Source organism: Mesorhizobium sp. LEGMi-168a, assembly GCF_058312955.1.
Map to the genome: position 1 here is coordinate 1 of NZ_JBZEGV010000005.1, position 54,091 is coordinate 54,091.

A 54,091-nucleotide genomic window follows, 5' to 3' on the forward strand; every position below is an offset into this window, starting at 1 on the left:
CACCGAGCTGCCGAGTTGCCCGTTTGGATGCATCGCTACAATTGGCATCGCCCGCATGGCGGCCTAAAATCCAAAACACCCATCAGTCGCCTCGCATTGTCCGAGGACAACCTGTTGAGGCTCCACAGCTAGTCCACCGGCTTGATCTTGCCGAGCGGGATGAAGCCGAGCGAAGCCTTGCCCTTGACGATCTTGAGCGGCATGGATGGCTCGTTGCCGAGCATCGCCAGGCCGGCAAAGCCCTGCTCGATCTCGTTTTTGTGCTCGGGAACGGCGCCGGCGAGGATGGCGGCCACCGCCTTCGGATCCTTGAGCTTGATCGTCAGATTGGCATCGATCAGGCCGTCCGCGTCGACCGAGATCGGTCCGGACACCGTCACGCGCGCCGTTCCCGACGACAGGTCGAGCTTGGCGATGTCGACCGACTGGCCGCGCAGGCTTTTCGGCGGCGCTGCGATCAGCGCGACACCGTTCTTCAGCGTCGCCTCGCCGTCGCCATCGAGCGCCGGCAGCACGCGGCCGCCGATCGCGTCGGCATCGATTTCAAGATCGCTGAAGCTGCCGGTATAGACGACGTCCTGGTCCTTGGGCGCCAGTTGCCCGGCCGCGTTTGCCGCGTAGAACAATTCGGCCGGATCGGAATCGTCGGCCGGGTCGGTCTGGCCTGACAGGCCTTCAGCCTGCAGCGACACGCGCCTGGGCAGCGGCCAGGACAGTTTGACCGTCGCGTTCAGCTTGTCCCAGTCGATCCAAAGCGGCGGCATGCCCGGCGCCGAGGTTCTGAGCGGGCCCCGCACGTCGGCCACCGGCGACAAAGGCTGCGTGATCTCAGCGACCGCATTGAAGTTGCCGGTGGAGGCGGCGATGTTTTTGGCATCGTCCTGATAGGCCAGGCTGTCGCAGGAAACGGCAAAGCTCAGCGGATAGCCGCTGACGGCAAGGTTGGCGCAGCCGGCGGCGATGCCTTTGGTGCCGAGTTTGGCCACCGCCTGGTCGGCCTCCGTCTTGAGGCGGCCGGCGAGATAGAACCAGCCGGCGCTGTAGAGCGCGAACAACACGACAATGAATGCGGCAAGCCAGAACAGCCGGCGGCGAGGTTTGCGCGATCGCTCGTCACTTGACGTCATGCTGCGGCTCTCGTTAACCCCTCGTGCGGCGAGCGGGCTGTTGTTCTTACGCACAACAAGCGGGGACAGAAGAAACACCTTACCGGTGCGATGTCTTCACTCGAGTGCGATCAGGCTTGGCGATATGGGCGATTTTTGGGTTTTTGGCTATGGGTCGCTGATCTGGCGTCCCGGATTCGCACATGTCGAGACGCGGCGCGCCCGTCTTTACGGCTATCGCCGGTCGCTCTGCGTCCATTCCTTCGTGCATCGCGGCACGCGTGAGAGGCCGGGCCTTGTGCTCGGTCTCGATCGTGGCGGTTCCTGCATCGGCCTTGCCTTTCGCGTGCCCGGCGATTTGCGGGACGAGGTGCTTTCCTATCTGCGCGAGCGCGAGCTGGTAACAAACGTCTATCTCGAGCGCTTGCTCGACGTCCGGCTCGACGGGGCCGGAGGGGACAGAACGGTGGAAGCGGTCGCCTACATCGTCGACCGCGCGCATGAGCAATATGCCGGAGGGCTCGACGCCGGCCATGCCGCGGCGGTTGTTCGCGGCGCGGTCGGCCAGTCGGGCAGGAACGAGGACTATGTGCTCAGCACGGTGGAGCACCTGAAGGCGCTCGGCATCCGCGACCATTGGCTGGAAGAGGTGGGGCTCCAGGTCGCGCCTTCCTGAAAAGCATTTCCGGCGAAAACGGGATCGCCTCCAATGCTCCCTCTCTTTTTTACGCAATCCCGGACGCAAGGCTACGGCTAAGTCGCCGAGCCTAACTGTGCGCTTTTGCTGGAATTGCTCTGGCCCGATCAAAAAGCAAAACCATGCCTTTGACCTTGGTGAGGCACGACCTAGCTTAACCGCAATCCATCTCGGCATCCATCCTTGGGCGGCGTCGAGGCCCATCCCAGCATCACGGAGATCAATCTTGCAGAAACGCCGTCTCGGTCGCACCGACCTTTCCATCGCGCCGCTGGTTCTGGGCGGCAATGTCTTCGGCTGGACCGCCGACGAGAAGACCTCCTTCGACCTGCTCGACCGCTTTGCCGAGGCGGGCTTCAACGCCGTCGACACGGCGGACGCCTATTCGCGCTGGGCACCGGGCAACAAGGGTGGCGAATCCGAGACCATCATCGGCAACTGGATGAAGAGCCGCGGCAATCGCGACAAAATAGTTGTCATCACCAAAGTCGGCTCCGACATGGGGCAGGGCAGGCGGGACCTGTCGGCGGCCTATATCGAGAAAGCCGTCGATCAATCGCTCAAACGGCTGCAGACCGATGTCATCGACCTCTATCTGTCGCATTGGCCGGACCCGGCCACGCCTTACGAGGAAACGCTCGGCGCCTATCAGCGCCTGCTCGAGAAGGGCAAGATCCGCTATCCGGGCTGTTCCAATCTCGATGCCGGGCAATTGCGGGCAGCCCTCGATGTCGCCAGCCTGCGCAGCCTGCCGCGTTATGAGGTTCTGCAGCCTGAATACAATCTGTACGACCGCTCTTCGCTGGATGGGCCGCTGCTCGACCTCTGCAAGACGGAGGGCCTCGGCGTCATCACCTATTTCAGCCTGGCCAAGGGTTTCCTGAGCGGCAAATATCGCTCCAAGGCCGATCTCGGCCAGAGCGAGCGCGGCGAAGACGTGGCCGAGTATCTCAACGAGCGCGGCATGCGCATCCTCGCCGCGCTCGATGCCGCGGCCGGGCGCCATTCCGCCAAGCAGGCGGAAGTCGCGCTTGCCTGGATCATGGCGCGACCGGGTGTCACGGCGCCGATCGCCAGCGCCACGACGCCCGCCCAGATGGACAGCCTGATCCGCGCCGCATCGCTGAAACTTTCCGCCGACGATATCGCCGCGCTCGACCGGGCCAGCGCTTAGCGTTTGTCGAAAGCGGTCGCGCGAGGCTGACCGCGCACGATCGTCCAAGACCTTTGCGGGAACCGCGCGATAATTCCTGCCGTAACGCGGTAGGGATTGGGGTTCGGCATGGCCGGAGACGTTCTGTCTGGAGGTCAGCCCTGGCAGCAATTGCTGGCCCTGATTATTGTTGCGACTGTCGTCATGGGCAGTCCGGGCCCGGCGACAATCAGCGTCACGGCTTTCGGCGCAGCCTTCGGCCTGCGCCCTTCAATGCGCTACACTTCGGGCGTCGTGCTTGGCACGATCGCCGTGCTTCTGGTGGTGGCCGCCGGCCTGGTCGGCGTGCTCGCCTCGATGCCGGGGCTGGCGTCCCTGCTGACCATCGCTTCGGCCGCCTACATTCTCTATCTCGCTTTCGAAATAGCGACAGCGCCGCCGCTTGCCGAAGGCGGAAACGAGGCGGCGCGCCCCACCTTTCTCGGCGGCTTCATGCTCGCCGTCGCCAATCCGAAAGCCTATGTGGCGATCGGCGCCGTGTTCGTCGGCGCGTCGTCAAAGGTCGATGAGCTGGGGCTTTCGACCAAGCTGCTGGTGCTTGCCGCGATGATCGTCGCCATCCATGTGCTCTGGCTTTTCGCCGGAACGATTTTCGCGCGGCTGCTGCGCAATCCGTCGGCGTCGCGGGTCATCAACCTGGTTTTCGCGGCGACGCTGGTGCTGACCACCGCCTTGGCGGCGCTGCGGTGAGTCAGGCCTTAGCCTGTGCCGCCGCGCCAAGCTCCGCCAGCCGCTTGATCGCCGTCGGCGGCATGGGCGGCGGGTTCGGCGCGCGCGCGGCTTCGATCAAAAGCTGATCGCAGGCTGCTTCGGTCTCGCCGATCAGCCGCTGCATGAATTCCTCCTTGTCGAGGCCAGGCGGGATCGGCGGCAGGAAGCGGGCCTTGATGGTGCCGGGATAGCGCATGAACTTGCGGCGCGGCCAGTAGAGGCCGGCGACATGGGCGACCGGCACCACGGGAATGCCAAGCTGGGTGTAGAGCTCGACGATGCCGTATTTGTAGGACGGCTCGGCGCCCGGCGGGCGGCGGGTGCCTTCCGGATAGATGATGAGCTGGCGGGGATTGCGCGCAATCTCCTGCCTGGTGGCGGCGACCACCGCTTTCAGCGCCTTGGAGCGGCTGCCGCGATCGACCGGTATCATGCGCATCTTCATGATGTACCAGCCGAAGAAGGGGATCCAGGTCAGCTCCCGCTTCAGGATGTAGAGCGGGTCCTTGAGGTAGGGGAAGAAGGCGATCGCATCCCAGAACGACTGATGCTTGGGCGCCAGGATGAAGGACCCTTCGGGGAGGTTCTCGATCCCCGTGATCTCGTTCCTGGTGCCGGCGATCTTTTCGTAGAGCCACATCGAGGTGCGCGACCAGAATTTCGGCACGAACCAGGCGCGGTGGCGCGGCGACAGGAAATAATAGGGCGTCCAGAAGATCATCTGAACGATCAGGCTGAGATAGAAGGCGAGGTTGAACGCCAGCGAGCGGATAGTGAGCATGCGGGAAAGAGCCCGGTGTGGAGGTGTGCGTTGGTTACACCAAGCGTGGGCAAAAAGGAAACGGCGCTGTGGTTGAACCCCGCCGCTCCCTCTCTTGTTCGCCGCAATTCCGGACGGCAAACCGCTTCACACTTTTCCCGGAATTGCTTTAAAGCGACCGCGCCAGCCGCTCCTTCAGCCGCGGCGCGGCGAAATCGAGGAAGGCGCGCAGCTTCACCGGCAGCAGGCCCTGACCGGCATGCACGAGGCTGACCGGCCAGGGCGGCGGCTCGAACGGCTCGAGCACCACGCGAAGCGCGCCCGCGCGCACCGCGGCGTCCGCCTGATAGGATAACACCTTCGTCAGGCCGAGGCCGGCGATCGCGGCATCGATTGCCGCCTCGGCGGTGTTGACCTGCAGCCGCGAGCGGACCGGAACCCTAGTTTCGTTCTTGTCCGTGCCGAAGCTCCATGTCGTCGGAGCGGCAAGCCCTTCGAAGGTGATGCAATTGTGGCCGGCGAGATCGCGCGGTTCAAGTGGCGTGCCGCGCTCGGCGAGATAGGCCGGGCTTGCGCAGACGATGCGGCGGATCGCGCCGACGCGCGTTGCGATCATAGCCGAATCCGGCAGCTCACCGATGCGGATGGCAAGGTCGATATGCTCCTCGACCAATTGGGTGATCCGGTCGGACAGCGTCAGGCGGATGTCGACATCGGGATAGGCGGCAAGGAAGGCGGTGACAACGGGCAGCACATGCAGGCGCCCGAAGACGACGGGCGCGGTGATGACCAGCTCGCCGGTCGGGCTCAAATATTCGCCCGCGGCCGCGCGCTCGGCCTCGCTTACCTCATCCAAGATGCGGCGGCAGGCCGCCAGATAGGATTGGCCAGCGTCCGTCAGAGCGAGGCGCCGCGTCGAACGGTTGAGCAGGCGCGTCTTGAGATGCCTTTCCAAGTCCGAAAGCCTGCGGCTGACCGTCGCCAGTGGCAGGCCGACGCGTCGCGACGCTGCGGAAAGGCTGCCGGCCTCCACGGTGGCGACGAACAAGGACATGGCGTCGAGGCGATCCATTCATTCTTCCAGAAAGTGGAATAATAAGTTGCAAATATGCCACCTTCAGATAACCAGCGGAAGAATGCATGTTGCGTGGGTATTCAATTTGAAAGGAATGTCCATGCCCCGCATCCCCACGCCCGAGACCATTGCCGCCGCTCCCGAGGCCTCGCAGCCAATGCTCAAGGCCGTCGAGAAGCAGCTTGGTGTCGCGCCGAATCTGTTTCGGCTGGTCTCCAACAGTCCGGCGGCGTTAGAGGGCTATCTTGCCATGTCGGCGGCACTGGCCAAAGGGCGCCTGCCACCGCCCACGCGGGAGCGCATCGCATTGGCTGTCGCGGAGATCAACGGCTGCACCTACTGCCTCTCCGCCCACACCTATCTCGGCAAGAACCTTGCCCGCCTGGATGATGCGGAAATGGTCGCCAACCGTGCCGGAACCTCCAGCGACCCAAAGGCCGCGGCGGCCGTTCGTTTCGCAGCCAAGATCGCTCGCGACCGGGGCCATGTCGTCGAAGGGGATGTCGAGGCGGTGAGGCGGGCCGGCTATGACGATGCGCAGATCATCGAGATCGTGCAGCATGTCGCCCTCAACGTCTGGACCAATTATATCAATGAGATCGCTGGCACGGAGGTCGACTTTCCGGTTGTTCGCGCCCGTCAGGCGGCCTGAATCCGTCATAAGAGGAATGCCCATGTCCGAAAGCCGCCCGCCGCTCCCACCGTTCAACGCCGAGACAGCCGCGCAGAAGGCACGCATGGCCGAGGATGCATGGAACTCCCGAGACCCGGCGCGGGTCGCGCTCGCTTACACGGCGGACAGCCGCTGGCGAAACCGCTCCGAGTTCCTGCAGGGGCGCGATGCGATCCAGGCTTTTCTCACACGCAAGTGGAGCCGCGAATTGGACTACAGGCTCATCAAGGAGGTCTGGGCCTTTCACGGCAATCGTATCGCCGTGCGCTTTGCCTATGAATGGCACGATGACAGCGGCTCGTGGTTTCGCAGCTACGGCAATGAGAACTGGGAATTCGACGAGCATGGGCTGATGCGGCTGCGTGTCGCCAGCATCAACGATCTGCCGATCAGTGAGGCCGACCGCAAATATCACTGGCCACTCGGCCGCAGGCCCGACGATCACCCGTCGCTTTCGGGGCTCGGCCTTTAGAGCGGTTCTTCGTTTCAAGGAAACACAGGACCGCTCTATCTCTTTGTTTTGACGCAATTCCGGATGGAAAACCGTTCCGCACTTTTCCTGGAATTGCTCGAGAGGAAGCTGCCATGAATGCCCATGCTTTCACCAGCGATGTCGCCTTCACGCCTACGGTCAAGGCCATCCAGTCCCGCAAGGGCTCGCGCGGAGCCTACGCTCGCGTTGAGGAGCGCGGCGGCTGGCGCGCGACGATCACGCCCGATCTCGCCGCCTTCATCGAGGCGCAGACCAGCGTGTTCCTGGCGACCGCCAATGCCGAGGGCCAGCCCTACATCCAGCACCGCGGCGGCCCGGCCGGCTTCCTCAAGATGCTCGATGAGCACACGATCGGCTTTGCCGATTTCTCGGGCAACCGGCAGTTCATCACCCAGGGTAATCTCGCGGACAACGCCCAGGCCTTCCTGTTCCTGATCGACTACACGCTCCGGCAGCGCATCAAGATCTGGGGCAAGGCACGCGTGGTCGAGGACGACGCGGAGCTGACGGCGAGGCTGATGCCGGCAGACTACAAGGCGCGGCCCGAGCAGGCGATCCTGTTCACCGTCACGGCCTGGGACGCCAATTGCCCGCAGCACATTCCGCAGCGCTTCGAGGCGGCGGACGTGGCGGCGGCGCTGGCCGAACGCGACCGGCGTATCCAAAGTCTTGAACAGGAGATCGCACAGTTGCGCGGTAAGTTGTCTGGAGAGGTCTAGCTTAGTTCTTCACCGCGGATGCTTCGGCGATCGCGACGCCCTCGGCGCTCGGGCGGAGCGGAACGACGCCGCGTGCCAGCGCCAGTACATATTTGCTGTATTCGGTGAGCAGCACGCGCAGCGCCTCCGGCTTGGTCAGCCAATTGCCATTGCCGAGTTTGGTGTTGACCACCGGGTAGGGCTCGAGCCGCGCGCCATGCAGCAGCCGGCCCATCTCGAGCAGGCTGCGCGGCATGTGATAATTGTTGGTGACGAGGATGATGCTTCCATAGGCGTGGCTTTCCACCCATTTGGCGCTCTCCTCGGCATTGCCGATCGTGTCGAGCGCGGCGCGGTCGATGTCGACGCAGCAGGAAAACAGCTGCTTGTCACCGCCCATCGCCACTTGCAGCTGGCGGCGGCTGGCCGAGGGGTGAACGCCGCTGATCAACAGCCGCTCGCCCTTGCCCGACGCCAGCAGATCCATGGCGGCGTCGAGCCGCGACTGGCCGCCGGTAAGCACGATGATGGCATCGGCCTTGGCCGGATTGGCCGGCGTCGTCATGTTGCTGACCTTGTCGGCAAACCATCCGAAGCCGCCGGCGAAAAGCGCCAGCAGGGCAAGCACGAAGAAGGAGCAGATACGAAGCGCAAATCTCAGACGCCCGTGCGTTGCAGGCACCGCGCCGCGCGCAAGCGCTGCTGGCATCCGTCCAGCTGTTCCGATCGAATCCTGCGCGTCCATCATCCCCAGGTTAATCCTGAAAACATCCTATGGTTAACTCTGAAATGCGGCCTTTGATAGATAAGGCGGCGCACATTGCGTTACGGCAGCTCCCACTCCGTGATCGTTTTCCTTCCCGAATATAACGGTTTCAGGCCGGCTTTCATTTTGTCCCGCGGGGATCGCATCATGATCAACCCGCATCCGGCTGGCGGATGTCGATATCGCTGAGATAGGCGACGACCGTGGCGTGCGAGGTCGCCGCTGTCAGCGCGCCGATCACCAGCACCATCAGGCCGACGCCGAGATAGCCGGTGGAACCGATGGCGAAATTGCCGAACAGCGCGGTCGCCTGGTCGGCCTCGGGCGTCGCCATGTTGCGCGACGACCACCAGGAAAAGACAATGAAGACCAAAATGGCCGCCGCGCCGCCAGCGGCGGCGCCCTTCATGCCGGTGACCAGGAAATGCCAGCGGAATTCGCGCGCGATGAAGCGGGCCTCGGCGCCGACGAAATGCAGCACTTCGATGATGTGGCCATTGCCGGCCATGGCGCCGCGCGTGGCGAACACCACCGTCAGCACCGTCGCCGACAATATCAGCGCCAGAACGGCAAAGCCGATCGTCACCGTCGTGTGCGCCATGGCGATCAGCCGGTCGACCCAGGTGCGGTGATCGTCGAGCGCCGCGCTCGGCAGCTTGGGCGTGATCGCGGCGCGCATGGCGGCGAAGTCGGGCGGGCTGGCCTCGTCGATGGTGACGACGATGAGCCTCGGCACCGGCAGTTCATCGATGTTGAGGCCGGTTCCCAGCCATGGTTCCAAAAGGCGCGCCGTCGCATCGCGGTCGACGATTTTCGTGCCCTTCACGCCCGGGAACTCGCTGGCGATCTGCGAGGCCTGCGCAAGGGCTGCTTCCATGTCGAGGCCCTCGACCGGCTTGATCTGGATCGTCGCCTCGCGCGAGATCTGGTTTTCCCACACCGAAGCTGTGTCGCGCACCAGCGTCACGGCGCCGAAGGTCAGGCAGGACAGGAAGGTCATGATGGCGATGACCAGCACCAGGGCCCGGCCGGCGATGTTCTGCGCCGGCACGATCGGCGCCATCTTGCGCTGAACGCGCCTCACCGTCACCGTCGTCTCGACAGCTTCGTCATGCAGGTGATCGGCCGGAAGGTCAGTCATAGACGTCCAGCCTTCCGCCAGCGAGAATCATGCGTCGAGCATCGACCTGCTCCATCAGGCCGAGATCGTGGGTGGCGATCACCACGGCGGTGCCAAGCCGGTTGAGCTCGATGAACAGCCGCAGCAGCCGGCGCGCCAGCGGCGGATCGACATTGCCGGTCGGCTCGTCGGCAAGCAGGATCTCCGGCTGCTCGATCAGGGCGCGTGCGATCGCGGCGCGCTGCTTCTCGCCGCCAGAGAGCACCGGCGGCAGCACATGCATGCGGTCGCCGAGGCCGACCCATTTCAGAAGCTCGGTGACGTCGGTGCGATAGCTTGCCTCCTCGCGCCCGCGCACGCGCAACGGCAGCGCGACGTTCTCATAGGTGGTCATGTGGTCGAGCAGGCGAAAATCCTGGAACACCACGCCGATGCGACGCCTGAGCAGGGGCAGCTCGCCGCGCGAGATGCGCGAACGGTCCTTGCCGAAAATGGTGATCAGGCCGCGCGTCGGCTTGAGCGACATGAAGAGCAGGCGCAGCAAGGTCGTCTTGCCGGCGCCGGAGGGGCCGCTCAGGAACTGAAAGGAGCGCTCCGGAATGTGCAAGGAAATGTCGCGGAGGATCTCCGGACCCATGCCATAGCGGAGGCCGACATTTTCGAAGCGGATCACGTTCGGCGACCTGAAACCTTAGGCGGCGTTCCGCCAGCCTGTTCTCTGCCAAGACCATCGGCCGGCATGGTTAATGGTCGGTTAATTTCGGCTCGTTTTCGACGTTTCACAGCGGTTCCGGTGGGGAAGCGTTAACCATTTGCGTTTACCCAAAACAAACGAAGATTGCACTGGGGCCGTAATGGCTGAGGATAGAACCGCGCGCCCTGTTTCCGGCGAAATCATGACCGGCACGGCGGCAAATGCCGCGCCGGAGCGCGTCATGCTCGATGCGCCGGCCGACATCGTCGATGCCGACTATGTGGTGCTGCCTCGTTTCGCTGGCCGTTCGGAACCGATCGCAGCACCACCGCCGCAAACACCGTCCACGCCGTCCATCGAAGGCATGGGCATGCTGCGCAAACCAGAGGTTGCGCCCGCGCGGCCGGCCTCGCGCGGCGGTCCAATCTTCTGGACCGCCGGCGTGGGCGCGGCGCTCGTCGCTTTCTGGGTCTCGGGCGGGCACGCCCTGGTGCGTCAGAGCCCCTTCTGGGCGGCTTCGCAGCCGGGAAGCGCGCTCAGCATTTCCGGCGTGACGTCGCGAATCGATGCCTCGGGGCTGAAGCCCGTCCTGTTCGTCGACGGCGAGGCGGCCAATGACGGTGCAAGATCGGAGTCGCTGCCGCCAATCGAGATACGCGTCACCGACAAAGCCAGCAACGTCATCCGCTACCGGCTGGGGACATCCAGCCGCTCGCTGGCGCCCGGCGAAAGATTCGGCTTTTCCAGCCGCCTCGATGTGCCTAGAAACGGCGTGAAGACCGTCTCTGTAATCTTCGCCGGCTAGGTGCGTCGATATTCAGGTGATGCCGGCCTGCAAACAGCGGTTTCCTGCGCTTCCGGCCTTCGCCGGCCGAAGCACTTGTGAGGGGCGTGGCAGTTGAATTAAGGCTACGGCCGGCGTAGGCCGGTGCTCACGTACCCAAAAGTACGCTCCGCTCCGGTTCTCGGAACCCGCTATTTTCGGCTCGGCCTAACCTGAATCTCAACGCACCTACACGCCTTCGGCGTTGCAGGCGATTTTGAAGGAAAAAGTATGCCAGTTGTGCGCGGCAAGGACATCGAGGTCCTGTTTTCGGCGTCGGCGATCGCCCGCCGCAATCTCGAGCTCGCCAAGGAGATCGCCGGGCGCGACTACCACGACCTGCTGGTGATCTCGATCCTGAAGGGCTCGTTCGTCTTTGCCGCCGATCTGATCCGCGCCATGCACGATGTCGGCCTGTCGCCCGAGGTGGAATTCATCTTCATCTCCAGCTATGGCGCCGGCACCACCAGCGGCGAGGTCAAGGTGCTGCGTGACATCGACAATGAGGTTGCCGGCCGCGACGTGCTTTTGATCGACGACATACTGGAATCCGGCAAGACGCTTTCCTTCACCCGCGACCTCATGCTGTCGCGCGGCGCCAGGAGTTGCGCCATCGCGGTGCTGCTCGACAAGCGCATGCGCCGCCAGACCACGCTCAACGCCGACTATGTCGGCTTCGACTGTCCCGACTATTTCGTCGTCGGCTACGGCATGGATGTCGCGCATGCTTTTCGCGAGCTGCCGTTTGTCGGGATGGTCAAGGGCGACGCATAGGGCGGCGCTGACAAGGTTTCGCGCGACCTTTCGAATTTTCAGAAAAAGTCAACGTTTCCCCGCCATGTATTTCGGCATGGCAAAACTTCTGATCGTCGAGGACGATGAGTCCGTCCGTACCCTCGCCGCCCGCGCGCTGGAGCGTGATGGGCACAGTGTCACCATCGCAGCCGACGGCGCGCAGGGTCTGGCGCTGATCCGGCAGGCGCATGGCGGCTACGATCTCGTGGTGTCCGACATCCGCATGCCGGAGATGGATGGCATCGAGATGGCGACGGCGGCGGCAAGACAGTTCCCGGCGATGAGGATCATGCTGATGACCGGCTATGCCGACCAGCGCGAGCGCGCCGAGGAACTGAACGGCATCATCCTCGACGTCATGCAGAAGCCGTTCACGCTGGCCGAGATACGCGCCCGCGTCGGCCGGGCACTGAGCTGCTTGGTCTGATTTCTTTCACGCCGCATCGCCGGTTGCCGCGAGCGCCGGCATGGCGCTTCGACGCCGCTCGCCGTTGAGCGCGACCAATCCGGCGCCGATGATCAGCGCCGCGCCCAGCACCGTCGTTATGCGCGGCACTTCGGCGAAGAACAGGAAGCCCCAGAGGGGCGACCACAGGATGCCGGTATATTCGAAGGTGGCGACGCGGTTGGCGGGTGCCATCCGGTAGGCTTGCGACAGCAAAATCATGCCGGCGGAGGCGACGAAGCCGCAGGCGGCCATCTTGAGGAAGTCCGGCAGCGCCGGCCATACCCATGGCCGCACCAGGAAGTCGAGGCTCGGATGGCCCGCATGGGTGACGCCGGCAAGATGGAATATCGTGGCGACCGCCACAGCGCCTGAGAGATAGGCACCGTTCTGGTAGAAGGCCATGACGGTGGAGGATTCGGTATCGCCGATCCGGCGCGCCATCAGCTGCGAGGAGCCGTAAAGAAATGCCGAGCCGAGCGACAGCAGTGCTGCCCAGTCGAACAATCCGGCACCCGGACGCAGCATCACCACCACCCCGACCAGGCCGATGAGCACGGTCGTCAGCGTCCGCCAGGAGACGCGCTCTCCGAGATAGGGCCCGGCAAGCGCCATGATGAAAAGCGGCGCCATGAAGTAAAGCGCAATCGCGTCGGCAAGCGATAGAGCGGCGATCGCCAGATAGTAGACGGTGTAGGAGCTGAATTGCATGAAGGCGCGCAGCGTCAGCATGCCTGCCCGCTTCGACAGCAGCGCTTTCAGGCCGACATCGGCCTGGACGATGACGATCAGGATCGGCAGCGCGACGATGGCGCGAATCGCTATCACTTCGGTCACCGGATAGCCGCCCGAAACCGCCTTCACCAGCGGGTCCTGCAACGAAAACACGAGGACGCCCACGCAGAGGCTCAGAATGCCAAGCGCCCTCCGGTTCTGCATGGTCGATCCAGCGAAAAAGAGCCCGCCACCGTTTCGGGCAGCGGGCACGAGTGAGGACTTTTCGAATTGGTCCGCGGCCGAATCTCGCGGCCGCATATCCAATGGGTAAGGCAACTATCCTGCGACGTTTGACATGTTGCAAACGAATTGGAATGATGCCAGCAATCAAACTTTCTTATGGCGACTTCGATGAGGCCCACCCTCGACAGCGACCTCCTGCGCACCTTCGTGGCGGTGGCCGAGACGGGCAATTTCACCAAGGCCGCCGAAAAGGCCGGGCGCACTCAATCCGCGGTCTCCATGCAGATGAAAAAGCTGGAGGACATGGTCGGCGCCAGCCTGTTCGAGCGCGGCTCGCGCGGGGTGGCGCTGACGCGGCGCGGCGGCGAGCTCATCGCCAACGCCCGCCGCATCGTCTCGCTGCTCGACGAGACGGCGGCATCGCTGGTGGCGCCGCCGCTCGGCGGGCTGGTGCGCATCGGGATTCCTGCAGAATACGGCCGCTCGATCCTGTCGCGGGCGCTCGGCGAATTCGCCAAACGCCACCCGCGTGTCGAGGTCACGGTGCGCTACGCCCATTCGGCCTCGCAGGTGAGGGCGCTGGCGGCGGGCGAGCTCGACCTCGCCGTGGTGTTCGAGTGGGAAGGCTTTTCCGGCGGCGAGGTGCTGATGCACGATCCGACGGTGTGGGTGACATCGACGCTGCACCACATGCATGAGGAGCGGCCGGTGCCGATCGCGCTCTACAGCCGCGACGGCTGGTGCCGCGATTTCGCGATCAAATCGCTGCAGCAGCGCGGCCTCGACTATCGCGTCGCCTATACCAGCGACACCAATGGCGGCCTGACGCTGGCGGTCACATCGGGCCTGGCGATCGCGCCGATCTCGCGCAGCAACATCCCGCCCGACTGCCGCGAGCTGACGGCCGCCGACGGCTTCGGCGACATCGATTCCTCCAATGTGGTGCTGCACCGCAATCCGCTGGCGGCCGGCGAAGCGATCGACGGCATGGAGGACGCGATCCGCGAGGCTTTCCTGCTGACCAGGCAGGCGCAGGCAACGGCCAGTCTTTGACGGCCGCCGGTCGCATTTGCCTTGGAGCGTTTCACCGTTTCACGGAAAACGGCGAACCGCTCCACCTCTTTGTTTTAAGCAATTCCGAATGGAAGGCTACGGCGAAGTCGCCGAGCCCAACCGTTTCACTTTTCCTGGAATTGCTCTAGGCCCCCGCACCTCAAGCTCTTTCGTAGAAAGTCAGGCGGTTGCCGAAGGGATCGATGACCGTGACCTCCCTCGTCTCCCACGGCGTCGTCTCCAGGCCCGGCCTGTTGAAGCGATAGTGCTTGGCCTTGAACTCGCGGTGCAGGTCGACGATGCCGACGACCTCGATGCGGACATTGGCGCCGGGTGAGCCGTCGCCGTGGTGCTCGCTCAAATGCAGCTCGCAGCCGTCGCGGGCGATGCCCATGTAAAGAGGCGCGTTGTCGTCGAAGCGATGCTCGAGGCGGACCTCGAAACCGAGGAAGTCGAGATAGAATTCGCGCGCCTTGGCGATGTCGAACATACGCAGGATCGGGGTGACGGTTCCAAGCTTCGGCATGGTGATGCGCGATGGTGTGGTCGAGCTATTTCAGTTCGAGCAGCCGTTCGAGGTAGCTGCGCTCTATGTCCGGGCTCAGCGCGTTGCCGAGGCGCTTGCGGATCGCTTCGAGGATCTGACGGGCGCGCTGCACGTCGATCTCGTCCGGCACCTTGACCGAATTGCCGTCGTCGGGACCCTTCGTGGCGCGCGGCCGGCCGAGCGGGTCGCGGTCGGCATCCTGCTGACGCCCACCCTGCTCGCTGCCGCCCTGGTCGCCCTGCATGGCCTGCATCTGCTTCATCATGTCCTTGGCGCCGCGCCGCAGCGCCTCCAGCGCCCGGCCCTGATGGCCGACCGCCTGGTCGCCTTCGCCTTCGCCAAGCGCATGCTCGGCATCGCCCATGGATTTGCCGGCCTCGCCGAAGCCCTCATTGGGCTGCATGCCCATGCCTTCGAGCCCCTTCTTCAGCTTGTCGAGCTCGCTCTGCAACTGGCCCTGGCCCTCCTGCAACTGCTTCAGCGCGTCGGCGAATTCCTGCGGCGTCATCGGCTTCGGCCGGGCGAGGGGGTCGCGGTCGTCGCCGAAGCCGGGCTTCTGCCCATCCTGCGACTGGCCCTGCTCGCCATCCTCGCCCATCTGCTGGTCGCCATTCTGGCCGCGCTGGCCACGCTGCATCTGGTCGAGGCGGAAGGTGTCGTTCATCATCTCCTGCTGACGGCGCATGATCTCGCCCAGCTTGTCCATCTGCTGGCGCATCTCGCTGTCCTGCTCGCCGCCCTGCTGCTGGCGGCCGGCCTGCAGGTTGTTCATCATGTCCTGCAACTCCGACAGGAGCTGCTGCGCCCGGTCGCGGTCACCGGATTTGGCGAGGTTCTCGATCTCGTCCATCATCCGGTTGATGTCGCTCTGGCGCAGTTCCCGGCCGTTCTGCTGCATCTGCGGGGCGTTTGGGTTCTGCTGCGCGCGCTGGGCGAATTCCTGCAGGAACTGGTTCATCGCCTCGCGCAGTTCCTTCATCGCCTTTTCGAGCTCTTCGTCGCTGGCGCCGTTCTTGATGGCGTCCTGCAGCGCCTGCTGCGCCTGGCGCAAGCGCCGCTCGGCGGCCGATAGATTGCCTTCCTCGATGCCGAGCGCGATCTCCCACAGATAACCCACCTCGTTGCGCAACTGGTCGTCGGTCACGGAGAGCTTCAGCCGGCTCCTCGCGCTCATGATCGCGAGATAATGCGACATGTTGTCGAAGGTATCCTCGGGACGCAGCGTGATCGCGTCCATCAGGTCGAGCACGCGCGGCTTCGCGTTGGTGTCGAGCGCCAGCAGCCGGCGCTGCTCGATCACGGCGCGGGCCAGCGGATTGGAGAACGGCCGCTCCGGCATCACCAGCGTCTTGGTTTCGCTGGTGGCGGTGTGGCCGGCATCGTCGGTGGCGGTGAGCCGCAGCTTGATGGTGCTGCCGGCCCAGACATGCTCGGTCAGGTCCTTGGTCGTCTTGGCCGTGTTCGCCTTGCCGCCGCGGCGCGGCAGGGTCAGCGGCATGTCGGGCGGGCCATAGAGCGGATGCGCATTGGCCGGCGGCGGATCCGACGGCTCGAAGACAGCCTTGGCGGAGGCCGCGCCATAATCGTCGTCGATCTGGTAGTTGAGCTCGATGGCGCCGTTGACGGCGCGCTTCGGCTCGCCGACGAAACGGATCGTCGGCGGCTTGTCCGGAATGATGGCGAACGCCCAGCGGCCGAGATCGTCCTCGCCCGACTTGAGCGTCAGCGTGCCATCGGAGTTCAGCTTGCCGGAGAACTGGCGCACCTTAAGCTGGGCAGCGGCTGGGGTCGCGGTCTGGCCGGCGTCGGGCGTGAGACCCTTCGGCGCGGCCGGCTCGATGGCGCGGGCATTGCCGTTCGTGTCGGCATAGCTCAACGTTTCCTCGCCCGAGCCGCCGGTGACGCGCAGCGAGACGTCGCTGCCCTGCGGAACGCTGAAGGTCTGCGCGGCCTGGTTGACGTCGGCGGTCAAAAACAGTGGCGGCTTGCCGGTATAGGCGGGCGGCGTCACCCAGGCATCGATGCGCGGCGGCACGGTATCGCGCGCGGCGCGGGCGACGAAGCCGTCGCCGATCCTGCCGCCGAAGGGGCCGAAAGAGAAGGCAAAGGCGGTGACGAACAGCAGCCCAACCAGGGCCCGCAGGCCCCAGCGGTCGTAATCCGGCACGCTTGTGCGCGGCAGGTCGGCGCCGAGACTGTAGAGCCGCTCGGCCATGCGCTTCTGGTGCTCGCGCCACAGTGCCTGCGAGAAAAGGCTCTCCGCGCCGCTCGGCCGGTCGGTCTGCACCTGCACGGGGCTGTGCAGCAGCTCGTTCGCGGCCTCGATGCGCCGGTCGACCTCGGCTGTGGATGGAATGCGGAAGAAGCGCAGCGGATAGAGCGCGGCCAGCGCCGAGATGGAGAACAGGATCAGGAGACCGATTCGCGCCAGATCCGGCAAGAGCTGGAACAGGCCCAGCCACGAGACGCTGAGGAAAAGGCCGGCGGCCACTGCCAGCGGCAGCAGCAACGGCCAGCCACGCTCGAAGATCATCGAGGCCCGCGTCGCCAGCCGGCTCAAGGCAAGTCGCCCGGCCAGGCCGCGTTCGCCGCTGGAAATGGGTCGTTCCGTCATCGGCCCTTCCTGCCCGGGCAGGATAGCCCGAGCCTCATGAGCAGAAGAATACCAGCAAACACGGCAAAGGCGAGGCGGGTTCCAAAATCGTGAAGAGCTTCGCCCCGGTTTATGGTCAGAAATTCGCGGGATTTGTGTTGGAACCGCAGACCAGGACGGCCACGCGCTCGCCGGAGGCCGGCGCATAGCGGCCGGAAAGCACCGCTGCGAAGGCAGCGGCCCCGCCGGGCTCGGCGATGATTCGCACGCGGTCCCAGAGCGCTTTCTGGGCGGCCGCGATGTCGCCGTCGCTGACCAGGATCGAGCGCTCGACGAAGGCTTCAGCGATCGGGAACATCATCTCGCCGACACGCTTCGGCGCCAGCGAATCGGCAGCGATGCCCTCGGCCGGCGCGTCGACCGGCTTGCCGGCCTCGAAGGCGCGGTAGAGCGTCGGCGCGCCCTCGGGCTCGATGGCGATGATGCGGATGCGGCCAGCGAACCAGGCGGCGATGCCGCCGATCAGGCCGCCGCCGCCGACGGCGACCAGAAGCGTGTCGATCTCAGGCAGGTCCGCCTCGATCTCGAGGCCGAGCGTGCCCTGGCCGATAAGCGTCTCCTCCTGGTTGAAGGCATGGATCTGCAAGGCGCCGGTCTTTTGGGCAAAATCCTCGCTGGCGGCCAGCGCCTCGGCGTAGCGCGCGCCGCCGACGACCAGCTCGGCGCCATAGCCGCGGATGCGTTCGAGCTTAGCCGGCGGGCTGACCTCGGGCACGAAGATGGTGGCCTTGTGTCCGAGCTTCATGGCGGCGTAGGCGACGGCAGCGCCATGATTGCCGCCGGAAGCGGCGACGACGCCGGCTTCCGGCACCTGCCGCTCGAGCAGGTTGGTGAAGGCGCCGCGCGCCTTGAACGAGCCGGAATGCTGCAGGCATTCGAGTTTCAGGTCGACCGGAAAGGCCGGCCGGCCGAAGTCAGCCATGTCGACGCGCATCACCGGTGTATGGCGGACATATGGGCGGATGCGCGGTTCGACGGCGGCAATGCGTTCGCGCGTGATTGTCCTGCTGTTCAGCATGCGAGGCTCCCTGGGATTGACATCAATTAGTAACTTAGCAAAATGGCTAAATGCAAGAGGTCGACATCTTCAAGGCGATTGCCAATGAGCGCAGGCTGCAGATCCTCGATTGGCTGAAGGATCCGCGCGCGCATTTCCCGCGCCAGGCCGATGGCGATCTGGTCGAGGACGGCGTCTGCGCGCTGCTGATCGCCGAAAAGCTCGGCATCACCCAGGCGACGCTCAGCGAGCATATGCGCGTCTTGACCCAGGCGGGCCTGCTCAGCGCCAAGCGCACCAAGCAATGGATATTCTATCGCCGCGACGAGGACAGGATCGCCGAAGCGAAGGCGCTGCTCCTGCAGAAGATTTAGCGCCAGTAGGGAAGCACTACTTCAGCCAATCGGGCAGCGAGTCCAGTCCGATCATCTCGTCATAGGTCTGGCGCGGCCGCACGACATGGAAGCGGTCGCCGTCGACCAGCACTTCGGGCACCAGGAGCCTGGTGTTGTAGGTGCCGGCCTGCACCGCGCCATAGGCGCCGGCGGTGGCGACGGCGATGAGGTCGCCGGCCTTCAGCCTGGGCAGGTCGCGGTCGAGGCCAATGAAATCGCCGGTCTCGCAGACAGGGCCGACGATATCGACCTTCATGCGCGGCGTGGCGGCCGGCGGCTGCACAACCGGCTTGATGTCGTGGAAGGCGTCGTAGAGCGTCGGCCGGATCAGGTCGTTCATGGCGGCGTCGACGACGAGGAAGTTCTTGGCGTCGCCTTCCTTCACATAGATCACTTCCGAGACCAGGATGCCGGCATTGCCGACGATCAGCCGGCCGGGCTCGAACATCACCTTGAGGCCGAGCTTGGTGATGTGCTTCCTGACGATCTCGGCATAGGCGTCAGGCAGCGGCGGCGGGCTGTTGTCGACGCGATACGGGATGCCGAGGCCGCCGCCGAGATCGATATGCTCAATGGCATGGCCATCGGCGCGCAGCACGCCGACCAGTTCGACCAGCAGCGCGAAGGCGTCGTCGAAGGGCTGCAGCTCGGTGATCTGGCTGCCGATATGGGTGTCGATGCCGGTCACCTTGATGCCCGGCAGCTCCGCCGCACGGGCATAGACCTGGCGCGCCCGCTGCCACGGGATGCCGAACTTGTTCTCGGCCTTGCCGGTCGAGATCTTCTTGTGGGTCTTGGCATCGACATCCGGGTTGATGCGCAGCGAAACCGGCGCCACCTTGCCGATTGCTGCGGCGCGCGCCGAGAGCAGTTCCAGCTCCGGCTCGGATTCGACGTTGAAGCAGAGGATGCCGGCGGTGAGGGCAAAATCCATTTCCCGCGCGGTCTTGCCGACGCCCGAAAACAGGATCTTGCCGGCCGGGATGCCTGCTGCCAAAGCGCGGCGCAATTCGCCTTCCGACACCACGTCGGCGCCTGCGCCTTGCCTGGCCAGCGTCTTCAGCACGGCCTGGTTGGAATTGGCCTTCATGGCGTAACAGACCAGCGCGTCGAGGCCGGCAAAAGCTTGCTTGAAGACGCGGAAATGCCTGGTCAGCGTCGCCGTCGAATAGCAGTAGAACGGCGTGCCGACCTGCTTTGCGATGTCGGGGATCGCGACGTCCTCAGCGTGAAGCACACCGTCGCGGTAATCGAAATGGTTCACGGGAAATGGTCCGAAAGTTGGAGCACGATGAGATCGGGCGATCTCATCGGCTTTAGAGCAAGGGGTCGAGAATAAACTTCTTGTCCTTGACCGGTTTCTCCGGCTCGGGCGGCAGCGGCTGCTTGGCCTTTTCCGCATCCTTGCGCGCCTGAACGGCAGCCTCGTAGGGCGTATCGAGGCCGGCCCTCCTGCCGCAGGCCGTGACGGCGACGACCGCCGTCAGCAGCGCGAGCGTCACCAAAATCCTGCCTCGGGTCATCGATCCATCCGTTCGAAACTGTTTTGTTGTGCTGCCGCTTTTAGCCGAGTTTCCGGCGCATTGCATCCCGGCATTACGCCTTGGCCAGGCGCTTTTTCCAGTAGCGGATCTGCTTCTTCACCTCGGATGGCGCGGTGCCGCCGAAACTCGTGCGGCTCTTCACCGAATTCTGCACCGCAAGCACCGAGAAGATGCCGTCGGTGATGCCCGAATGGATCGAGCGCAGGTCCTCCAGCGACAGCTTTTCCAGGCCGACTTTCTTCTCTTCGGCAAGAGCGACGGCACGGCCGGTGACGTGATGGGCCTCGCGGAAGGGAAGGCCGAGGTTGCGCACCAGCCAGTCGGCAAGATCGGTGGCGGTGGCATGGCCGGCACCGGCGGCCTTCTTCATGGCGGTCGCGTTCACGGTCATGTCGCGCACCATGCCGGTGGTCGCTGCCAGCATCAGGTCGAGCGTCTCGGCGGCGTCGAAGACCGATTCCTTGTCCTCCTGCATGTCCTTGCCATAGGTCAGCGGCATGCCCTTCATCACCGTCAGCAGGCCGACGAGGTGGCCGTTGATGCGTCCGGTCTTGCCGCGCACCAGCTCGGCGGCGTCGGGGTTCTTCTTCTGCGGCATGATCGAGGAGCCGGTGGAGAAGCTGTCCGACAGCCGGACGAAACCGAATTGCGGCGTCGACCAGATGATGATCTCCTCGGCGAGCCGCGACAGATGCGTGCCGCAGATCGCGGCGAGCCCCAAGAATTCGAGCGCGAAGTCGCGGTCCGAGACGCTGTCGAGCGAATTGCGCATCGGCTCGCGGAAGCCGAGCGCCTTCGCCGTCATGTGACGGTCGATGCCGAAGCTGGTGCCGGCAAGGGCGGCTGCGCCCAGCGGGCTTTCGTCCATCCGCGCGATGGCGTCGCGGACGCGCGAAAGGTCGCGGGAAAACATCTCGACATAGGCCATGCAGTGGTGGCCGAAGGTGACCGGTTGCGCGGCCTGCATATGGGTGAAGCCGGGCATCACCGTCGCGGCATGCTCCTCGGCGCGTTCGAGGAACGCGGCGATGAGGTCCTTCAGCGCCCGGGCGACCCGCTGGCACTCCTCCTTGACCCAGAGTCTCAGATCGACCGCCACCTGGTCGTTGCGCGAGCGGGCGGTGTGCAGCCGGCCGGCGGCCGAACCGATCAGGTCGGCAAGGCGCGCCTCGACATTCATGTGAATGTCTTCGAGCCTGGTCGAGAATTCGAAGCTGCCGGCCTCGATCTCTTTCAGGATCGTGTTCAGGCCGTGAGCGATTTTTTCTTGATCCGCAGCCGAAATAATGCCCGTTTGCGCCAGCATCTCGCTGTGGGCGATCGATCCGCGAATGTCCTGTGCATAGAGTTTGCGGTCGAAGGAGATCGACGCGTTGATCGCTTCCATGATCGCGGCCGGACCCGAGGCAAAACGTCCGCCCCACATCTGGTTGCTGGCCTTCTTGTCGCTCATCGCTATAACCCGTGCTCCGGAGCAGTTTTTAAGAAAATGGCAGACGGCAATAAATTCTTCCCGGCCCCGCGCCTCATCCTCGCCGCCCTGGTGGCGGGCGTGCTGGCCGGCGCGGTCGCGGTATATGTCAGCGAGAGCGGTTCTGGCAACAATGCGCCAGATCAGGTTGCCGCCGCTGATAGCGGCAAGGACGACGTCGCCTGCAAGGCCAAGGGCGAGCGAGCCAAGCAGATCGCGGCAAAGGCCGTCGGCCAGGTCGCGGCGCTGCAGCCGGCGGATCCGCCGCAGTCGCTGAAGAGCCTGGCCTTCAATGGGCCTGACGGCAAGCCGATGACGATAGCCGATCACGCCGGCAAGACGGTGCTGCTCAATCTCTGGGCGACATGGTGCGCGCCCTGCCGCGCCGAAATGCCGGCGCTCGACGCGCTGCAGAAGGAAAAGGGCAGCGACGCCTTCGAGGTCGTCGCGGTCAATGTCGACACGGGCGACGACGCCAAGCCGAAGAAATTCCTCAAGGAGATCGGCGTCGAGACGCTCGGCTACTATCGGGATCCGACGATAGCTCTGTTCAACGAGGTCAAGACACGCGGGCTGGCGCTCGGCTTGCCGGTGACGATGCTGATCGACGGCGAAGGCTGCCTGATCGCGCATATGAACGGCCCGGCGGAATGGTCGAGCCCCGACGCCAAGCGGCTGGTGGAGGCGGCGGTCAGCCCGTCATCAGGCTGAGCGCGATGCGGCGGCCGGTTCCAGCATCAGAATGCTGCCGCCACGCGACATGACGCGATCATTGGCGGCCGGCGCTGGCACGCCGGTCAGCTCGCTGAAGGTCTCGATCGGTCCCGGCCTGCCGAGATAATATCCTTGGCCGATCTCGCAATCCTCGGCATCGAGGAAGCGCAATTCGTCCAGCGTCTCGACCCCTTCGGCCAGAACCGGCAGGCCGAGGCCGCGCCCCAGCCCCAGCACGGCGCGCACGATGGCCGCGACCTGGCCGTTGCTGTCGACCGATTTGATGAACGAGCCGTCGATCTTGATCTTGTCGAACGGAAAAGCGCGCAGGTTGGAAAGGGACGAATAGCCGGTTCCAAAATCGTCCATCGCGACGCGGACGCCGAGCGCCTTGACCTGCCGCAAGGTCGCCAGCGCCCGCGGCATATCCTTGATCAGCGCCGTCTCGGTCACTTCGAGCTCCAGCCGGCCGGCAGGCAGGCCGGAGCGCAGCAGGATCTCGTGCACCTTGCGGCTGAAATTCGGATTGTGCAGCTGCACCGCCGAGACGTTGACGGCGATCGTCAGCGGATTCTTCCAGCGCGCGGCCTCCTCGCAGGCCGTCGCCAGCACCCATTCGCCGATCTGGGCGATGGCGCCGCTGTCCTCGGCCACCGGGATGAAAACCGACGGCGGGATGTTGCCGCGCTCCGGATGGTGCCAGCGGATCAGGGCTTCGAACCCGATCATCTTGCCGCTGCTGATTTCCTTCTGCGGCTGGTAGACGAGGCAAAACTCGCCGCGCGCCACCGCCTGGCGCAGATCGTGTTCCATGACGCGCCGGTCGCGCGCCTCGGCGCCCATCGACGCTTCGAAATAGCGGTAGGTGTCCTTGCCTTCGGCCTTGGCGCGGTAGAGGGCGGTGTCGGCATGGCTGACCAGCGCCGTAAGTTCGTCGGCATCCAGCGGGTAGAGGGCGATGCCGATGCTGGCCGAGACCATCTCGACGCCGGCCGACAACCCGCTCTCCTGGCGCAGTTTTGAAAGCACCGCCTCGGCGATGCGGCCGGCGGCCTGAGGGTCGGGAAGGTTCGGGGCGATGATGGCGAACTCGTCGCCGCCAAGGCGGGCCAGCATCTGCCCTTGGCGGAGCACGCTCGAGGCGCATTGCGCCACTCTTTGCAGCACGGCGTCGCCGGCCGCGTGACCGAAAAGGTCGTTCACTTCCTTGAACCGGTCGAGGTCGAGAAGCATAAGCGCAAGCTGCCCGCCCTTGCCGCTGCTGCCCGCCGTGGCGATCTCGGCCTCGAGCCGGCTGGTGAAGCTGCGGCGATTGGCAAGCCCGGTCAGCGGATCGAAATGCGCGAGGTGAAGGATCTCCTGTTCGGCCTTCTTGCGCTCGCGTATGTCGCGGACGGCGACGACGTCGTGAGGCTTGCCGCAATAGTCGATGCTGCGGGCGATCAGCTCGACGGGGATCCGGGTCTCGTCCTGGCTGCGCAACTCGGCTTCCTGCGCCTGGCCGTTGCCGGCGGCGATGCTCGAGGCGATGCGTTCGCCGAAAAGATCGCCAAGCGTCATGGTGTTCAGCGTGCCGGGGGCGACGCCGCTCAGCGCCGCGATGCTGTCGTTGGCGCTGACGATGCGGCTGCCGTCGCAAACGATGAGCCCTTCCACGGCGGCGTTGGCCAGGCCATGCATGCGCTCGGCCTCGATCCGGTGGCGGCGGAAGCGCAGATCGATCCTGAGCGCCGCGGCCGAGAGCACCAGGATGACCAGGCTTGCCGCCGCGGCGGCAAAGGCCTGCGACAGCGGCGCGATGGTGAATTTTGAGATCTCTATCGAGGAATCCGGGTAGATCGACACCGCCGCCATGGCGATGAAATGCAGCGTGCAGATCGCCAGCGTCAGCAGGATGGCGGCGGCGATCGTCGTCAGGGTCGACGGGCGGCGCAGCACGACGAACAGCGAAAGCGCGGCGAGCGTGACGCCCGCCACCAGCGAAAGAGCGACGAGCAGCTCATTCCAGACGATCCTGCCCTGGACCTCGAACGCCGCCATGCCGGTATAGTGCATCACGGCGATGCCGGCGCCGAGCACGGCGCCGCCGACAAGGTAGTGATCGATGCCGCCGCGCAGCGTTGCGATCCACATTCCCGCAGCCGTCAGGATGACGGAAGCTGCCAGCGACAGCGCGGAAAGCTCGGCGTTGTAGGCATTGGGTATTCCCGGCGTGAAGGCGACCATGGCGATGAAATGCGTCGCCCAGATGCCGAATCCGGTCGCCGTCGCCGCAATCAACAGCCAAGTATAGCGGTTTCGACTGGTCGATTGCTGGACGTGGCGAAGAAGATTGACCGCGGAGTAACAGGAGATTCCGCAAATCAGCGCCGCAAGCGCGACCAATCTCAGATCGTGCTCGTGCACGATGCAATTATAGACGGTCAACATCTTGCTTCACCTGATCTTCCCGCATCAATCAAGGCAATGGAATTGATTAGGGCTCGACGGCTGAAGAATCGATTAGTGCGCCTGCAACCGAGGCGTGCCTCTCAGGTTGTATTGCCCAATGGCCGTCATTCGAGGCGAACCGTCACGACGAGCGCGTCGTGATCGGTGCTCGGGCTGCCGTCCGGCAACAGTGCCGGCAAAGTCGCCGGCGCGTTGGCAGCAAGGCCGCGGGTGAAGAACCAGTCGATACGGCCGATCGGCGTCGGATCGCCGGCGGCGCGCCGCTGGGTCGGCCGGTCGAGGTTGTTGGCATCACGCCAGTTGTAACCGCGCTCGGCAAGCACTTGGAACAGCGGTTCGTGGCGATCGACCTCAATTAGCCGGTCCGGCTCGGCGGCGATGCGTGCGCGCCATGCCGCCGGGTCGTCGTGGCGTTCTTCATGGGTAGCGGTCAGCGTGTTGAAGTCGCCGCCGATCAGTACCGGCGCTTGCGCATCGTATTTGTCGATGGCGTCGAGGAGGTGACGTGTCTGGTCGGCGCGACCGGCCGGATCGGTGCGGTTTTCGAGATGCACCGAAACGACAGTCACCCGGCGCTCGCCGAGCAGCACCTGGCCACCGATCGCCATGCGCCCGCCGATGCGCGGCTGGCCGCGCTCGGGCCGGAACCAGCCGCCGGCGGCGTCCAGGCGAATGAGGAATGGGCGCTTGAGCGGCACGGCGCTGGTCACGGCGTTGCCGTGGAAGCCTTCCTCGTTGAGCGTTCCACCGGCCGCCGTCCGTTCCGTTTCATTGCCGGTGCCCAGCTCGACGAACTCGACGCCATAGGCAAAGGCATGGCCGAGCCGTTCGGCAAGCCGGCCCAGCGGATGACCGTTGCCGGAGCGGGCCATGCCCTTGTCGACCTCCGTCAGCAGCACGACGTCCGGCGCCTGCCCGGCGATCGTCGCGGCAATCGCCTCGACATGGCGAAGCCGCTCGACGTTCCAGGCCATCACCCTCAGGCTGTCGCCGACACGATCGAGCGACGTCTTGCCGCCGATCTCGATCTCGCCGAGCGCCGGAATGGCGGCCGCGTGGCGCATATGGGTGGCGCTGTCGCGCGGACCTTGCCGCATCGCCAGGCGGTCAGCCATCGGCACATGGGTCAATTGCGGGACAAGCATGTCGTTCATCCAATTTCGCCGGCATCCAATTTAGCCGGTTAAGCATGGGTGGTCTTTACGCCGTCTTGTGGCGCCCTAGCTTCCTAGACCGCCGATATGACGTTTTCATGCCGGCGCGACCGCCGAGGGGGAGGAGAGACTGGCTGTCCACAGGGCCTCAGCTACCGGTCCAGGGGCCACAACAGAACTGTCACATACCTTCTCTAAGAGAGCGGGCAAGGACTTGCGCAAAACCCTTGTCACACTGCCACTCAAGAGGGAAAAACCATGACCATCATCAAGCGGGGCCTCACTGCCCTTGCCGCCGGCGCGCTCAGCACCGCGCTCGCGGTTCCTGCCTTTGCAGAGCCGGTAAAGTTCGATTTCTGGTTCGGCCTGTCGGGCGATCTGGCACGCGTCGTCGACACGCTGTGCAAGAACTTCAACGCCTCGCAGTCCGACTATGAGGTGGTCTGCACCAGCCAGGGCAATTACGACGCCACGCTGCAGAACACGATCGCCGCCTTCCGCGCCGGCAAGCAGCCGACCGTCGTCCAGGTCTATGACGTCGGCACCGCCACGATGATGCTGTCGGGCGCCTACAAGCCCGCCGACAAGCTTATGGAGGAAAACGGCTACAAGATCGACTACAGCGACTATTTCCCCGGCATCGCCCGCTACTACGCGACGTCGAAGGGCGAGATGCTGTCCTTCCCGTTCAACTCTTCGACGGCGCTGATGTACTGGAACAAGGACGCCTTCGCCAAGATCGGCAAGACCGAGGCGCCGAAGACCTGGGAAGACGTCGGCGCCGACCTCAAGGCGCTGAAGGACGCCGGCTATGATTGTCCGATGGCAATCAACATTTCCGGCAACGAAAGCTGGCAGCTGATGGAGCAGTTCTCGGCCATCCACAACCAGCCGATCGCCACCAAGAACAACGGCTATGACGGCCTCGATGCCCGCCTGGAAATGAACAGGACCAAGTTCGTCCAGTACGTCACCGACTTGAAGAAGTGGTATGACGACGGCCTGATCAAGATCAAGTCGAAGGACCTCGGCCAGGACATGGTTCAGGCCTTCGCCACCGGCACCTGCCAGGTCATCATGACCTCGGTCGGCGACCACGGCACCGTCGGCAAGACCCAGAAGGAAGGCATGAACTGGGATGTCGCCGAACTGCCGGTCTATGCCGGCACCGAACGCAAGAATTCGCTGGTCGGCGGCGCCTCGCTATGGGTGCTCTCCGGCAAGTCCGACGCCGAATACAAGGGCGCGGCGGCCTTCCTCAACTTCATCCACGACCCCAAGACCGCTTTGTTCTGGTCGACCAACACCGGCTACATTCCGGTGACGAAGTCGGGCTTCGAGTACATGAAGTCTTCCGGCTTCTACGACAAGGCGCCCTACAAGGGTCGTGAAGTGGCGATCGCCAGCCTGACCGCCTCGGAGCCGACCGAGATCACCCGCGGCATCCGCCTCGGCAACTTCACCCAGATCCGCGCCGAGTTCGGCACCCAGATGCAGGCGATCTTCGCCAACAAGGAGAGCGTGCAGGACGGCATCGACGCGCTGGTCAAGAACGGCGACGCCATCCTCGACCGCTTCCAGCAGACCTATCCGAACAAGACGCTGCCCTAGCCTCGACAATTCGTGGCCGCCCGCCGATAACTGGCGGGCGGCCGTTTCTTATCAGGGCTAGCCGCTCGACGGCTTCGGCGGATCGATGGAAAAACGCGTCACTTTCGGCAGATGGACGATCGGCATCCTGTTCGCGGTGCCGCAGCTCATCCTGATCTTCACCTTCTTCTATTGGCCCGCCGGACAGGCGGTCTACTGGTCGCTGACGCTGCAGCAGCCTTGGGGCGGCGGCAATATCTGGGTCGGGCTCGACAATTTCCGCTCGATCCTCGCCAATGCCGACTACTGGAACTCAATCACCGCCAGCCTGACCTTTGCCGGGATCAGCACCGGCCTTGCGATGGTCATCGCGCTGGTGCTCGCCACCTTGACCGACCGGCAGCTTGCCGGCTCGCGTCTCTATCGGGTCGTGCTGATCTGGCCCTACGGCATCGCAGCGCCCGCGCTGGCGCTGGCCTTCCGCTTCATCCTCGCGCCGGAAGCCGGCTTCATGGCCGCCGTCAACAAGTTCTGGCCGGGCTTCTGGGATCCCGGCCTCAACGGCGCCGACGCCATGGCCTCCGTCATCATTGCGTTCTCCTGGAAATATGTCGGCTATAATTTCATCTTCTTCCTCGCCGCCTTGCAGGCGATCCCGCGCTCGTTGATCGAAGCGGCCGCAATGGACGGCTCCGGCGTCGTCCGGCGCTTCTGGGACATCCAGTTTCCGCTGATCACGCCGACGATCTTCTTCCTCCTGGTCATCAACATCACCGAGAGTTTTCAGGATTCCTTCGGCATCGTCGACATCATGACCGCCGGCGGCCCGGCGAACGCCACCAACCTGATGGTCTACAAGATCTATTCCGACGGCTTCAGAGGCCTCGATTATTCGGGCGCCGCCGCGCAGAGCATCATCCTGATGCTGCTCATCATCCTGCTGACCATCGTTCAGTTCCGCTTCATCGAGCGGCGCGTGCATTATCGCTGAGGCGGCCATGGTCGAGCGCACCCCGATCCTCAACTTCTTCACGCATCTGATTTTGTTCGCCGGCTTCGTTTTCTGCGTGGCGCCTTTCCTCATCGTGGCGATCGCCGCCTCGCACAATCTGAAAGACGTCAACGACGTGCCGATGTCGCTGCTGCCGGGCAGCGATTTCTGGGTCAACATCAAGACCGCCTGGACGACGGCCGACCTCGGCCCCAAGCTCTTCAATTCCTTCGTCATGGCGGCGGGCGTCGCCGCCGGCAAAGTGATCATCTCGGCGCTTACCGCCTTCTCGATCGTCTATTTCCGCTATCCGGGCCGGATGCTGATCTTCTGGTTGATCTTCGTCACGCTGATGCTGCCGCTCGAAGTGCGCATCGTGCCGACCTACGCGGTGGTCGCCAATGTGCTGTCGCCCTACCAGGCGATCATGGACGTGACCGGGCTCTCCTGGCTGATCGAGAAAGTATCGGGAGTGCAGGTCTCGCTCAGCCTGGGGCTACTCAATTCCTATACCGGCCTGATCATGCCGCTGATCGCAACCGCCACCGGCACCTTCCTCTATCGCCAGTTCTTCCTGACCGTGCCGGACGAATTGACCGAGGCCGCGCGCATGGACGGCGCCGGTGCGCTGCGCTTCTTCATCGATATCCTCTTGCCGCTGTCGCGCAACAACATGGCGGCGCTCGGCACCATCATGTTCCTGTGGGCCTGGAACCAGTATCTGTGGCCGCTGCTGATCACCACGGATCAGTCGCATGCGACGGCGGTCACCGAGCTGAAGCAGCTCATCCCCAATGTCGGCGGCGCGCCGGAATGGCATATCGCCATGGCCGGCACGCTGATCGTCATGCTGCCGCCGCTGATCGTCGTGGTGCTGATGCAGCGCTGGTTCGTGCGCGGCCTGATCGCCACCGAGAAATAGGGAGACAGGAAATGGCCTCCATCACTATTCGTGACGTCAGAAAAAGCTACGCCAAGATGCAGGTCGTGCACGGCGTCAATCTCGACATCAAATCCGGCGAATTCGTCGTCATCCTCGGGCCATCGGGCTGCGGCAAGTCCACGCTGCTCAGGATGATCGCGGGGCTGGAGGAGATTTCCGACGGCACGATCGCCATCGACGGCACGGTGGTCAACAAGCTCGAGCCGCGCGAGCGCGGCTGCGCCATGGTGTTCCAGAACTACGCGCTCTATCCGCATATGAGTGTGGCCCAGAACATCGGCTATTCGCTGAAGGTGGCCGGCGTTTCTGCTGCCGAGCGCACGCAGCGCATCCAGGCCGTCGCCCGCATCCTGGAGCTCGAGCACCTGCTCGACCGCAAACCGATGGCGCTTTCCGGTGGCCAGCGCCAGCGTGTCGCCATGGGCCGCGCCATGATCCGCGAGCCCAAGGTCTTCCTTTTCGATGAGCCGCTCTCCAACCTCGACGCCAAGCTGCGCGTGCAGATGCGCTCGGAGATCCGCAAGCTGCACCGGCGCCTCAGCGCCACCTCGGTCTTCGTCACCCACGACCAGGTCGAGGCGATGACGCTGGCCGACCGGCTGGTGGTGATGAATGGCGGCCGCGTCGAGCAGGTCGGCACGCCGGCGGAGGTTTACAGCCGGCCGGCGAGCCGCTTCGTCGCGACCTTCGTCGGCGCGCCGGCGATGAACATGCTCGAAGGCACCGTCACGCTCGACGGGCTGTCGCTGCTTGGCGACAGCCGCAAGCTCAACGTATCGCGCGCGGGCCTGCCAGTCGGCGCCAAAGTCGCGGTCGGCATTCGGCCGGAAGCCGTGCGCATGGTGGCGCCGGGCACGCCGGGCGCGCTCGATGCAACGGTCGACCTCGTCGAGGAATTGGGCGCCGGCCGGGTCGTCTATGTCGATCTCGACGGCGCGCCGTTCTCGGTGGTGACCTCCGAGACCGTTCACCCGGAGCCGGGCAGCGCCATCGGCCTGCAGTTCGCCGAGAGTGACCTGCACTTCTTCTCGTCGGAAACCGGAAGCCGGCTCGACGTGTTCAAGGCTTCGGTGCCGGAGCCTGCGCTGTAAAGATCGAAAGAGGGTTTACGGAATGAAGATCATCCAGGTTACCGACGTCCATCTCGGCCGTCGGGGCGAGGTTCGCTTTGGCGCGAACCTCAATGAGCGGCTCGACCGCTGCATCGACCACATCAACGCCCGCCATGGCGATGCGGCGCTCTGCGTCTTCACCGGCGACCTGACCGATGACGGCGAAGCCGAGAGCTATGCCGGCCTGAAGTCGGCGCTCAGCCGGCTGACCGTGCCGTACCGGCTGCTGCCCGGAAACCATGACCGCCGCGCCAACCTGATCGCGGCCTTCCCGGAAAACGGCACCGACGGCAACGGCTTCGTGCAATCGATCTTCGACGCGCCCGAGGGCCGGCTGCTCTTCCTCGACAGCCTGGCGGAAGGCCGCGTCACCGGAGAACTGTGCGACAACCGGCTTGCCTGGCTGGACGCACGGCTCGCCGAGGCGGCAGGCAGGGCGGTCTATGTCTTCCTGCACCATCCGCCGGTCGAACTCGGCCTGACGATCCTCGATCCGCTCGGCCTCGAGCAACCGCAGCGGCTGCTCGATGTGCTGACGCGCCACGGCAATGTCCGTTACATCTTCTTCGGCCATGTACATCGCGACATCGCCGGCACGGTCGCCGGCATCCCGTTCTCGGCGCAGCGTGGCCTGCATGCCCGCTTCATGCTCGACCTGGTCGGCGAGGAGGTGGTCGAGCAGGCGCCGCCAGCCTATTCGATCATCCTGATCGACGGGCAGCGCGTGGTCATCCATAGCCACGATTTCCTGGAGAGCTGGCCGCTCTGGTCGCCGGCGACAGGCGAGCGGGTGCGGTAGAACACCGCGCCAGCCTGAGGCTCAAGCGAACACGTGCGCCTTGCCGGAGACGGTGAGGCGCACGATCTCGCCGACGGCCGGCGCGTCCATGCCTGTCTTGCGCAGGATGAGCGGCGTGTTGCCGATCGCGGCGGCATCCGGCGGGTCGGGGCTGTTGAGCAGCCGCACCGCGACGGTGCAGACCGAGCCGGCGAATTCGGAATCCGTCACTTCGCCGAACAGCATATCCGGCGTTCCCGACATGCCCTCGCGTGAGGTGCGCTTGAGCAGCACCTGCTCGGGCCTGAGCATGATGCGGGCGACATCGCGCCGCTCGGCCGTGTCGACGGCGATGCGGCCAAGCGGCGAGATGGCAAAGCCGTCGGCGATCCTGGCCGGCACAATGATGGCGTCGCCGAGGAACTCGGCAACCATCCTGTCCTTCGGCTGGAAATAGAGCTCGCGCGGCGTACCGACCTGCGAGAACAGTCCGTCGCGCATGACGGCCACCTGGCTGGCGAAGGACAGCGCCTCGGCCTGGTCGTGGGTGACCAGGATGGTGGTGATGCCGGCTTCCTCCAGAAGCTCGGCCACCGCCTTGCGCATCGAGGCGCGCAGGCCCGTGTCGAGCGCCGAGAAAGGCTCGTCGAGCAGCATCAGCCTCGGCTTCATCGCCATGGCGCGTGCCAGCGCCACGCGCTGCTGCTGGCCACCGGAGAGCTCATGAGGCCGGCGCTTCAGGATCGCCTTGTCCAGCCCGACGATATAGGCCAGCTCGATGATGTGCTCGGCGCGCTTCTCGGCGTTTCGGGGCATGCCGAAACCGATATTGTCGGCGATGGTGAGATGTGGGAACAGCGCCCCGTCCTGCGCCACCACGCCGATGCCGCGGCGATGCGCCGGCACGGCGGCGCCGCCATTGGCGAGCACCTTGCCGTCGAGCGCGATGCGGCCGCGGTCAGGCGCCTCGAAGCCGGCAATCAGCCTGAGCAGAGTGGTCTTGCCGCAGCCGGACGGCCCAACGACCGCGGTGCGGCTGCCGCTTTCAACTTGCAAGTCGACGCCGGCAAGCGCTGCCACCTTGCCATAGTGTTTCTCCACGCCATTGAGTTCGAGGAAGCTCATCGTCCGGCCATCCGCTTCGACTGGATATAGAGCATCAAGGTCATCGGCAGCGAGATCGCGACCATGATCAAGGCGTAGGGTGCTGCGGAGGCATAGTCGATCTCGCCGCTGTAGGACCAGAACGCCATCGCCAGCGTGCGGGTGCCGTTCGGCGCCAGCATCTGGGTGGCGGTCAGTTCATTGGTGATGCCGAGCGCAACCATCGCCATGCCGGCCGCGGCACCCGGCGCTGACAGCCGGATCGTCGTCGACCACAGCGCCTTGAGCGGCGGGCGGCCGAGGCTCGAGGCGGCGCGTTCGAGCTCCACCGGCGCCTGCGCGATCGAAGCGCGCAGGCTGACCAGCGCGCGCGGCAGGAACATCAGCGCATAGCCGAACAGGATGGTGAACAGCGTCTGATAGAGCGGCAGGGCGACGCGCACGGTGATGGTGACCAGCGCCAGCGCGATGACGACGCCCGGCAACGATCCGACGATGTAGTTGCAGCTCTCGAGCAGGCGCTGAAAGCGGCCCGGCGCGCGGATCGAGATCCAGGCCATAGGCATCGCGGCGATGGTCGCCAGCAGCGCCCCGGCGAGGGCGAGGACCAACGTCTGACCGAATGCGGGGCCGATCTCGTCCCAGCGCCAGACATCGGCACCGCCGGCAAGCAGCCAGCGGCCGACGGTGAGGAAAGGCACACCGAGCGTGAGCAGCGCGGTGGCGGCGGGCAAAAGCAGACAGGGCAACGTGGTGCGGCCAAGCCGGGCGCGCTGCTGCTGGCGCGGCGCGCCCGAGCCGACCCGCGCATAGCGTTCCTCGCCACGCACGACCACCTCCACGCCGAGCAGCACGAAGCAGCAGGCGACCAAAACGGCGGCGAGCATATTGGCCGCCGGGCCGTTGAAGGTCGACTGGAACTGGTCGACGATCGCCGTGGTGAAGGTGTCGAAGCGGATGAAGACATAAAGCCCGTATTCGGCAAGCAGATGCAGGCCGACCAGCAGCGAGCCGCCGCAGATGGCGAGCCTCAATTGCGGCAGCACGACGCGCGCGAAGACGCGCCAAGGGCCGAGGCCAAGGGCGGCCGCGGCGTCTTCCAGCGCGGGGTCGAGCCGGCGCAGCGCCGCTGCGATCGGCAGATAGAGGAACGGAAAATAGGCGATGACGGAGACCAGCACGCCGGCCCAGAGCCCGTGCAGGCCAGGCACAAGGCTGATCCAGGCGTAGCTGTGGACGAAAGCGGGGATGGCGAGCGGCGCGACCGACAGCCACGACCACAGCCGGTTGCCGGGCAGATCGCTGCGCTCGGTCAGCCAGGCGAGCGCCACCGACAGCATGATGGCGATCGGGACGGTGACCACGACGAGCAGGATGGTGTTGACCAGGAGCTCGCCGACGCGCTGGCGGAAGATCAGCGCGATCACGGTTTCCCAGCCAGTCTGGATCGCTGTCCAGACGATGAAGGCGAGCGGCAGCAGCGCGATCAGCGAGATCAGGGCGGCGGCAAGCGTGATCCACGACGTGGACCGTCGGCTCTGCCTTGCGGCAGCCGGCAAGCCTGCAGGCGTGAGGTCGATCGCGGATGCCATCAGGGGGTGTGCACCGCCAGGCACGACGAACGAAGGCAATTCGATGAACCGCTGACGCGGCCGGAAAGGCAGCTGATCGTCATCGACGAGGCCATCTCCAAAACAAAAACGCTCCCGCGGAAAGCGAATTCCCGCAGGAGCACGGTCGGTTGTCCTTTTAGGACGAACGCGAACTAAAGCAAGCCGGCTTGCGTCATCAGGTCGATGACCTTCTTGGAATTCAGGTGCGTCGGATCGATCCTGGGCGCCTGCAGATCGGCCAGCGGCACGAGCTTCGGATTGGACTCGGCACCCTTGCCGACCGCGTATTCATACGACGTGCCGGTCTTCAAGATCTCCTGGCCGCCCTTGCCGGTGACCCATTTCAGGAACGCCTGGGCTTCCTTCGGATGCTTGCTCGAAGCCAGCACGCCGCCGCCGGAAATCGACACGAACGCGCCCGGATCCTGGTTCTTGAAATAGTGCAGGCCGATATTCTTGCTGTTCTCGCCGGTCTTGGCTTGGTCGCCGAAATAGTAATAGTGGTAGATCACGCCGCCCTCGATCTCGCCGGCATTGACCGCCTTCATCACCGTGCTGTTGCCCTTGTAGGCGGTGAAGTTCTCCTTCATGGCCTTCAGCCAGTCGGCGGTCGCGGCTTCGCCCTTGAGTTCGAGCAGGGCGCTGACGATGGCCTGGAAATCGGCCCCGGCCTGCGAGGCGGCCCAGCGGCCCTTCCAGCTCGGATCGGCGAGGTCGAGTAGCGACTTGGGCAGCTGGTCTTCCTTGAGCTTGTCCTTGTTGTAGGCAAAGACGGTGCTGCGGGCGGCGACGCCGACCCACTTGCCGCTGGAGGGCTGATACTCCTGCGGGACCTGCGCCAGCGTGTCGGCATCGACCGGCGCGAGCAGGCCGGCTGCCTCGACCAGCGCCATAGCAGGCGAGTTCTCGGTCAGGAACACGTCGGCGGGCGAAGCGGCGCCCTCGGCGACGATCTGGTTGGAGAAATCGCTGTCGCCGCCGTTGCGCAGCGTCACTTTGATGCCGGTTTCCTTGGTGAAGCCCTTTGCCCATTCCTTGGCAAGGCTCTCATGCTGGGCATTGTAGACGATGATGCCTGCATCCTCGGCCAGAGCCGGCACGGCGACCAGGCTGGCTGTCAGCGCAACGACGCCGGCAAGGGTGGAAAGAGCATATTTCATGGCATGGTCCTTGATCTTGGTGATCCGCCCCAGGCAGACGCTGCACCTACCAATACCTGATAGTGATAGTCAACATTGTAGGGGTGGCTCATTCCGTCGCGGAGGCGTGAAAGCCGGCGCCATGCGGACAATTCCATGTGAATTGGGCTGTCGTAGGATCTTGCACGCCCAATCAATCGACTGGCGGTGTTCGAAGGTTGTTATGCCCCTCGTTGAAAAGGCTCCGGCTGTTTCGAGCCGAACAATTACCAGTCGCACGGGGCCGGCAACACCGGTCCCGTGCGGTGAGCCGTCAAGTGGATCCGGTCAGAGCCGTTCGGCTCGTGCCTTCAGGATCTGGTACAGCAGCTCTCGAATGCGCCGCCAGATCGTCAATGGCCTGGACATGGCTCTGCCTCCTTTTCTTGCGCTCCTTGAGCCGCCGGTTCAGAAGAGCTGCGCGGCCAGCGCGGCTCCGATCAGCGAGGTGCCGACCCCGGCCGCGCGGATGGCTGCCGGCCGGCTCCGCAGCGTCAGGGCGGCAAGCACTCCGGTCGCATGCAAAGCCGAGGTGCTGGCCAGGAAACCGATCGCATAGGCCATGCCACCGACCGTCTCTGGAGTCTCGAGACCATGGGCGTTGCCGTGGAAGAGGCCGAAGAGCGCCGTCAGCGATGCGGCGAAGGCAAGCGGAAACGGTCTGGCGAGCGCGACCATGGCGCCGAAAATCACCAGCGATAGCGCGATCCCGGACTCCAGCGCGGGCAAGCCGATGCCGGCGATCCCGAGCAAGGCCCCGGCGACCATCGCCGCGATGAAACAGGCCGGCACGAGGATGACGGCCCTGCCGCCGGTTCGGGCCGCGATGATGCCGACTGAGAGCATCGCAAGCAGATGGTCGACGCCGGCCAGCGGGTGTTGAAGGCCGCTCAGAAGGCCGTGGACATGGAAGCCGCCGGTATGGGCGAAGGCCAGCGACGGCATGAGAACCGCCGTGGCCGTCGGGGCAAGCCTGGTGAGGATGGAAAGCATTCTGTTCATCGTTCTAGACCTGTCTGAAGGGAGTGAGCCGGTCACAGCCGGCGTTCATTGTCCGGGCATCACGATTTCGGCCGCCGCGGATTTGTCGATCAGAAGCCGCGCCTCGCTGAAATCGAGAGGCCTTTGGCTCTTGCCGTCGTGGTAGACGAAGGCCAGTCGCCGCCGGTGTGACGTCAGCTTCGCGGGCAGCGGGTTGTAGGTCACGCCGGCGCCGCCGATCAGCGGCATCACGGCACCGACATCGACGATATCCTGCGTCTCGACACGCAGCAGATGCAGCCGCTTGCCGTCGGCGGTTTCACCGAGGAACGGAATGCCGGCCAGCCGCAGGAAGCTGGACGGATCGGGCGCCCGCGCGAACCCATCGAGAAAGGCCGTTTCGACGAGATCGAGATCGGTCGTGGGCGGGTCGGCTGGCTCGTGCGCATGCTCGTGCGGCAAATGCGGCGTCTGCCACTGCAACGGTTTGCCGGCCGGCCCGTTGTGACCGACGGTGAGCGGATGGTGATGGTGGCCAATCGGCCCATGATGGTGGTGGCCGTCGCCATGGTTGTGGCTGTGGTGATGATGATCATCGTGCATGGTCAAAAGCTCGTCGGCTTGTCGATGATGGATTTGTGCTTGCCCAGCGTGCCATGGGCGACCATCGAGCCGAGCGCCTCGACGACGACCCGCACACCGAACAGCGCGGTGATGTCGGAGGTGTCGTATGGCGGCGACACCTCGACCACTTCCAGCCCGCAAATACCAGGCGCCGAGACCAGCCCGAGCAGCTTCAATGCCTCGCGCGGCAGGAAGCCGCCGGGCTCGGGCCAGCCCGTGCCCGGCACGAAACCACAGTCAACACTGTCGACGTCGAAGGAAATGTAGACGGCGTCGGCGTCCTTCCACGCCAGCTCGAGCGCGATCTCCGCCGTCTTTTCCAGCCCCATCTGCTCGATGTCCGAAATCGTCAGCACGTTGGTGCCGCGCTTCCTGGCCTCGGCAACGCCGTAGCGGGGTACCTGCCAGCCGCCGATGCCAAGCTGCACCAGATTGGTGGCCGAGACGTTCGGCAGGTTGGTCGCCCAATACCAGGGCGTGGTGTGCATGCGCTCGTCGAGATCCTTTTCCTGGATATCGATATGGCGATCGAAATGGATGATGCCGATGCGCTTCGAGGTGACGTCGGCGATGCCGCGCACGCAAGGGAACCCGATCGAATGATCGCCGCCCAGCATGATCGGCAGCGCACCGGAGGAGGCGACATGGCTGACGCCCTTGGTGATTTGGTCAAAACTCTTTTCGAGATTGGCCGGAATGGTGAAGACGTCGCCGGCGTCGCACAGCGTCATCTGCTCGCGCAGGTCGACGCCCAGCTCGTAATTGTAAGGCGTGTAAAGTGCCGAGATACGGCGGATGCCCTGCGGCCCGAAACGGGTTCCCGGACGGTAGGTAGTGCCGCTGTCGAAGGGAATGCCCATGACGGCAGCGTCATATCGGCCGACGTCGCGGACATTCTCGACATAGGGCGCCTTGAGGAAGGTGTTGATTCCGGCGAAATGCGGCAGCTCGCCGCGCGCGAAGGTCGGGATAGACTTGTCGGTGATCGAATCCGATCCCGGCAGGCCCATGTTCAGCGCCCATTTCTGTTCCTTGCGCCAGCCGTCCTCGGGCAGCTTTCCTTCCGCCTCGATCGACCTCCAGCCCTGCATATCGCGGATCTCGAAGTTGGGATGGTGCAAGCGCTGGCGCGGCTGCCGATCAAATAGCCCGGCCCGGCGATGCCGGCGCTCTGGAACGTCTCTGTGCATGAAAAACCTCCGTTACGACGCCGTCGTCGCGATTGCGCTGTCCAGTCGGGCCGTCCCGACCATCGCGGCCACTTCGGCCACGTCTCGTGCGGAAGCCCGGCTCTTGCGGTCGAGCTTCAGATCGTAGGTGATCGTCGCGCCGTAGGCGGACGGAAACTGGGGATCATGGCGCACCTTGTCGAAGACAAGCACGCGGGTGCCGAGCTTGAAGGCCTCGCCGATGTCGTGGGTGACCATGACTACGGTCATGCCGTGCTCGGTCCAAAGCTCGGTGAGCAACTCGTGCATCTCGACACGAATGCCCGGATCGAGCGCTCCGAACGGCTCGTCGAGAAGCAGGATCTGCGGCCGGCCGAGCAAGGTCTGGGCGATCGCCAGCCGCTGCTGCATGCCGCCGGAGAGCGATGCCGGATAGAGGTCGCGGGCATGAGCGAGGCCGACGCGCTCCAGCATGGTCTCGGCTTCCTGTCTCGCGGCCTTGCGTCTGGCGCCGAAAACGCGGGCGAATGGTCCGCCGGAGCGGAAATCCTCGACCAGCAGCAGGTTCTGCAGCGCGGTCAGATGCGGAAACACCGAGTAGCGCTGGAAGACGATGCCGCGCTGCGGCGTCGGTTCCGGCACGATCGGCCGGTCACCGATGACGACCACGCCGCCGCTCTGCCGCTCTTGGCCGAGCAGGATGCGCAGGAAGGTCGATTTCCCGCAGCCGCTGGCGCCGACCAGAGACAGGAACTCGCCAGGCTGGGCGGTTACACTCACCCGCTCCAGCACACGGACATCGCCGTAGCTCTTTTCCAGGCCGTGGACGACGATGCGGCTCATTTTCCCGCCCCCTGATGCGCCCAGGGGGAAACCACGCGCGAGAGCCGCGCCAGCAGCCAGTCGGTGGCGACGGCGAGCAGCGTTATCCAGACGACGTAGGGCAGGATGACATCCATCGACAGGTAGCGCCGGACGAGAAAGATGCGGTAGCCCAGCCCCTCGGTCGAGGCGATGGCCTCGGCCGCGATCAGGAACAGCCACGCCGGCCCGAGCGCCAGCCGCACGCAGGTGATGAGGCGCGGCATGGTCTGCGGCAGCACCAGTCTCAGAACCATGGTCCAGCTGTTGCCGCCGAGGGTCTGTGCCTTGGCGACGAGCTCGGGCGGCAGTTCGGTGACCCGGTTGGCGATGTCTCGTACCATGACGGGCGCCACACCAATGGCGATCAAGGTGATCTTGGCCGTTTCGCCGAGGCCCAGCGCGATGAACAGGATCGGCAACAGCGCCAGGGGCGGGATAACGCAGACGACGGTGACGAAGGGCAGCACGAAGGCCCTGACGCGCGGGATGAAACCGATGGCAATGCCAAGCAAGAGCGCCGCCAGCGTCGCAAGGCCAACGCCCGCGAACAGCCTGACCAGGCTGGCATAGGTGTCGGCCCACAGGATCAGGTCGCCGGAACGCTTGTCCGGCACGGTCGCCAAGTCGAAGAACGCCAACCACATCTGTACCGCGGAGGGCAGCAGCTTGTCGTTGGCGTTGACGGCCAGCCGTTGCGCCGATGCGGCCAGATAAGCCACCGCAACGGCCGCGAACGGCAACGCGCCAAGCAACACCGCTCCGCCACGCGAGACGGTGGCGTTGATCAGGCGAAGCCGAGCCTTCGGCACGCTGGGGGGCGGGCTGGCTGAGTTCGCGCCTGCCCCAGCTTGTACGGCACCGGTTCCTCTGGCCAGCATGACGATCGGTCTTAGAGCATTCCGGCCGCCGCCTCCGCCATGAAGGCCGGGTCGAACCGCAGCTTGACGTTGCCGGCATCACCCAATGTCGAGCCATCGGGAAAGCTCATGCCAATCATATCGACGCTGGGCGCGTTGGTGCCCAGAATGCCGTGACTGAACAGGAAATTGCGGACGAGATCCATCGTCTTGGGCAACTCGGCGCCCTTGGTGAACGCGACCGCCTTGGCCGGCTCGAAGAACATCGCCGTTGATGCGAGCTGCGCATCGAAGCCGGCAAGATCGGTTCCGGACGCCTTGGCCATCTCTTCCTTGGCCGCTTTGCCTTCGGGCGTGCCGGAGGTCATCAACGCCATCGCTTCGTACCATGCGCCGACAAGCGCCTTGCCGAGCGCCGGATTATCCTTCAGCGTCGTGGTATTGACGGCCATCAGGTCGATGATCTCACCGGGGATCTGCGTCGAATCGAACACCTTGTGGGCGCCCGGCATGGCGACGATTTCCGAAACCAGCGGATTCCAGGTGACAACGGACGTGACATCGCTGGTGCCGTAGGCGGCGACCATGTCGGCGTCGGAGGTGTTGACCACCGTGATGTCCTTCTCGGCGAGCCCGACCGTATCCAATGCGCGCGCCAGCAAGTAGTGCGAGACCGAGAGCTCGACGAGATTGACCTTTTGGCCGGCAATGTCCTTGAGCGCGGTCTTGTCCTTGAGGATGACGGCATCGTTGCCGTTGGAGAAGTCGCCGACGATCAGCGCGGTGGTGTCGACGCCGCCGCCGGCCGGGATCGACAGCGCGTCCATATTGGTCATCGAGCAACCGTCGAAGCCGCCGGCGGTGTACTGGTTGATGCTCTCGACGTAATCGTTGATGCGGGCGATCTCGACGTTGATGCCGTATTTGTCGGCCCATTTCTTCATGATGCCGCTGTCGGCGAGATAGCCCCACGGCATCCAGCCGACATAGATCGACCAGCAAATCTTGAAGTCTTTCTTGGGCGCCGCTTGCGCGGCCGGAATGAAGGGAAGGCTGAGTGACGCGGCCAGGATGATTGCAGCCAGCTTGCGAAGCATTGCGTACCCCTGTTTTGCGGTCCGGATCGCGTCCGGACTTTTGTTGGGGGTTCACGGAGCGCGCATCCGGGAGAGGTTCGCGCCAGCAAACCCGTGCAGGGTTCTCCCGGGATTTTGGCCCGCCGTGTTCCGCCGGATGCCTCAGTGCATCCCTGGCGGCTGCGTCTCTCGGACCAGCACCGTGATCGACACGGCCGGAACCCTAGACGCTCTGCACGCCCGATACGAAGCAAGGGCCGTGCCAATCTGAAATGCGCCGGGTTGAGGCTGTTTTTCCGGGTTATGAAGGCGGCAGCGGCACGCCTATGGCGCAAAAATCATCGCAGCGCCGCCGAAATAAGCAGCATCGTGCCGTGCGACCGTCTCGGATGTTGCCTGGCCGCGCCTTCCCGCGAAATTTGAAAAGGCGTGGCGGCCGCCGCAAACTTTCGTGATTTTCCGGTACTTTGGCTTGGACATTATTTGATCGGCCACGTAACAAATCAGCGCCGAAGCACGAAAATCGGGGGAGTGGACTCTGTGACCGGCAAGGACGAGGCCGAACTCTCCGGGCTGTTCAGGGCCGCAATCGCGGGAAATGAAAGGGCGTATGCCGACTTTCTGCACCGGATTGCCGCTCTCGTTCGCGGCTTTGTCCGGCGCAAGATCGTACAGGGCGGGGTCGACCCCGAGGATGTCGTGCAGGAAACCTTGCTGGCCATTCACGTCAAACGGCACACCTGGCGCGAGGATGCGCCGGTTCTGCCGTGGGTCTATGCGATCGCCCGCTTCAAGCTGATCGACGCGTTCCGCAGGCGCGGGCGGCGCATCGAGGTCGAGATCGACGAGATCGCCGAGACTTTCGCTGAGCCGGAAGCGGAGACGGTCAGCGAGCGCGACATCGCCAGGGCCCTGGACGGCCTGCCGCAGGCGCAGCGCTCGGTGGTTTCCTCGATTTCGGTCGACGGGCATTCGATCGGCGAGACGGCCGCCAAGCTCGGCGTCAGCGAGACGGCGGTCAGGGTGTCGCTGCATCGCGGCCTTGCCGCGATCGCCAAAAGGTTCGGACGACAGTGACATGAGAACCGAGGACCTCATCAAGGCGCTAGACGCCGATGCAAGCAGCAAGGCGATGCCGCTGGGGCTGGCATGGTGGGCAGCCTTCGGCGTGGCGGTAGCGGTCGCGGCGGCGGTCTTCTTCATGACCATCGGTCCGCGGCCCGACATCATGCCTGCCATGCACACGATGCGCTTCATGTCGAAGTTCGTCTTCACGCTCACGCTCGCCGCCAGCGCTTTCGCGCTGATCCGCGCCCTGTCGATACCTGGCGCGGCAACAAAGCGGGCAATGGCCTGGATGGTCGCCGCGCCATTGCTCGTCGCGGTGGCGGTTATCCTGGAGCTTTTCGTCGTGCCCGAGGCCGACTGGGGCAGGCGGCTCGTCGGCTCCAACATGATGATCTGCATGAGCTTCATCCCGCTGATCGGCATCGGCCCCCTGGCGATCTTCCTCGGTATGCTGCGCTACGGCGCGCCGACGCGGCCGGTGCTGGCCGGGGCGGTCGCGGGCCTTTTGGCGGGAGGGTTGGCGGCGACGTTCTATGCCGCGCATTGCTTCGACGATTCGCCGCTGTTCGTCGCCACCTGGTACACGATCGCAATCGCCATCCTGACCGCGCTCGGCGCGCTTGGCGGGCGGCTATTCGTGCGCTGGTAGGATCGCACACCGATCCTTAATCATGCCGGCAATTGTTTGCCGGTTAGCGGAGCGGTCGGCCTCCCACGCAACCATTCCTTAAAATCGATCCGCCAGGGTTGTGGCAACGCGCAGTTGCGCATGGGGTGGGATCGCATTGTGGCGTGGTTGGGTTTGAAAGTTCCGCGGGCCAGCGAGCGCGCGGTGCTGGTCTTGATGATAGCCGGCATCGTTGCCGTGGCCGCATCGATTCTGTCGCCGAGCTTTCGGCTCAGCGTCGAGGAGCTCAGGCTCTGCCTGCAGCTGTCGATTGCCGCGATCGGAGTGTCGCTTTTCCTTTTCGCGCTGTTCATTCGCCGGATCGCGGCCGACCACCGGCAAATCGCCGAAAGCGAGCAGCGCTTCCGCCGCGCGATGGAGGATTCGGCGATCGGCGTCGCCATCGTCGGTCTCGACGGCCGCATCGTGCAGACCAATCCCGCCTTCGCCGCCATGCTCGGCTACAGCCGCGCGGAAATCGAGGCGCTGACCTTCTTCCAGATCACGCATCCCGACGATCTAGAACTCGGCCGGGAGACGATGGTCGCGCTGAAGGAGGGAAAGATCGATTCCTTCCATTTCGAGAAGCGCTACCTCAAGAAGGACGGCACTCCGGTCTGGGCGCAGCTTGCCGGCTCCGTCATCCGCGAAGAGGAAACCGGCAGGCCACTCTATCTCGTGTCGCAAATCGAGGACATCGATGCGCGCAAGCAGGCCGAAGCGCGCATCGCCGAAGCGGAGACCCGCTGGAACTTCGCGCTGACCAGCGCCGGACAAGGCGTCTGGAGCCTCGACATGCGCAAGGGCGGCACGACCTATTCCGAAACCTGGGTGAGGATGCTTGGCTATGACGATGGCGAGCTCGACGGCGATCCCGACCGCTGGCTGACGATGATCCACCCGGACGACCGCGAGCGCGTCGCCGAGGCGGACCGGGCGCATCTTGCCGATGAGACTTCCTTCTTCGAGGCCGAGTTCCGCATGCGCCACAAGGATGGCCACTGGGTGTGGATCCTGGACCGCGGCAAGGCGATCGAGCGCGACGGCGAAGGCCGGCTGATCCGTGCCATCGGCAGCCTGACCGACATCACCGAGCGCAAGGAAGCGGAAGAACGTCTCAAGGTCTCGGCGGCCATGCTGGCCGACGAGAAGGAGCGGCTCAGGGTGACGCTGCAGTCGATCGGCGATGCGGTTATCTGCACCGACGCCGCCAACCGCATCACCTTCATGAACCCGGTCGCCGAAAAGCTGACCGGCGTTACCGCCGGCGAGGCGCTGGGCAAGGTGCTCGGCCATGTCTATTGGGCGGTCGACGAGGAAACCGGGCAGAGGATCGGCCTGACGCGTCCCTCGGCCGGCGACCGTCAGCATTGCGACCAGAACACACGTGCCGTTCTCGTTCGGCGCGACGACACGCGCTGCAGCATCCGGCAGGTGGTGTCGCCGATCATGAACGACCGCAACGAGTTTTGCGGGCTGGTCATCGTCTTCCAGGATTTCACCGACGCGCGCGCCCTGCAGCGCCAGCTGGCCTATGCCGCGGCCCATGACGCGCTGACCGGGCTCGCCAACCGTTCGAGCTTCATCCGAACGATGGAGGAGCTGGTCGATCAGTGCCGTCTCAACGGCGGCGAACATCAGTTCATGTTCGTCGACCTCGATCATTTCAAGGCGGTCAACGACACAGGCGGTCACGCCGCAGGCGATGCGCTGCTGAAGCGCGTCGCTGACGCCATCCGCAATGTGCTTGGGCCGGAAGATATCGTTGCCCGCCTCGGCGGCGATGAGTTCGCGGTCATCCTGAAAGCCAGCGCGCAGGCACAGGCGGCAATCGCGGCGCGCTCGATCATCGACGCCATCCGCAACCTGAATTTCAGCTGGGACGGCCGCCCGCATTCGATCGGCGCCAGCATCGGGCTCGCATCGATCCGCGCCGGCTGCGGCGAGGTGGATGAGATCATCGCCCGGGCGGACGCCGCCTGCTATGCCGCCAAGGCGGCCGGACGCGGTTGCGTTTCGGCAGCACCCGACGTAGCCCCGAAGGAAGGGGTGACGTCTCTACCGCTCGCCGCGGCATCCTGAGCGCCGGAAAGCGCTCAATCGACGAGGATCAGCGCGTCGGCACCGGATGGTCGCCGCGATAGTCGTAGAAGCCTCGGCCGGTCTTGCGGCCGAGCCAGCCGGCCTCGACATATTTCACCAAAAGCGGGCAGGGGCGGTACTTCGAGTCCGACAGCCCCTCATGCAGCACCTGCATGATCGACAGGCAGGTGTCGAGGCCGATGAAGTCGGCAAGCTGCAGCGGCCCCATCGGATGGTTGGCGCCGAGCCGCATCGCGGTATCGATGGCGTCGACCGTGCCGACGCCCTCATAGAGCGTGTAGATCGCCTCGTTGATCATCGGCAGCAGGATGCGGTTGACGATGAAGGCCGGAAAATCCTCCGAGACGGTGATCGTCTTGTCGAGCTGCTTCACGAAGGTCTTGGCCGCCTCGAAGGTCTGGTCCTCGGTGGCGATGCCGCGCACCAGCTCGACCAGCTTCATCACCGGCACCGGGTTCATGAAATGTATGCCGATGAAGCGCTCCGGCCGGTCGGTCTGCGCGGCGAGCCTTGTGATCGAAATCGACGAGGTGTTGGTCGCCAGAATCGCTTCCGGATTGAGCTGCGGGCAGAGCTGGGCATAGATCTTGCGCTTGACCGTCTCGTCCTCGGTCGCCGCCTCGATCACGAGGTCGGCGGCGGCGAGATCGGCCATGGTGGATGCCGACGAGATGCGCGCCATCGCTTCGTTGCGCGCCTTCTCCTCGAGCTTGCCGGAACCGACCTGGCGAGCCATGTTGCCGCTGACGGTGGCGATGCCCTTCTCGATGCGGTCGGACGAGACGTCGTGGATCAGGACCTTGTAGCCGGCCAGCGCCGAGACATGGGCGATACCGCCACCCATTTGACCCGCGCCAACAATACCGATCGTCTCGATCTTGCTCATTACCCCGATCCCGTCTGGAGCGTTTCGCTTCTTCGAAGCGAAACGCTCCCATCTCATTGTTTCCCGCAATTCCGGACGCAAAACGGCTGCGCACTTTTCCTGGAACTGCTTTGAGCCTTCACGGCCTGCTTTTTGTGCAGCGCAAACTAAAAGGGCGGGGCGACTTCGTCTACCCCACCCTTTTCATTTTAATATGCCTAAGCAGAAGGCGTCAAAGCACCTTTTGCAGTTCCGGCAGGATGACGAAGAGATCGCCGACGAGACCGTAGTCGGCAACCTGGAAGATCGGCGCCTCCTCGTCCTTGTTGATGGCGACGATGACCTTCGAATCCTTCATGCCGGCGAGGTGCTGGATGGCGCCGGAGATGCCGACGGCGATGTAGAGGTCGGGGGCGACCACCTTGCCGGTCTGGCCGACCTGCCAGTCGTTCGGGGCGTAGCCGGCGTCGACCGCGGCGCGGGACGCACCGACGGCGGCGCCAAGCTTGTCGGCGACGGGCAGGATGACTTCCTGGAACTTCTCCGAGGAGCCCAGCGCGCGGCCGCCCGAGATGATGATCCTGGCCGAGGTCAGCTCCGGACGATCGGTTTCGGAGAGCTTGTTCTCGACGAAGGAGGAGAGGCCGGGGTTGGCGGCGGCGCCGACCGTCTCGACCGCAGCCGAACCGCCCTCGGGCGCGGCCTGGAAAGAGGCGGTGCGGACCGTGATAACCTTCTTGGCGTCGGTCGACTGCACGGTCTGGATGGCGTTGCCGGCATAGATCGGCCGCTTGAAGGTGTCTGGCGAGACCACCTCGATGATCTCGGACACCTGGGCGACGTCGAGCAAGGCGGCCGCGCGCGGCGCGACGTTCTTGCCGACCGACGTGGCCGGCGCGACGATGGTGTCATAGGAGCCTGCCAGCGAGACGACGAGCGCCGCCGTCGGTTCGGCGAGACGCTCCGAAAGCTCGTCGGCTTCAGCGAGCAGCACCTTGCGCACGCCCTTCAGTTTCGACGCGGCGTCGGCGGCAGCTTTGGCGCCCTTGCCGGCAACCAGCACGTCGATATCCGAGCCGATCTGGAGGGCCGCCGACAGTGCCTTGGCGGTCTGGTCGGAAAGGGTTGCGTTGTCGTGTTCGGCGATGAGGAGAATTGCCATTTTCCTGTTCCTTTCCTGACCGCTCAGAGCACGCCGGCTTCGTTCTTGAGCTTCTCGACCAGCTCGGCCACGCTCTTGACCTTGACGCCCGCCTTGCGGCCGCCCGGCTCCTCGGTCTTGATCACCTTGAGGCGCGGCTTGACGTCGGCGCCGTAGTCGGCCGGGCTCTTCTCGTCGAGAGGCTTCTTCTTGGCCTTCATGATGTTGGGGAGCGAGGCATAGCGCGGCTGGTTGAGGCGAAGGTCTGCGGTGACGATCGCCGGCATCTTCAGCTCGACGGTCTGCAGGCCGCCGTCGACTTCGCGCGTCACCTTGGCCTTGTCGCCGGCGAGCTCAATCTTCGAGGCGAAAGTGCCCTGCGCCCAGCCAAGCAGCGCCGCCAGCATCTGGCCGGTCTGGTTGGAATCGTCGTCGATCGCCTGCTTGCCGAGGATGACAAGGCCGGGCTTTTCGGCTTCGACCACGCCCTTCAGCACCTTGGCGACGCCCAGCGGCTCGGTCTGCTCGTCGGTCTTGACCAGGATGGCGCGGTCGGCGCCCATGGCGAGCGCGGTGCGGAGCGTCTCCTGCGCCTGCTGCGGGCCGATCGACACGACGATGATCTCTTCCGCCTTGCCGGCTTCCTTGATCCGGATCGCTTCCTCGACCGCGATCTCGTCGAACGGGTTCATCGCCATCTTGACGTTGGCGAGCTCGACGCCCAGTCCGTCGGCCTTGACCCGGACCTTGACGTTCGCATCCACAACCCGCTTCACGGGCACAAGGATCTTCATTTTCCTGTCACCTCTCCTGAGATAGTCGGGCGCGCTATAGCAGTGTGCGCCTGGTCAGAGTTGTCGAAAGCCGACATTCCGGGCGGAATATCCGTCCAGCGTGGGCGTTTCCGTAGTGGCGGCGATCCGGCGCGTCAATATGCACGACGCACTCAAATCGGTTCAGTCCCGAGGCGACGCGGCTCCGCGGCCCCGTTGCGGCGCCGACTGCGCCGGAGCTTCGGGCGTTGCCCCAGGTTCGGTCGGAACGGGCACCTGCTGGACATTCGGCGTGGGGTCCGGCTCGCCATCGGCGCCGGCAAGCAGCGGCACGCCCCGGCTGCGCAACACCAGCACGAGAACGGCGCCGGCGACGATGCCGCCGATATGGGTGGCCCAGGAAATCTGGTCCTCGCCGCCTGCGGCAAACATCACGATCTGGAACAGGATCCAGAGGATGAGGGGAATGAAGGCCGGGATGCGGAGCGGGATGCGGGCGAAGGCCAGCACCCAGACTTTAACCCTGGGATAGAGGATCAGGTAGGCGGCGACCACGCCGGCGATGGCGCCGGAGGCGCCGATCAGCGGCACTTGCGAATCCCAGGCTACCAAGCCCTGGAAAAAGGCGCCGGCGGCGGCGCAGGCGAGGTAGAAGATCAGGTAGCGGATATGGCCGAGCGCGTCCTCGACATTGTCGCCGAACACCCAGAGGAACAGCATGTTGCCGCCGAGATGGAAGATGTCGGCATGCAGGAAGGAATAGGTGAGGTAGCTGAGGCTTTCGGGAATGACGACGAATTCGGGCGACAGCTCGACCTTGTCGTGGACGACCGAGGGGATGAAGCCGAGGCCGAGCACCGCGGCATTGTTGAAGTTCTCGCCGCCAAGCGTGGTCGCGAGATAGACCAGGGCATTCGCCGCGATCAGGCCGATCGTCACATATTGCAGGCGGATGTGGCGCAGCCTGTTGGTGTCATAGAGCGGGATAAACATCGGACCCTCCCGCCATACCTGATTGTCAGCGGTTCTTGCCGGGAACCCATAGCACGTCGGCATTTCCGTTGTCATTGACCGCACGCGCGGCGACGAACAGGAAGTCCGAGACGCGGTTGACGTATTTCAGCGCCTCGCGGTTGACATGCTCGGCCGGGTCCTGCGCCAGCGCCACCATGATGCGCTCGGCGCGCCGCGCCACTGTGCGGGCAAGATGCAGGGCGGCCGCCGCCGGCGTGCCGCCGTTCAGCACGAAGGACTTCAGCGGCTGCAGATGCTTGTTGAGAAGATCGATATCGTTTTCGACGCGCTCGGTCTGCGCGGCGACGATGCGCAGCGGCTCGTAGTCGAGCGGCTTGCCCTCGTCCGGCACCGCAAGATCGGCGCCGAGGTCGAAAAGGTCGTTCTGGATGCGCGAAAGCATGACGTCGATCGCCGGATGATCCTTTCCGGTGTGGAGGCGCGCCATGCCGATACAGGCATTGGCCTCGTCGACCGTGCCGTAGGCTTCGACGCGCAGATCGGATTTCAGCCGCCGCTCGCCGCTGCCGAGACCGGTGGTGCCGTCGTCGCCGGTGCGGGTGTAGATCTTGTTGAGCTTGACCACGCCTTACCTCCTCGCGGCGAACGTCACTTGCGAGTGAACCAGACGGCCAGCAGGATCAGCGCCAGGGCCACGGCCTGCAGCAGAACGCGCGCCTGCATCAGCTTGTTGGAGGTCACGCCGGAACCGCCTCGCATCATGTTGACGAGGCCGCGGATCAGCACGACGACGACGGCGGCCATGACGACCAAAGCGAGGATTTTGAAGGTGGTTGCCATGGGCTGGCTCCGGTTCGGTTTCGTTCAGGCGCGCCTGGCGAGCACGCGGTAGAGCGCTGATGCCGGCAGGATGCGCTTGAGCATCACGCCGATTCTGGCCGGCACTGTTACCACATAGTGCGGGCGCGGGCGCTGTGACAGAAGCGCGTGGCGCAAGGCAACATGGACAACTTCCGGTCCGGGCTTCAGCCGCGAGACGCTGCCGCCGGCCTGCAGCCGTGCAAGCTGCGCCTGGTAGTCGGCGCGGTGGGCGGAGTTCTCGATGTCGATATTCTTCAGAAACCAGGCGAGGCCGTTGCTGGCGATCTTCGAGGTCACCGGCCCGGGCTCGATCAGCGAGAGGTGGATACCGCTGCCTTCAAGCTCCTGGCGCATGCACAGCATCAAGCCTTCGACGGCGTGTTTGGACGCCGAATAGGCGCCGCGAAAGCGGACCGGGGCGAGCCCCAGGATCGAGGAGCAGTGGACGAGACGGCCGTTGCCCTGGCGGCGCATGACCGGCACGATGCGCCGCGTCAGATCGTGCCAGCCGAAGAAATTGGCCTCGAACTGCTCGCGCAGCGCTTCCACCGGCAGGTCCTCGACGGCACCCGGCTGCGCGTAGGCGCCGTTGTTGAACAGCGCATCGAGTTTGCCTTCCGTGCGCTCCAGCACGGCATCGACCAGGGCGGCAATCGACTCCGGCTCACGATAGTCGAGATAGAAGGCCTCGAGACCGTCGGCCTCGAGAGCCTCGATGTCGGTCGGCTTGCGTGCCGTGGCGAACACCCGCCAGCCTTCCGCCTTCAATGCCCGCGCGCAATAGGCGCCTATGCCGGAGGAGGCGCCGGTGACGATAATGGTGCGCAACTCTTTGGCGGCGGGAATCGCGGTTTGACCTGGGGTTGCCATTTGCCGCAATCACTTCCCATATTCGCGGCGTCGACACAATCGAGCGGAGCGCCGGTCCTTGCTCAGGAATATCGTCGCGGTCAAGCGCGTGCTCTACGATGCGATCGGCCATTTCAACACCGACGACGGCTGGGCGATGGCCAGCCATCTGGCGATCACCTCGCTGATGGCGCTGTTTCCGTTCCTGATCTTCGCCACGACGCTGGCCAGCTTCCTCGGCGCGCGCGCCTTCTCCGACACGGCCGTGCATCTGGTCTTCGACACCTGGCCGGAGCAGATCGCCAAGCCGATCGCGCGCGAGGTGCAGAACGTGCTCACCGTGCGGCGCACCGACCTTCTGACCTATGGCGTGCTTTTAGCCGCCTACTTCGCCTCGAACGGCATCGAGGCGCTGCGCACCTCGCTCAACCGCGCCTACAGGGTCACCGAGACGCGCGGCATCATCCACCGCAGGGTGCAGAGCATCATATTCGTGCTGATCGCGACGGCCTGTTTTCTTGCCGTCAGCGTGCTTCTTGTGTTCGCGCCGCTGCTGGCGCGGCTGGCCGAGGCCCATTTTGAATGGATCGAGCCCTATATGGGCACGATCACCATATGGCGTTATGTGATCGCCTCGACGGTCATCGTCATCGGGCTGTTCGCCGTGCATATCTGGCTGCCGGCCGGCAAGCGCCGCTTCGTCTCCATCGTTCCCGGCATCGTCTTCACGCTGGTCGCCTGGCTGGCCGGCTCGACCATCTTCGCCATCTATCTCGACCATTTCTCGTCCTATGTGACGACCTATGCGGGGCTGGCCTCGATCATGATCGCGGTGGTGTTCCTCTACATCATCTCGGCCATCTTCATCCTCGGCGGCGAGCTTAATGCCGCCATCAGCCGTTATCTCGAGGCGCGCGCCAGGGTAGGGTGAGGTATGTCAATATTCAGGTGAGGCCGGCCTGCAAATGGCGTCTTCCTGCGCTTCCGGTGCTCACGTACAGAAAGTACGCTCCGCTCCGGTTCTCGGAAGCCACCATTTTCGGCTCGGCCTGACCCGAATATTGACATACCTTGAGGCGAGATCGTCGCGATCATGCCTTGGCTGGCCGCGCGGTCGCCAGGCCGACGCCTAGCGTCGCGATCGCCATGCCGGCGATCTGCAGCAGATTGAGCTTTTCGCCGAACAGGGCCCAGGCGATGACGGCGGTGACGGCCGGCACCAGATAGAACAACGAAGCGACCTTCGACATCTCGCCGTCCCTGATCATCACCATCAACAGGAAGATGGCGCCGACCGACAGCACCAAGACCAGCCAGGCGAACGCGAAGATGAGCTCGCCATTGACGGTCATCGCGCGCGTCTCGAAGGCGAGCGACCCCAGGATCGTCACCACCGAGCCGCCGACATACTGCCACATCGTCGCCGAGACGAGGTCGCCGCCGGAGGCGAAGCGCTTCTGCCAGATCGTTCCGGCGGCCATGCCGAGCACCGAGACCAGCGAGGCCGTCAACGTAGCCGCGGTGACGCCGCCGCCGATCGCGCCGAGCTTCGGCCAGAGCACGATGACGACGCCCAAAAGCCCGACGGCAAGGCCAGCCCAATGGCGCGGCAGGATCGCCTCGCCGAGGAATTTGCCGGCAAGCACCGCCGTGATCAGCGGCTGCAGGCCGACGATCAGCGCCGAAAGCCCGGCCGGCATGCCCCGGTGGATCGCCCAGAACACGCCGCCCAGATAGACGCCGTGCATGAGGACGCCGGCCACCGTCGCGTGCAGCGCCTCCTCGCGGCTCGCCCTGCGCGAGCCGAGCAGCACGGTCAGGCCCGCAAACAGGATCGCCGCCAGCACGAAACGGATGGCGAGGAAGGTGAAAGGCTCCGCCCACGGCATGGCATAGCGCGCGCCGATGAAGCCGGTCGCCCACAGGACGACGAAGGAGGCGGGAATGAACCGCTTGATGCTGTGCATTGTGAGGGAGGGCTTTGGCTGCGGGGTGAAGGGTTGATGACGGCAATTGCTCTAATGCCGTTCAATTCGGCAAGCAAAACGAAACGGTTGATCCATAAGCTCATTCGAATTCAACAAACGGTGCCAAAGAGGGGCATGGCGTTAAGGCACGCCATGGGCAGGCATGCTTTTGCATCTCGGTACGACGTGGCTGCTGTTCGCGGTCGCGACCGTCGCGGTCTTCGGATTCTTCTTCGGCACCGCGCTCGACGCCATCATGAAGGACGACGGCTTCGGCTCGACCGGCAACACGCTGCTGTTCACGCTGGGCTTCTTCGTTGCGGTGATGGTCGCCAATGAGCACGGCATCACCTTCAGGGACCTCAGGCTTGCGGTGGCATGGGGTTTGAGCGGCGCCTTCGTCCTGATCAGCGTGATGGCGCTGATCAAGGCGGGGCTGGCCCGTCTCTGATCAAAGCCCGACGAGCCGCCGGACGTCCTGCGGCGACACGCCCGCCTGCCTGAGCGCGGCGAGGCCGGTGTCCTTGAGGCTCTTGGAGAGCTTCCTGCCGTCCGGCCCGAGGATCAGGCGGTGGTGGAAATAGCGCGGCGGCGGGAGGCCGAGCAATTCCTGGAGCAGGCGCTGCACGCCGGTGGCCGCGTAAAGATCCTGGCCGCGCACGACATGGCTGACCTTTTGCAGCGCATCGTCGACAACGACGGCGAGATGGTAGCTGGTCGGGATGTCGCGGCGCGCCACGATAACGTCGCCCCAGGCTTGCGGCGTTGCCTCGACCGTGCGAGTCGCGGCCATGGTCTCGTCGGTGAACTCCGTCCAGGACATGGCACCGGGCACGCGCGCCATCGCCGCTTCGACATCGAGCCGCCAGGCGAGGGGTGTGTTCTCGGCGATGCGTCGCTTGCGCTCTTTCATCGACAGCGCCTTGTCCAGGGACGGGTAGAGCGGTACGCCGTCAGGGTCGCGCGGCCAGTCGCGGCCGCGTTTCTCGGTCTCGGCGATGAAGGCGCGGATCTCGCCCCGGCTCATGAAGGCGGGATAGACCAGTTCCTCGGCGATCAGCCGGTCGAGTACCGCCTTGTATCCGGCAAAATGCTCGGACTGGCGCCGCACCGGCTCTTCCCAATCGAGCCCCAGCCATTTCAGGTCGCGAAATATGCCGGCCTCGAATTCCGGCGTGCAGCGCGTGATGTCGATGTCCTCGATGCGCAGCAACAGCCGCCCGCCGGCCCGCGCCGCCATCTGCTGGTTGAGCAGGGCCGAATAGGCATGGCCAAGATGCAATTCGCCATTGGGGCTCGGCGCGAAGCGAAATGTCAGGAGCGTCATGTCTCAAGGCGCATTCGGGTTGAAAGGCGCTTCCGGCGGTTGCTAGTTAGCCATCAATTGCCATTTCGCGGGCGCCTAGGGAACAAGCAACGTGCAACGCATCGCCTCGCTCGACGACATTGCGGCAGGGCTCGACGTGCTCTGCCTGATCGATCCGCGACTGGAGAAGGTGCGCGGCATGGCGGGCGAGGTGCCGCTCAGGCTCTCCGAGCCCGGGTTCGGGAGCCTCGCGTCGATCATCGTCTCGCAGCAGGTGTCCCGCGCCAGTGCGGACGCCATCTTCGGCCGGCTGACCAGGCTGGTCGATCCGCTGACGCCGGAAGGGATTCTCTTCGCCGGCGAGGATATTTTCCGCGAGGCCGGCCTGTCGCGGCCGAAGCAGCGCGGGCTCATCGCTGTCGCCGAGGCCGTGGCCGGCGGGCTCGACCTCCACCATCTTTGCTCGCTCGACGCCACTGATGCGATCGCTGCGATGACGGCGGTGCCCGGTATCGGCCCCTGGACGGCGGAGTGCTATCTGCTTTTCGCCGCCGGCCATCCCGACGTCTTCCCGGCGCGCGATGTCGCGCTACAGACGGCGGTCGGCCATGCGCTGGGCATCGACCCC

The 54,091-nt window shown here is 64.7% G+C and carries 56 protein-coding genes, 1 pseudogene and 1 riboswitch (1 of these 58 cut by a window edge); of the genes and pseudogenes, 24 read left to right on the top strand and 33 right to left on the bottom strand.

Annotation, left to right across the window (positions count from 1 at the left end):
• A pseudogene (locus AC4FWB_RS08720) lies at window positions 1–132 on the top strand (IS481 family transposase); the annotation flags it as partial.
• On the opposite strand, the gene AC4FWB_RS08725 reads toward AC4FWB_RS08720, so the two are convergent.
• Window positions 129–1,127 carry a DUF2125 domain-containing protein gene (locus AC4FWB_RS08725; RefSeq protein WP_491025583.1) on the bottom strand — a complete coding sequence of 333 codons (999 nt, stop codon included), beginning with the start codon at window positions 1,125–1,127 and terminating at the stop codon, window positions 129–131. The pseudogene AC4FWB_RS08720 and the gene AC4FWB_RS08725 overlap by 4 nt on opposite strands.
• A gap of 124 nt (window positions 1,128–1,251) precedes the next feature.
• Here AC4FWB_RS08725 and AC4FWB_RS08730 point away from each other — a divergent pair, with 124 nt between their 5' ends.
• From AC4FWB_RS08730 to AC4FWB_RS08740, 3 genes are all read left to right on the top strand, one after another.
• A complete protein-coding gene (locus AC4FWB_RS08730; protein ID WP_491025585.1) occupies window positions 1,252–1,782 on the top strand; it encodes a gamma-glutamylcyclotransferase in 531 nt (176 codons plus the stop codon).
• A 247-nt stretch (window positions 1,783–2,029) separates the two neighbouring features.
• Complete coding sequence (locus AC4FWB_RS08735) at window positions 2,030–2,977, top strand: aldo/keto reductase (protein ID WP_491025586.1); 948 nt, start codon at window positions 2,030–2,032, stop codon at window positions 2,975–2,977.
• A gap of 108 nt (window positions 2,978–3,085) precedes the next feature.
• Window positions 3,086–3,706, top strand: a complete 621-nt coding sequence (locus AC4FWB_RS08740; RefSeq protein ID WP_491025587.1) for a LysE family translocator — start codon at window positions 3,086–3,088, stop codon at window positions 3,704–3,706.
• 1 nt (window position 3,707) lies between these two features.
• Here the strand turns inward: AC4FWB_RS08740 and AC4FWB_RS08745 are convergent, their stop codons facing one another.
• Together AC4FWB_RS08745 and AC4FWB_RS08750 are read right to left on the bottom strand one after the other, a co-directional pair.
• Window positions 3,708–4,508 carry a lysophospholipid acyltransferase family protein gene (locus AC4FWB_RS08745; protein WP_491025588.1) on the bottom strand — a complete coding sequence of 267 codons (801 nt, stop codon included), beginning with the start codon at window positions 4,506–4,508 and terminating at the stop codon, window positions 3,708–3,710.
• Between the two features lie 148 nt (window positions 4,509–4,656).
• The gene (locus AC4FWB_RS08750; protein ID WP_491025589.1) at window positions 4,657–5,559 is read right to left on the bottom strand and encodes a LysR family transcriptional regulator; all 903 of its coding nucleotides are present in this window, start codon (window positions 5,557–5,559) and stop codon (window positions 4,657–4,659) included.
• 103 nt (window positions 5,560–5,662) lie between these two features.
• On the opposite strand from AC4FWB_RS08750, the gene AC4FWB_RS08755 reads away from it, so the two are divergent.
• The 3 genes from AC4FWB_RS08755 (at window position 5,663) to AC4FWB_RS08765 (ending at window position 7,447) form a co-directional block, all read left to right on the top strand.
• Window positions 5,663–6,214, top strand: a complete 552-nt coding sequence (locus tag AC4FWB_RS08755; protein WP_491025590.1) for a carboxymuconolactone decarboxylase family protein — start codon at window positions 5,663–5,665, stop codon at window positions 6,212–6,214.
• Between the two features lie 22 nt (window positions 6,215–6,236).
• A complete protein-coding gene (locus AC4FWB_RS08760) occupies window positions 6,237–6,707 on the top strand; it encodes a nuclear transport factor 2 family protein (RefSeq protein WP_491025591.1) in 471 nt (156 codons plus the stop codon).
• A 113-nt stretch (window positions 6,708–6,820) separates the two neighbouring features.
• Window positions 6,821–7,447, top strand: coding sequence for a pyridoxamine 5'-phosphate oxidase family protein (locus AC4FWB_RS08765; RefSeq protein WP_491025592.1), 627 nt, complete (start codon window positions 6,821–6,823; stop codon window positions 7,445–7,447).
• A gap of 1 nt (window position 7,448) precedes the next feature.
• On the opposite strand, the gene AC4FWB_RS08770 is transcribed toward AC4FWB_RS08765, so the two are convergent.
• The 3 genes from AC4FWB_RS08770 to ftsE all read right to left on the bottom strand — a co-directional run bounded on the left by AC4FWB_RS08770 (window position 7,449) and on the right by ftsE (window position 9,985).
• Window positions 7,449–8,135 carry a YdcF family protein gene (locus tag AC4FWB_RS08770; RefSeq protein WP_491025593.1) on the bottom strand — a complete coding sequence of 229 codons (687 nt, stop codon included), beginning with the start codon at window positions 8,133–8,135 and terminating at the stop codon, window positions 7,449–7,451.
• Window positions 8,136–8,343: 208 nt separating this feature from the next.
• Window positions 8,344–9,333 (bottom strand): cell division protein FtsX, encoded by a 990-nt coding sequence (locus AC4FWB_RS08775; protein WP_491025594.1) that lies wholly within the window; start codon window positions 9,331–9,333, stop codon window positions 8,344–8,346.
• Window positions 9,326–9,985 (bottom strand): cell division ATP-binding protein FtsE, encoded by a 660-nt coding sequence (ftsE, locus tag AC4FWB_RS08780; protein WP_027167480.1) that lies wholly within the window; start codon window positions 9,983–9,985, stop codon window positions 9,326–9,328. Before ftsE ends, AC4FWB_RS08775 begins: the two co-directional genes overlap by 8 nt.
• A gap of 181 nt (window positions 9,986–10,166) precedes the next feature.
• Here ftsE and AC4FWB_RS08785 point away from each other — a divergent pair, with 181 nt between their 5' ends.
• The 3 genes from AC4FWB_RS08785 to AC4FWB_RS08795 all read left to right on the top strand — a co-directional run bounded on the left by AC4FWB_RS08785 (window position 10,167) and on the right by AC4FWB_RS08795 (window position 12,051).
• Window positions 10,167–10,811, top strand: a complete 645-nt coding sequence (locus AC4FWB_RS08785) for a hypothetical protein (RefSeq protein WP_491025598.1) — start codon at window positions 10,167–10,169, stop codon at window positions 10,809–10,811.
• Window positions 10,812–11,060: 249 nt separating this feature from the next.
• Window positions 11,061–11,603 (top strand): hypoxanthine phosphoribosyltransferase, encoded by a 543-nt coding sequence (gene hpt / locus AC4FWB_RS08790; protein ID WP_491025599.1) that lies wholly within the window; start codon window positions 11,061–11,063, stop codon window positions 11,601–11,603.
• Window positions 11,604–11,679: 76 nt separating this feature from the next.
• A complete protein-coding gene (locus AC4FWB_RS08795; protein ID WP_491025600.1) occupies window positions 11,680–12,051 on the top strand; it encodes a response regulator in 372 nt (123 codons plus the stop codon).
• A gap of 6 nt (window positions 12,052–12,057) precedes the next feature.
• Here AC4FWB_RS08795 and AC4FWB_RS08800 read toward each other — a convergent pair whose 3' ends face one another.
• Window positions 12,058–13,008 (bottom strand): DMT family transporter, encoded by a 951-nt coding sequence (locus AC4FWB_RS08800; RefSeq protein WP_491025601.1) that lies wholly within the window; start codon window positions 13,006–13,008, stop codon window positions 12,058–12,060.
• A gap of 189 nt (window positions 13,009–13,197) precedes the next feature.
• Here AC4FWB_RS08800 and AC4FWB_RS08805 point away from each other — a divergent pair, with 189 nt between their 5' ends.
• Window positions 13,198–14,082, top strand: a complete 885-nt coding sequence (locus tag AC4FWB_RS08805; RefSeq protein WP_491025602.1) for a LysR substrate-binding domain-containing protein — start codon at window positions 13,198–13,200, stop codon at window positions 14,080–14,082.
• Window positions 14,083–14,242: 160 nt separating this feature from the next.
• On the opposite strand, the gene AC4FWB_RS08810 is transcribed toward AC4FWB_RS08805, so the two are convergent.
• The 3 genes from AC4FWB_RS08810 to AC4FWB_RS08820 all read right to left on the bottom strand — a co-directional run bounded on the left by AC4FWB_RS08810 (window position 14,243) and on the right by AC4FWB_RS08820 (window position 18,300).
• Complete coding sequence (locus AC4FWB_RS08810; protein ID WP_491025603.1) at window positions 14,243–14,608, bottom strand: glyoxalase superfamily protein; 366 nt, start codon at window positions 14,606–14,608, stop codon at window positions 14,243–14,245.
• A 25-nt stretch (window positions 14,609–14,633) separates the two neighbouring features.
• Window positions 14,634–17,243 (bottom strand): TIGR02302 family protein, encoded by a 2,610-nt coding sequence (locus AC4FWB_RS08815; RefSeq protein ID WP_491025605.1) that lies wholly within the window; start codon window positions 17,241–17,243, stop codon window positions 14,634–14,636.
• A 115-nt stretch (window positions 17,244–17,358) separates the two neighbouring features.
• Entirely contained in the window at window positions 17,359–18,300 is a 942-nt protein-coding gene (locus AC4FWB_RS08820; protein WP_491025606.1) for a threonine/serine dehydratase, read from the bottom strand.
• A gap of 50 nt (window positions 18,301–18,350) precedes the next feature.
• Between AC4FWB_RS08820 and AC4FWB_RS08825 the strand changes: the two genes are divergently transcribed.
• Window positions 18,351–18,653: an ArsR/SmtB family transcription factor gene (locus tag AC4FWB_RS08825; RefSeq protein WP_491025607.1), complete on the top strand. Its 303-nt coding sequence runs from the start codon at window positions 18,351–18,353 to the stop codon at window positions 18,651–18,653.
• A 16-nt stretch (window positions 18,654–18,669) separates the two neighbouring features.
• Here AC4FWB_RS08825 and lysA read toward each other — a convergent pair whose 3' ends face one another.
• From lysA to argH, 3 genes are all read right to left on the bottom strand, one after another.
• Window positions 18,670–19,938, bottom strand: a complete 1,269-nt coding sequence (lysA, locus tag AC4FWB_RS08830; protein ID WP_491025608.1) for a diaminopimelate decarboxylase — start codon at window positions 19,936–19,938, stop codon at window positions 18,670–18,672.
• A 52-nt stretch (window positions 19,939–19,990) separates the two neighbouring features.
• Complete coding sequence (locus AC4FWB_RS08835) at window positions 19,991–20,197, bottom strand: hypothetical protein (RefSeq protein WP_491025609.1); 207 nt, start codon at window positions 20,195–20,197, stop codon at window positions 19,991–19,993.
• A 73-nt stretch (window positions 20,198–20,270) separates the two neighbouring features.
• Window positions 20,271–21,671, bottom strand: a complete 1,401-nt coding sequence (argH, locus tag AC4FWB_RS08840) for an argininosuccinate lyase (protein ID WP_491025610.1) — start codon at window positions 21,669–21,671, stop codon at window positions 20,271–20,273.
• Between the two features lie 36 nt (window positions 21,672–21,707).
• Between argH and tlpA the strand changes: the two genes are divergently transcribed.
• Window positions 21,708–22,400 carry a thiol:disulfide interchange protein TlpA gene (tlpA, locus tag AC4FWB_RS08845; RefSeq protein WP_491025611.1) on the top strand — a complete coding sequence of 231 codons (693 nt, stop codon included), beginning with the start codon at window positions 21,708–21,710 and terminating at the stop codon, window positions 22,398–22,400.
• On the opposite strand, the gene AC4FWB_RS08850 is transcribed toward tlpA, so the two are convergent.
• On the bottom strand, window positions 22,392–24,833 hold the full coding sequence (locus tag AC4FWB_RS08850) for a bifunctional diguanylate cyclase/phosphodiesterase (RefSeq protein ID WP_491025612.1): 2,442 nt from the start codon (window positions 24,831–24,833) through the stop codon (window positions 22,392–22,394). The two genes, tlpA and AC4FWB_RS08850, sit on opposite strands and share 9 nt — an antisense overlap.
• Window positions 24,834–24,958: 125 nt before the next feature.
• Window positions 24,959–26,008: an endonuclease/exonuclease/phosphatase family protein gene (locus AC4FWB_RS08855; protein WP_491025613.1), complete on the bottom strand. Its 1,050-nt coding sequence runs from the start codon at window positions 26,006–26,008 to the stop codon at window positions 24,959–24,961.
• Window positions 26,009–26,266: 258 nt separating this feature from the next.
• Here AC4FWB_RS08855 and AC4FWB_RS08860 point away from each other — a divergent pair, with 258 nt between their 5' ends.
• The 5 genes from AC4FWB_RS08860 (at window position 26,267) to AC4FWB_RS08880 (ending at window position 31,443) form a co-directional block, all read left to right on the top strand.
• Window positions 26,267–27,619 (top strand): extracellular solute-binding protein, encoded by a 1,353-nt coding sequence (locus AC4FWB_RS08860; protein ID WP_491025614.1) that lies wholly within the window; start codon window positions 26,267–26,269, stop codon window positions 27,617–27,619.
• Window positions 27,620–27,704: 85 nt separating this feature from the next.
• Window positions 27,705–28,589, top strand: coding sequence for an ABC transporter permease subunit (locus tag AC4FWB_RS08865; protein ID WP_491025615.1), 885 nt, complete (start codon window positions 27,705–27,707; stop codon window positions 28,587–28,589).
• Window positions 28,590–28,596: 7 nt separating this feature from the next.
• Complete coding sequence (locus AC4FWB_RS08870) at window positions 28,597–29,511, top strand: ABC transporter permease subunit (protein ID WP_491025616.1); 915 nt, start codon at window positions 28,597–28,599, stop codon at window positions 29,509–29,511.
• A gap of 11 nt (window positions 29,512–29,522) precedes the next feature.
• The gene (gene ugpC, locus AC4FWB_RS08875; protein WP_491025617.1) at window positions 29,523–30,623 is read left to right on the top strand and encodes a sn-glycerol-3-phosphate ABC transporter ATP-binding protein UgpC; all 1,101 of its coding nucleotides are present in this window, start codon (window positions 29,523–29,525) and stop codon (window positions 30,621–30,623) included.
• Between the two features lie 22 nt (window positions 30,624–30,645).
• Entirely contained in the window at window positions 30,646–31,443 is a 798-nt protein-coding gene (locus AC4FWB_RS08880; RefSeq protein ID WP_491025618.1) for a phosphodiesterase, read from the top strand.
• Between the two features lie 21 nt (window positions 31,444–31,464).
• Here the strand turns inward: AC4FWB_RS08880 and AC4FWB_RS08885 are convergent, their stop codons facing one another.
• The 9 genes from AC4FWB_RS08885 to AC4FWB_RS08925 form a co-directional block, all read right to left on the bottom strand.
• Window positions 31,465–32,547: an ABC transporter ATP-binding protein gene (locus AC4FWB_RS08885; protein ID WP_491025619.1), complete on the bottom strand. Its 1,083-nt coding sequence runs from the start codon at window positions 32,545–32,547 to the stop codon at window positions 31,465–31,467.
• Window positions 32,544–34,118, bottom strand: coding sequence for an ABC transporter permease (locus AC4FWB_RS08890; protein ID WP_491025620.1), 1,575 nt, complete (start codon window positions 34,116–34,118; stop codon window positions 32,544–32,546). The genes AC4FWB_RS08885 and AC4FWB_RS08890 overlap by 4 nt, the downstream gene beginning before the upstream one ends.
• 173 nt (window positions 34,119–34,291) lie before the next feature.
• Complete coding sequence (locus AC4FWB_RS08895; protein WP_491025621.1) at window positions 34,292–35,299, bottom strand: iron ABC transporter substrate-binding protein; 1,008 nt, start codon at window positions 35,297–35,299, stop codon at window positions 34,292–34,294.
• 426 nt (window positions 35,300–35,725) lie between these two features.
• On the bottom strand, window positions 35,726–36,319 hold the full coding sequence (locus tag AC4FWB_RS08900; RefSeq protein WP_491025622.1) for a HupE/UreJ family protein: 594 nt from the start codon (window positions 36,317–36,319) through the stop codon (window positions 35,726–35,728).
• Between the two features lie 45 nt (window positions 36,320–36,364).
• Window positions 36,365–36,901 (bottom strand): hypothetical protein, encoded by a 537-nt coding sequence (locus AC4FWB_RS08905; RefSeq protein ID WP_491025623.1) that lies wholly within the window; start codon window positions 36,899–36,901, stop codon window positions 36,365–36,367.
• A 2-nt stretch (window positions 36,902–36,903) separates the two neighbouring features.
• Window positions 36,904–38,112, bottom strand: coding sequence for an agmatinase family protein (locus AC4FWB_RS08910; protein WP_491025624.1), 1,209 nt, complete (start codon window positions 38,110–38,112; stop codon window positions 36,904–36,906).
• Between the two features lie 12 nt (window positions 38,113–38,124).
• Complete coding sequence (locus AC4FWB_RS08915) at window positions 38,125–38,934, bottom strand: ATP-binding cassette domain-containing protein (RefSeq protein ID WP_491025626.1); 810 nt, start codon at window positions 38,932–38,934, stop codon at window positions 38,125–38,127.
• The gene (locus AC4FWB_RS08920; RefSeq protein ID WP_491025627.1) at window positions 38,931–39,764 is read right to left on the bottom strand and encodes an ABC transporter permease; all 834 of its coding nucleotides are present in this window, start codon (window positions 39,762–39,764) and stop codon (window positions 38,931–38,933) included. Before AC4FWB_RS08920 ends, AC4FWB_RS08915 begins: the two co-directional genes overlap by 4 nt.
• An 80-nt stretch (window positions 39,765–39,844) precedes the next feature.
• Window positions 39,845–40,909 (bottom strand): putative urea ABC transporter substrate-binding protein, encoded by a 1,065-nt coding sequence (locus AC4FWB_RS08925; protein WP_491025628.1) that lies wholly within the window; start codon window positions 40,907–40,909, stop codon window positions 39,845–39,847.
• Between the two features lie 101 nt (window positions 40,910–41,010).
• Window positions 41,011–41,126: riboswitch (guanidine-I (ykkC/yxkD leader) on the bottom strand.
• A gap of 302 nt (window positions 41,127–41,428) precedes the next feature.
• Here AC4FWB_RS08925 and AC4FWB_RS08930 point away from each other — a divergent pair.
• The 3 genes from AC4FWB_RS08930 to AC4FWB_RS08940 all read left to right on the top strand — a co-directional run bounded on the left by AC4FWB_RS08930 (window position 41,429) and on the right by AC4FWB_RS08940 (window position 44,705).
• Entirely contained in the window at window positions 41,429–41,965 is a 537-nt protein-coding gene (locus AC4FWB_RS08930) for a sigma-70 family RNA polymerase sigma factor (protein WP_491025886.1), read from the top strand.
• 1 nt (window position 41,966) lies between these two features.
• Complete coding sequence (locus AC4FWB_RS08935; protein WP_491025629.1) at window positions 41,967–42,605, top strand: NrsF family protein; 639 nt, start codon at window positions 41,967–41,969, stop codon at window positions 42,603–42,605.
• A 153-nt stretch (window positions 42,606–42,758) separates the two neighbouring features.
• Window positions 42,759–44,705, top strand: a complete 1,947-nt coding sequence (locus AC4FWB_RS08940; protein ID WP_491025630.1) for a PAS domain S-box protein — start codon at window positions 42,759–42,761, stop codon at window positions 44,703–44,705.
• Between the two features lie 28 nt (window positions 44,706–44,733).
• Here the strand turns inward: AC4FWB_RS08940 and AC4FWB_RS08945 are convergent, their stop codons facing one another.
• The 7 genes from AC4FWB_RS08945 to AC4FWB_RS08975 all read right to left on the bottom strand — a co-directional run bounded on the left by AC4FWB_RS08945 (window position 44,734) and on the right by AC4FWB_RS08975 (window position 50,211).
• Window positions 44,734–45,612, bottom strand: a complete 879-nt coding sequence (locus tag AC4FWB_RS08945) for a 3-hydroxybutyryl-CoA dehydrogenase (protein ID WP_491025631.1) — start codon at window positions 45,610–45,612, stop codon at window positions 44,734–44,736.
• A gap of 211 nt (window positions 45,613–45,823) precedes the next feature.
• A complete protein-coding gene (locus tag AC4FWB_RS08950; protein WP_491025632.1) occupies window positions 45,824–46,753 on the bottom strand; it encodes an electron transfer flavoprotein subunit alpha/FixB family protein in 930 nt (309 codons plus the stop codon).
• A 23-nt stretch (window positions 46,754–46,776) separates the two neighbouring features.
• Complete coding sequence (locus tag AC4FWB_RS08955; protein WP_337094644.1) at window positions 46,777–47,526, bottom strand: electron transfer flavoprotein subunit beta/FixA family protein; 750 nt, start codon at window positions 47,524–47,526, stop codon at window positions 46,777–46,779.
• Window positions 47,527–47,688: 162 nt separating this feature from the next.
• Window positions 47,689–48,498: a rhomboid family intramembrane serine protease gene (locus AC4FWB_RS08960; protein WP_491025633.1), complete on the bottom strand. Its 810-nt coding sequence runs from the start codon at window positions 48,496–48,498 to the stop codon at window positions 47,689–47,691.
• A gap of 25 nt (window positions 48,499–48,523) precedes the next feature.
• Window positions 48,524–49,105, bottom strand: a complete 582-nt coding sequence (locus AC4FWB_RS08965; protein WP_491025634.1) for a cob(I)yrinic acid a,c-diamide adenosyltransferase — start codon at window positions 49,103–49,105, stop codon at window positions 48,524–48,526.
• A 23-nt stretch (window positions 49,106–49,128) separates the two neighbouring features.
• Complete coding sequence (locus AC4FWB_RS08970; RefSeq protein ID WP_126097705.1) at window positions 49,129–49,320, bottom strand: twin transmembrane helix small protein; 192 nt, start codon at window positions 49,318–49,320, stop codon at window positions 49,129–49,131.
• 24 nt (window positions 49,321–49,344) lie between these two features.
• Window positions 49,345–50,211, bottom strand: coding sequence for an SDR family oxidoreductase (locus AC4FWB_RS08975; RefSeq protein WP_491025635.1), 867 nt, complete (start codon window positions 50,209–50,211; stop codon window positions 49,345–49,347).
• 58 nt (window positions 50,212–50,269) lie between these two features.
• Between AC4FWB_RS08975 and AC4FWB_RS08980 the strand changes: the two genes are divergently transcribed.
• A complete protein-coding gene (locus tag AC4FWB_RS08980) occupies window positions 50,270–51,121 on the top strand; it encodes a YihY/virulence factor BrkB family protein (RefSeq protein WP_491025636.1) in 852 nt (283 codons plus the stop codon).
• A 160-nt stretch (window positions 51,122–51,281) separates the two neighbouring features.
• On the opposite strand, the gene AC4FWB_RS08985 is transcribed toward AC4FWB_RS08980, so the two are convergent.
• Window positions 51,282–52,157, bottom strand: coding sequence for a DMT family transporter (locus AC4FWB_RS08985; RefSeq protein WP_491025637.1), 876 nt, complete (start codon window positions 52,155–52,157; stop codon window positions 51,282–51,284).
• A 163-nt stretch (window positions 52,158–52,320) separates the two neighbouring features.
• Between AC4FWB_RS08985 and AC4FWB_RS08990 the strand changes: the two genes are divergently transcribed.
• On the top strand, window positions 52,321–52,608 hold the full coding sequence (locus tag AC4FWB_RS08990) for a hypothetical protein (RefSeq protein ID WP_491025638.1): 288 nt from the start codon (window positions 52,321–52,323) through the stop codon (window positions 52,606–52,608).
• Here the strand turns inward: AC4FWB_RS08990 and gluQRS are convergent, their stop codons facing one another.
• Window positions 52,609–53,484, bottom strand: a complete 876-nt coding sequence (gluQRS, locus tag AC4FWB_RS08995; RefSeq protein WP_491025639.1) for a tRNA glutamyl-Q(34) synthetase GluQRS — start codon at window positions 53,482–53,484, stop codon at window positions 52,609–52,611. It lies immediately after the preceding gene.
• 91 nt (window positions 53,485–53,575) lie between these two features.
• Here gluQRS and AC4FWB_RS09000 point away from each other — a divergent pair, with 91 nt between their 5' ends.
• Window positions 53,576–54,091: the 5' portion of a DNA-3-methyladenine glycosylase family protein gene (locus AC4FWB_RS09000; protein WP_491025640.1), read on the top strand. It continues 144 nt past the right edge of the window; only the first 516 of its 660 coding nucleotides appear in the window; it begins with the start codon at window positions 53,576–53,578; its stop codon lies off the right edge, out of view.

Coding starts and splice junctions, on each gene's coding strand:
- AC4FWB_RS08725 (WP_491025583.1), bottom strand. CDS start 1,127: ATGACGTCAAGTGACGAGCGATCGCGCAAACCTCGCCGCCGGCTGTTC.
- AC4FWB_RS08730 (WP_491025585.1), top strand. CDS start 1,252: ATGGGCGATTTTTGGGTTTTTGGCTATGGGTCGCTGATCTGGCGTCCC.
- AC4FWB_RS08740 (WP_491025587.1), top strand. CDS start 3,086: ATGGCCGGAGACGTTCTGTCTGGAGGTCAGCCCTGGCAGCAATTGCTG.
- AC4FWB_RS08745 (WP_491025588.1), bottom strand. CDS start 4,508: ATGCTCACTATCCGCTCGCTGGCGTTCAACCTCGCCTTCTATCTCAGC.
- AC4FWB_RS08750 (WP_491025589.1), bottom strand. CDS start 5,559: ATGGATCGCCTCGACGCCATGTCCTTGTTCGTCGCCACCGTGGAGGCC.
- AC4FWB_RS08755 (WP_491025590.1), top strand. CDS start 5,663: ATGCCCCGCATCCCCACGCCCGAGACCATTGCCGCCGCTCCCGAGGCC.
- AC4FWB_RS08760 (WP_491025591.1), top strand. CDS start 6,237: ATGTCCGAAAGCCGCCCGCCGCTCCCACCGTTCAACGCCGAGACAGCC.
- AC4FWB_RS08765 (WP_491025592.1), top strand. CDS start 6,821: ATGAATGCCCATGCTTTCACCAGCGATGTCGCCTTCACGCCTACGGTC.
- AC4FWB_RS08770 (WP_491025593.1), bottom strand. CDS start 8,135: ATGCCAGCAGCGCTTGCGCGCGGCGCGGTGCCTGCAACGCACGGGCGT.
- AC4FWB_RS08775 (WP_491025594.1), bottom strand. CDS start 9,333: ATGACTGACCTTCCGGCCGATCACCTGCATGACGAAGCTGTCGAGACG.
- AC4FWB_RS08785 (WP_491025598.1), top strand. CDS start 10,167: ATGGCTGAGGATAGAACCGCGCGCCCTGTTTCCGGCGAAATCATGACC.
- hpt (WP_491025599.1), top strand. CDS start 11,061: ATGCCAGTTGTGCGCGGCAAGGACATCGAGGTCCTGTTTTCGGCGTCG.
- AC4FWB_RS08795 (WP_491025600.1), top strand. CDS start 11,680: ATGGCAAAACTTCTGATCGTCGAGGACGATGAGTCCGTCCGTACCCTC.
- AC4FWB_RS08800 (WP_491025601.1), bottom strand. CDS start 13,008: ATGCAGAACCGGAGGGCGCTTGGCATTCTGAGCCTCTGCGTGGGCGTC.
- AC4FWB_RS08805 (WP_491025602.1), top strand. CDS start 13,198: ATGAGGCCCACCCTCGACAGCGACCTCCTGCGCACCTTCGTGGCGGTG.
- AC4FWB_RS08810 (WP_491025603.1), bottom strand. CDS start 14,608: ATGCCGAAGCTTGGAACCGTCACCCCGATCCTGCGTATGTTCGACATC.
- AC4FWB_RS08815 (WP_491025605.1), bottom strand. CDS start 17,243: ATGACGGAACGACCCATTTCCAGCGGCGAACGCGGCCTGGCCGGGCGA.
- AC4FWB_RS08820 (WP_491025606.1), bottom strand. CDS start 18,300: ATGCTGAACAGCAGGACAATCACGCGCGAACGCATTGCCGCCGTCGAA.
- AC4FWB_RS08825 (WP_491025607.1), top strand. CDS start 18,351: ATGCAAGAGGTCGACATCTTCAAGGCGATTGCCAATGAGCGCAGGCTG.
- AC4FWB_RS08835 (WP_491025609.1), bottom strand. CDS start 20,197: ATGACCCGAGGCAGGATTTTGGTGACGCTCGCGCTGCTGACGGCGGTC.
- argH (WP_491025610.1), bottom strand. CDS start 21,671: ATGAGCGACAAGAAGGCCAGCAACCAGATGTGGGGCGGACGTTTTGCC.
- tlpA (WP_491025611.1), top strand. CDS start 21,708: ATGGCAGACGGCAATAAATTCTTCCCGGCCCCGCGCCTCATCCTCGCC.
- AC4FWB_RS08850 (WP_491025612.1), bottom strand. CDS start 24,833: ATGTTGACCGTCTATAATTGCATCGTGCACGAGCACGATCTGAGATTG.
- AC4FWB_RS08855 (WP_491025613.1), bottom strand. CDS start 26,008: ATGAACGACATGCTTGTCCCGCAATTGACCCATGTGCCGATGGCTGAC.
- AC4FWB_RS08860 (WP_491025614.1), top strand. CDS start 26,267: ATGACCATCATCAAGCGGGGCCTCACTGCCCTTGCCGCCGGCGCGCTC.
- AC4FWB_RS08865 (WP_491025615.1), top strand. CDS start 27,705: ATGGAAAAACGCGTCACTTTCGGCAGATGGACGATCGGCATCCTGTTC.
- AC4FWB_RS08870 (WP_491025616.1), top strand. CDS start 28,597: ATGGTCGAGCGCACCCCGATCCTCAACTTCTTCACGCATCTGATTTTG.
- ugpC (WP_491025617.1), top strand. CDS start 29,523: ATGGCCTCCATCACTATTCGTGACGTCAGAAAAAGCTACGCCAAGATG.
- AC4FWB_RS08880 (WP_491025618.1), top strand. CDS start 30,646: ATGAAGATCATCCAGGTTACCGACGTCCATCTCGGCCGTCGGGGCGAG.
- AC4FWB_RS08885 (WP_491025619.1), bottom strand. CDS start 32,547: ATGAGCTTCCTCGAACTCAATGGCGTGGAGAAACACTATGGCAAGGTG.
- AC4FWB_RS08890 (WP_491025620.1), bottom strand. CDS start 34,118: ATGGCATCCGCGATCGACCTCACGCCTGCAGGCTTGCCGGCTGCCGCA.
- AC4FWB_RS08895 (WP_491025621.1), bottom strand. CDS start 35,299: ATGAAATATGCTCTTTCCACCCTTGCCGGCGTCGTTGCGCTGACAGCC.
- AC4FWB_RS08900 (WP_491025622.1), bottom strand. CDS start 36,319: ATGAACAGAATGCTTTCCATCCTCACCAGGCTTGCCCCGACGGCCACG.
- AC4FWB_RS08905 (WP_491025623.1), bottom strand. CDS start 36,901: ATGCACGATGATCATCATCACCACAGCCACAACCATGGCGACGGCCAC.
- AC4FWB_RS08910 (WP_491025624.1), bottom strand. CDS start 38,112: ATGCACAGAGACGTTCCAGAGCGCCGGCATCGCCGGGCCGGGCTATTT.
- AC4FWB_RS08915 (WP_491025626.1), bottom strand. CDS start 38,934: ATGAGCCGCATCGTCGTCCACGGCCTGGAAAAGAGCTACGGCGATGTC.
- AC4FWB_RS08925 (WP_491025628.1), bottom strand. CDS start 40,909: ATGCTTCGCAAGCTGGCTGCAATCATCCTGGCCGCGTCACTCAGCCTT.
- AC4FWB_RS08935 (WP_491025629.1), top strand. CDS start 41,967: ATGAGAACCGAGGACCTCATCAAGGCGCTAGACGCCGATGCAAGCAGC.
- AC4FWB_RS08945 (WP_491025631.1), bottom strand. CDS start 45,612: ATGAGCAAGATCGAGACGATCGGTATTGTTGGCGCGGGTCAAATGGGT.
- AC4FWB_RS08950 (WP_491025632.1), bottom strand. CDS start 46,753: ATGGCAATTCTCCTCATCGCCGAACACGACAACGCAACCCTTTCCGAC.
- AC4FWB_RS08955 (WP_337094644.1), bottom strand. CDS start 47,526: ATGAAGATCCTTGTGCCCGTGAAGCGGGTTGTGGATGCGAACGTCAAG.
- AC4FWB_RS08960 (WP_491025633.1), bottom strand. CDS start 48,498: ATGTTTATCCCGCTCTATGACACCAACAGGCTGCGCCACATCCGCCTG.
- AC4FWB_RS08970 (WP_126097705.1), bottom strand. CDS start 49,320: ATGGCAACCACCTTCAAAATCCTCGCTTTGGTCGTCATGGCCGCCGTC.
- AC4FWB_RS08975 (WP_491025635.1), bottom strand. CDS start 50,211: ATGGCAACCCCAGGTCAAACCGCGATTCCCGCCGCCAAAGAGTTGCGC.
- AC4FWB_RS08985 (WP_491025637.1), bottom strand. CDS start 52,157: ATGCACAGCATCAAGCGGTTCATTCCCGCCTCCTTCGTCGTCCTGTGG.
- AC4FWB_RS08990 (WP_491025638.1), top strand. CDS start 52,321: ATGCTTTTGCATCTCGGTACGACGTGGCTGCTGTTCGCGGTCGCGACC.
- gluQRS (WP_491025639.1), bottom strand. CDS start 53,484: ATGACGCTCCTGACATTTCGCTTCGCGCCGAGCCCCAATGGCGAATTG.